Source organism: Shewanella putrefaciens (assembly GCF_016406325.1).
Classification (GTDB): Bacteria; Pseudomonadota; Gammaproteobacteria; order Enterobacterales; family Shewanellaceae; genus Shewanella; species Shewanella putrefaciens.
This window is the reverse complement of sequence record NZ_CP066370.1, coordinates 1,499,457-1,557,127: the sequence shown is the minus strand read 5'-3', so window position 1 is coordinate 1,557,127 and position 57,671 is coordinate 1,499,457. Positions and strand designations below refer to the sequence as shown.

Annotated in this window: 47 protein-coding genes and 2 pseudogenes (1 of these 49 only partly in view); 18 read left to right on the top strand and 31 right to left on the bottom strand. The window is 44.7% G+C overall.

The annotated features are described in order from the left end of the window. Nucleotides 1-53: 53 nt before the first annotated feature. Both JEZ96_RS06925 and JEZ96_RS06920 read left to right on the top strand, forming a co-directional pair. Nucleotides 54-935 carry an AzlC family ABC transporter permease gene (locus tag JEZ96_RS06925; protein WP_061782727.1) on the top strand — a complete coding sequence of 294 codons (882 nt, stop codon included), beginning with the start codon at nt 54-56 and terminating at the stop codon, nt 933-935. Then, complete coding sequence (locus tag JEZ96_RS06920; RefSeq protein ID WP_025007493.1) at nt 932-1,234, top strand: AzlD domain-containing protein; 303 nt, start codon at nt 932-934, stop codon at nt 1,232-1,234. Before JEZ96_RS06925 ends, JEZ96_RS06920 begins: the two co-directional genes overlap by 4 nt. Here JEZ96_RS06920 and JEZ96_RS06915 read toward each other — a convergent pair. The 8 genes from JEZ96_RS06915 to JEZ96_RS06880 all read right to left on the bottom strand — a co-directional run bounded on the left by JEZ96_RS06915 (nt 1,214) and on the right by JEZ96_RS06880 (nt 11,358). After that, entirely contained in the window at nt 1,214-1,891 is a 678-nt protein-coding gene (locus tag JEZ96_RS06915) for a helix-turn-helix transcriptional regulator (protein WP_025007492.1), read from the bottom strand. The two genes, JEZ96_RS06920 and JEZ96_RS06915, sit on opposite strands and share 21 nt — an antisense overlap. Before the next feature lie 52 nt (nt 1,892-1,943). After that, nucleotides 1,944-2,393, bottom strand: a complete 450-nt coding sequence (locus JEZ96_RS06910; RefSeq protein ID WP_025007491.1) for a GyrI-like domain-containing protein — start codon at nt 2,391-2,393, stop codon at nt 1,944-1,946. 101 nt (nt 2,394-2,494) lie between these two features. Then, a complete protein-coding gene (locus JEZ96_RS06905; RefSeq protein ID WP_011919047.1) occupies nt 2,495-2,878 on the bottom strand; it encodes a VOC family protein in 384 nt (127 codons plus the stop codon). Between the two features lie 174 nt (nt 2,879-3,052). Further along, nucleotides 3,053-4,774, bottom strand: coding sequence for a phospho-sugar mutase (locus JEZ96_RS06900; protein ID WP_025007490.1), 1,722 nt, complete (start codon nt 4,772-4,774; stop codon nt 3,053-3,055). A 172-nt stretch (nt 4,775-4,946) separates the two neighbouring features. Further along, on the bottom strand, nt 4,947-8,504 hold the full coding sequence (locus JEZ96_RS06895) for an ABC transporter permease/M1 family aminopeptidase (RefSeq protein WP_198779870.1): 3,558 nt from the start codon (nt 8,502-8,504) through the stop codon (nt 4,947-4,949). Nucleotides 8,505-8,516: 12 nt separating this feature from the next. Beyond that, nucleotides 8,517-9,395 (bottom strand): ABC transporter ATP-binding protein, encoded by an 879-nt coding sequence (locus JEZ96_RS06890; RefSeq protein WP_025007489.1) that lies wholly within the window; start codon nt 9,393-9,395, stop codon nt 8,517-8,519. Between the two features lie 488 nt (nt 9,396-9,883). Continuing rightward, nucleotides 9,884-10,870, bottom strand: a complete 987-nt coding sequence (locus JEZ96_RS06885; RefSeq protein WP_014610266.1) for a TerC family protein — start codon at nt 10,868-10,870, stop codon at nt 9,884-9,886. Nucleotides 10,871-11,109: 239 nt separating this feature from the next. Next, on the bottom strand, nt 11,110-11,358 hold the full coding sequence (locus tag JEZ96_RS06880; RefSeq protein WP_011919042.1) for a DUF3624 domain-containing protein: 249 nt from the start codon (nt 11,356-11,358) through the stop codon (nt 11,110-11,112). Between the two features lie 319 nt (nt 11,359-11,677). On the opposite strand from JEZ96_RS06880, the gene JEZ96_RS06875 reads away from it, so the two are divergent. Next, nucleotides 11,678-13,429 (top strand): GSCFA domain-containing protein, encoded by a 1,752-nt coding sequence (locus tag JEZ96_RS06875; protein ID WP_025007488.1) that lies wholly within the window; start codon nt 11,678-11,680, stop codon nt 13,427-13,429. Between the two features lie 39 nt (nt 13,430-13,468). Here the strand turns inward: JEZ96_RS06875 and oleD are convergent, their stop codons facing one another. The 5 genes from oleD to JEZ96_RS06850 all read right to left on the bottom strand — a co-directional run bounded on the left by oleD (nt 13,469) and on the right by JEZ96_RS06850 (nt 20,113). Beyond that, nucleotides 13,469-14,596 carry a 2-alkyl-3-oxoalkanoate reductase gene (gene oleD, locus JEZ96_RS06870; RefSeq protein ID WP_061782731.1) on the bottom strand — a complete coding sequence of 376 codons (1,128 nt, stop codon included), beginning with the start codon at nt 14,594-14,596 and terminating at the stop codon, nt 13,469-13,471. A 52-nt stretch (nt 14,597-14,648) separates the two neighbouring features. Then, the gene (gene oleC / locus JEZ96_RS06865) at nt 14,649-16,490 is read right to left on the bottom strand and encodes an olefin beta-lactone synthetase (protein ID WP_061782732.1); all 1,842 of its coding nucleotides are present in this window, start codon (nt 16,488-16,490) and stop codon (nt 14,649-14,651) included. Then, nucleotides 16,490-17,401, bottom strand: a complete 912-nt coding sequence (locus JEZ96_RS06860; protein ID WP_011789932.1) for an alpha/beta fold hydrolase — start codon at nt 17,399-17,401, stop codon at nt 16,490-16,492. Before JEZ96_RS06860 ends, oleC begins: the two co-directional genes overlap by 1 nt. Nucleotides 17,402-17,497: 96 nt before the next feature. Next, nucleotides 17,498-18,547 (bottom strand): 3-oxoacyl-ACP synthase III, encoded by a 1,050-nt coding sequence (locus tag JEZ96_RS06855; protein WP_011789933.1) that lies wholly within the window; start codon nt 18,545-18,547, stop codon nt 17,498-17,500. A gap of 252 nt (nt 18,548-18,799) precedes the next feature. Further along, nucleotides 18,800-20,113: a methyltransferase gene (locus tag JEZ96_RS06850; RefSeq protein ID WP_025007487.1), complete on the bottom strand. Its 1,314-nt coding sequence runs from the start codon at nt 20,111-20,113 to the stop codon at nt 18,800-18,802. A 201-nt stretch (nt 20,114-20,314) separates the two neighbouring features. Here JEZ96_RS06850 and JEZ96_RS06845 point away from each other — a divergent pair, with 201 nt between their 5' ends. Beyond that, nucleotides 20,315-20,548 carry a DUF1289 domain-containing protein gene (locus JEZ96_RS06845; protein ID WP_025007486.1) on the top strand — a complete coding sequence of 78 codons (234 nt, stop codon included), beginning with the start codon at nt 20,315-20,317 and terminating at the stop codon, nt 20,546-20,548. Between the two features lie 20 nt (nt 20,549-20,568). On the opposite strand, the gene JEZ96_RS06840 is transcribed toward JEZ96_RS06845, so the two are convergent. The 3 genes and pseudogenes from JEZ96_RS06840 to JEZ96_RS06830 all read right to left on the bottom strand — a co-directional run bounded on the left by JEZ96_RS06840 (nt 20,569) and on the right by JEZ96_RS06830 (nt 24,024). Then, nucleotides 20,569-20,931 (bottom strand): YajD family HNH nuclease, encoded by a 363-nt coding sequence (locus JEZ96_RS06840; RefSeq protein WP_128090116.1) that lies wholly within the window; start codon nt 20,929-20,931, stop codon nt 20,569-20,571. 135 nt (nt 20,932-21,066) lie between these two features. Then, nucleotides 21,067-23,045: pseudogene (locus tag JEZ96_RS06835) on the bottom strand (BCCT family transporter). A 394-nt stretch (nt 23,046-23,439) separates the two neighbouring features. Continuing rightward, complete coding sequence (locus tag JEZ96_RS06830; protein ID WP_011789938.1) at nt 23,440-24,024, bottom strand: DUF502 domain-containing protein; 585 nt, start codon at nt 24,022-24,024, stop codon at nt 23,440-23,442. A 159-nt stretch (nt 24,025-24,183) separates the two neighbouring features. On the opposite strand from JEZ96_RS06830, the gene JEZ96_RS06825 reads away from it, so the two are divergent. Continuing rightward, nucleotides 24,184-24,579, top strand: a complete 396-nt coding sequence (locus JEZ96_RS06825) for a VOC family protein (protein WP_011789939.1) — start codon at nt 24,184-24,186, stop codon at nt 24,577-24,579. A 209-nt stretch (nt 24,580-24,788) separates the two neighbouring features. On the opposite strand, the gene JEZ96_RS06820 is transcribed toward JEZ96_RS06825, so the two are convergent. The 5 genes from JEZ96_RS06820 to JEZ96_RS06800 all read right to left on the bottom strand — a co-directional run bounded on the left by JEZ96_RS06820 (nt 24,789) and on the right by JEZ96_RS06800 (nt 32,569). Beyond that, a complete protein-coding gene (locus JEZ96_RS06820; RefSeq protein ID WP_128090117.1) occupies nt 24,789-26,411 on the bottom strand; it encodes a methyl-accepting chemotaxis protein in 1,623 nt (540 codons plus the stop codon). Nucleotides 26,412-26,956: 545 nt separating this feature from the next. Beyond that, a complete protein-coding gene (gene phoU, locus JEZ96_RS06815; RefSeq protein ID WP_011789941.1) occupies nt 26,957-27,667 on the bottom strand; it encodes a phosphate signaling complex protein PhoU in 711 nt (236 codons plus the stop codon). 73 nt (nt 27,668-27,740) lie between these two features. After that, entirely contained in the window at nt 27,741-28,559 is an 819-nt protein-coding gene (pstB, locus tag JEZ96_RS06810) for a phosphate ABC transporter ATP-binding protein PstB (protein ID WP_011789942.1), read from the bottom strand. 33 nt (nt 28,560-28,592) lie between these two features. Then, nucleotides 28,593-30,251: a phosphate ABC transporter permease PstA gene (pstA, locus tag JEZ96_RS06805; protein WP_025007484.1), complete on the bottom strand. Its 1,659-nt coding sequence runs from the start codon at nt 30,249-30,251 to the stop codon at nt 28,593-28,595. 59 nt (nt 30,252-30,310) lie between these two features. Beyond that, nucleotides 30,311-32,569 (bottom strand): ABC transporter permease subunit, encoded by a 2,259-nt coding sequence (locus JEZ96_RS06800; protein ID WP_011789944.1) that lies wholly within the window; start codon nt 32,567-32,569, stop codon nt 30,311-30,313. A gap of 198 nt (nt 32,570-32,767) precedes the next feature. Between JEZ96_RS06800 and JEZ96_RS06795 the strand changes: the two genes are divergently transcribed. The 3 genes from JEZ96_RS06795 to JEZ96_RS06785 all read left to right on the top strand — a co-directional run bounded on the left by JEZ96_RS06795 (nt 32,768) and on the right by JEZ96_RS06785 (nt 35,235). Beyond that, nucleotides 32,768-33,268 (top strand): glycine cleavage system protein R, encoded by a 501-nt coding sequence (locus JEZ96_RS06795; protein ID WP_011919034.1) that lies wholly within the window; start codon nt 32,768-32,770, stop codon nt 33,266-33,268. A 258-nt stretch (nt 33,269-33,526) separates the two neighbouring features. Next, nucleotides 33,527-34,351 carry a DUF2797 domain-containing protein gene (locus tag JEZ96_RS06790; RefSeq protein WP_011789946.1) on the top strand — a complete coding sequence of 275 codons (825 nt, stop codon included), beginning with the start codon at nt 33,527-33,529 and terminating at the stop codon, nt 34,349-34,351. Nucleotides 34,352-34,665: 314 nt separating this feature from the next. Next, nucleotides 34,666-35,235: a hypothetical protein gene (locus JEZ96_RS06785; protein WP_025007483.1), complete on the top strand. Its 570-nt coding sequence runs from the start codon at nt 34,666-34,668 to the stop codon at nt 35,233-35,235. A 110-nt stretch (nt 35,236-35,345) separates the two neighbouring features. Here the strand turns inward: JEZ96_RS06785 and JEZ96_RS06780 are convergent, their stop codons facing one another. Beyond that, complete coding sequence (locus JEZ96_RS06780; protein ID WP_014610256.1) at nt 35,346-35,741, bottom strand: VOC family protein; 396 nt, start codon at nt 35,739-35,741, stop codon at nt 35,346-35,348. Between the two features lie 449 nt (nt 35,742-36,190). Between JEZ96_RS06780 and JEZ96_RS06775 the strand changes: the two genes are divergently transcribed. The 3 genes from JEZ96_RS06775 (at nt 36,191) to JEZ96_RS06765 (ending at nt 37,926) form a co-directional block, all read left to right on the top strand. Continuing rightward, nucleotides 36,191-36,784 (top strand): LysE family translocator, encoded by a 594-nt coding sequence (locus JEZ96_RS06775; RefSeq protein ID WP_011789949.1) that lies wholly within the window; start codon nt 36,191-36,193, stop codon nt 36,782-36,784. Between the two features lie 26 nt (nt 36,785-36,810). Continuing rightward, entirely contained in the window at nt 36,811-37,365 is a 555-nt protein-coding gene (locus tag JEZ96_RS06770) for a DUF1415 domain-containing protein (RefSeq protein ID WP_011789950.1), read from the top strand. Nucleotides 37,366-37,437: 72 nt separating this feature from the next. Next, nucleotides 37,438-37,926, top strand: a complete 489-nt coding sequence (locus JEZ96_RS06765) for a hypothetical protein (protein WP_025007482.1) — start codon at nt 37,438-37,440, stop codon at nt 37,924-37,926. 100 nt (nt 37,927-38,026) lie between these two features. On the opposite strand, the gene JEZ96_RS06760 is transcribed toward JEZ96_RS06765, so the two are convergent. From JEZ96_RS06760 to JEZ96_RS06720, 9 genes are all read right to left on the bottom strand, one after another. Continuing rightward, nucleotides 38,027-39,931, bottom strand: a complete 1,905-nt coding sequence (locus JEZ96_RS06760; RefSeq protein ID WP_198779869.1) for a methyl-accepting chemotaxis protein — start codon at nt 39,929-39,931, stop codon at nt 38,027-38,029. Nucleotides 39,932-40,253: 322 nt separating this feature from the next. Continuing rightward, entirely contained in the window at nt 40,254-40,784 is a 531-nt protein-coding gene (locus tag JEZ96_RS06755; protein ID WP_025007480.1) for a DUF4303 domain-containing protein, read from the bottom strand. Nucleotides 40,785-40,907: 123 nt separating this feature from the next. Continuing rightward, entirely contained in the window at nt 40,908-41,381 is a 474-nt protein-coding gene (locus JEZ96_RS06750) for an NTF2 fold immunity protein (RefSeq protein ID WP_025007479.1), read from the bottom strand. A 185-nt stretch (nt 41,382-41,566) separates the two neighbouring features. Next, a complete protein-coding gene (locus tag JEZ96_RS06745; protein WP_011919025.1) occupies nt 41,567-42,853 on the bottom strand; it encodes an acetyl-CoA hydrolase/transferase family protein in 1,287 nt (428 codons plus the stop codon). Nucleotides 42,854-43,117: 264 nt separating this feature from the next. Then, nucleotides 43,118-44,239 carry an ABC transporter permease gene (locus tag JEZ96_RS06740; protein ID WP_061782738.1) on the bottom strand — a complete coding sequence of 374 codons (1,122 nt, stop codon included), beginning with the start codon at nt 44,237-44,239 and terminating at the stop codon, nt 43,118-43,120. Beyond that, on the bottom strand, nt 44,229-45,182 hold the full coding sequence (locus JEZ96_RS06735) for an ABC transporter ATP-binding protein (protein ID WP_011789957.1): 954 nt from the start codon (nt 45,180-45,182) through the stop codon (nt 44,229-44,231). Before JEZ96_RS06735 ends, JEZ96_RS06740 begins: the two co-directional genes overlap by 11 nt. Further along, nucleotides 45,179-46,177, bottom strand: a complete 999-nt coding sequence (locus tag JEZ96_RS06730; RefSeq protein ID WP_011789958.1) for an HlyD family secretion protein — start codon at nt 46,175-46,177, stop codon at nt 45,179-45,181. Before JEZ96_RS06730 ends, JEZ96_RS06735 begins: the two co-directional genes overlap by 4 nt. Next, on the bottom strand, nt 46,177-46,875 hold the full coding sequence (locus JEZ96_RS06725) for a TetR/AcrR family transcriptional regulator (RefSeq protein WP_011789959.1): 699 nt from the start codon (nt 46,873-46,875) through the stop codon (nt 46,177-46,179). Before JEZ96_RS06725 ends, JEZ96_RS06730 begins: the two co-directional genes overlap by 1 nt. A 185-nt stretch (nt 46,876-47,060) precedes the next feature. Continuing rightward, entirely contained in the window at nt 47,061-47,408 is a 348-nt protein-coding gene (locus JEZ96_RS06720) for a hypothetical protein (RefSeq protein WP_011789960.1), read from the bottom strand. A 505-nt stretch (nt 47,409-47,913) separates the two neighbouring features. Here JEZ96_RS06720 and JEZ96_RS06715 point away from each other — a divergent pair. The 7 genes and pseudogenes from JEZ96_RS06715 to JEZ96_RS06680 form a co-directional block, all read left to right on the top strand. Continuing rightward, entirely contained in the window at nt 47,914-48,771 is an 858-nt protein-coding gene (locus tag JEZ96_RS06715; protein ID WP_025007478.1) for a lipase family protein, read from the top strand. 11 nt (nt 48,772-48,782) lie between these two features. Next, nucleotides 48,783-50,111: a DUF4785 domain-containing protein gene (locus JEZ96_RS06710; RefSeq protein WP_025007477.1), complete on the top strand. Its 1,329-nt coding sequence runs from the start codon at nt 48,783-48,785 to the stop codon at nt 50,109-50,111. Nucleotides 50,112-50,520: 409 nt separating this feature from the next. Next, complete coding sequence (locus JEZ96_RS06705) at nt 50,521-53,787, top strand: nSTAND1 domain-containing NTPase (protein WP_014610251.1); 3,267 nt, start codon at nt 50,521-50,523, stop codon at nt 53,785-53,787. Between the two features lie 21 nt (nt 53,788-53,808). Continuing rightward, nucleotides 53,809-54,183: a DP-EP family protein gene (locus tag JEZ96_RS06700; protein WP_011789962.1), complete on the top strand. Its 375-nt coding sequence runs from the start codon at nt 53,809-53,811 to the stop codon at nt 54,181-54,183. A gap of 168 nt (nt 54,184-54,351) precedes the next feature. Beyond that, nucleotides 54,352-54,948, top strand: a pseudogene (locus tag JEZ96_RS06695) (alpha-amylase family glycosyl hydrolase); the annotation flags it as partial. A 308-nt stretch (nt 54,949-55,256) separates the two neighbouring features. Continuing rightward, nucleotides 55,257-56,276 carry a sensor domain-containing diguanylate cyclase gene (locus JEZ96_RS06685; protein WP_025007473.1) on the top strand — a complete coding sequence of 340 codons (1,020 nt, stop codon included), beginning with the start codon at nt 55,257-55,259 and terminating at the stop codon, nt 56,274-56,276. Between the two features lie 106 nt (nt 56,277-56,382). Next, nucleotides 56,383-57,671: the 5' portion of an FAD-binding protein gene (locus JEZ96_RS06680; RefSeq protein ID WP_128090118.1), read on the top strand. 1,387 nt of this gene lie beyond the right edge of the window; 1,289 of the gene's 2,676 nt are visible here — the first part of the coding sequence; the start codon lies at nt 56,383-56,385; its stop codon lies beyond the right edge, outside the window.

Sequence of the window (57,671 nt, the reverse complement as noted above, 5' to 3'; positions counted from 1 at the left end):
GTATTCATTGTTTAATAGCGACCCTCGCGTCGCCGCTATTTTTAGGAGCCAAAGTGACCACCGACAAGCTTATAGAACCTGATGTTTATCCTGTGCATCCATCGAAATCCAAGGCATTTTTAAAAGGCACCTTGGCCATGATGCCGCTGACAATAGCAGTGGTTCCTTGGGGAATTTTAGCGGGCTCCTTCGCCATTGAGGTTGGGTTAACGCCCATTGAGAGCCAAGCCATGTCGGCGATTATCTTTGCGGGCGCTGCTCAATTAGTGGCACTAGGCATGGTGAAAGCTGGTATTGGTCTGTGGAGTATCTTAATTACGACGTTACTCATCACCTCACGCCATCTGTTATATGCAATGGCGATGCGCAGTCAAATCAGTCCGTTGCCGTTAAAGTGGCGCCTAACATTGGGCTTTTTGCTCACAGATGAACTATTTGCCATCGCCAATCAAGGCAAGTTGCATAAGTTCGACCCTTGGTACGCCCTTGGCGGCGGCTTAAGTTTCTATATCGGTTGGAACATCGCGACCCTACTTGGCATAGTGGCGGGCAATGCTATCGAGAATTTAGGTGAGTTGGGATTAGATTTTGCCATCGCAGCCACCTTTATCGCTCTGGTCGTTCCTACCATAAAAAAGCCATCGATTCTCGTCTGTGTATTAGTGTCGCTCACCCTAGCAGTGGTATGCGCCGTTTTTAAAATTCAAGCGGGACTGCTCATTGCCGCCATTGCGGGAATGACGGCAGGTGTACTTTACGCCAAAGTGACCAAAGAAACGGAACGCGTAGAACAATCCGTAAGTCAGTTAGCAAGCACACAGGCCAAAACAGAAATGGATACAGAAGCTGGGACTGACATTAAGACAAAAACTGAGGCGAATACTGGTAATGAAAGTCTGACTGAGACAAAAACACTGTCAGGAGAAAAAGCATGATTTGGTTAATGATCTTTTCAATGGCGGCGGTTGTGTTTATCAGTCGTCATTTACTACTTGAGCCTAAACTACCACTGCGATTAAGTAAGGGCACCCAAACCTTTTTAAGTTACTCGGCCCCTGCGGTACTCACTGCAATCTTTGCGCCCATAGTATTTGTGCAAGAAGGAACGCTCGATCTCAGCCTAGAGAACAGCTACCTCATCTGCGCCATAGTCGCTACAGTGTTGGCGCTCGTCACCCGTAATACCTTGCTGACCACAGTGCTAAGTATGGGACTATTCTTCTTTATCCATTAGGCAAATATAATCTTCAAGCTCTTGCCCGAGTGTGAGATCAAAATGACGGTTTAACCGCACAAGGCCTGTGATGCGATCGACCCTGAAATTACGAAAATCAGCACGTAGCTCACACCATGTCAGTAAGGTCCAAGTACCACGCCAAAAATAGATGGCGAGCGGCCTAACTTCCCGCTCGGTAACATCCAGTTTGACATCTTGATAGAAGAGTTTGACGTATTCGCGGCGCTGAGCCGCATTACGCAAGGGATCGAGGAATTGAAACTCATTGGAATCGAGGTAAAAATCCGGTGAAAACATTAAGGATTGGTAGGCTTGTAATCGTTTAGGCAACACAGCTTCGACTTTAATCATCGCCTGCCGAGCGGCACTACCGAGTTCTTTGCCGCCCCAAGTTTGCACCATACGCATGCCAACTTGAATCGCCTCCAATTCGGCTTCGTTAAACATCAAGGGCGGAACATTCACCTCGTGGCGCAACAAATAGCCGACCCCCGCCTCTCCTTCAATAGGAATGCCGCTTAAACACAAATCCTGCACATCACGGTAAACCGTGCGCGTGGACACCTCTAACCGTTCAGCCAACTCTTGGGCTGTGGTCAGGCGTTTATGTTTGAGAATTTGCACTATTTGAAATAGGCGGTCAGCGCGGCGCATTAGTTCTGATTTAATCCTTTAATTCACTCTTAAATGTTTTTTACAATTTGAATCATAAAATCCCGATATAGATCTCAACCTCAGTAGCACTAAGATAGACTTCAAAATCCGTTTGATAACGCCGCTGATGCAAACATTCAGCCGCGCTAAAATAACCCCACACTTGCCCCCAAAGATCGATAACACACTGGGGCATATCACCCTGAGCGGTGAATTTTAGGTACTTGCCCGCGTTAAGCTCCAATGGCATAAAATGACTTGTATCAACAGGGGCATCAATTGCCTTACCCACCAGCACAGAAAACTCGCCATTCATGTCTGACTCATAATCATAATACACGCCATACATGGGCGAATTGAGCATAGCGGTGAGCTGGGATGATTCAAAAAAGGCTTGCCACAGACCGCCTATTTTCGCGCTATCGGCGGACATTTCAGCCCTATTGCTCGTGCGGGTACTGAGTCCAAGTAAGGGTCGAGCATCAATATAAACCACATCCATCTTTGTTTCTTCCATAGAAATCTAAACCCATGCTTTAGTTAATTGCGTGATTTTAGCGTCATGGCATAAGGCCACGACGCTAATACATTAATCACTCGAGACTACTTATCCTTAGACCACAGACCCACTTTATTGCCTTCACTATCGGCAAATAACGCAATGTAACCGCACTCTCCATCATTAATCGGTGTCACTGGCAGCAAAATATTCACATTGGCGGCAGCGAGTTTATCCACTAAAGGTTGCAAATGGGTGCTGAAATGCAAATACACAGTGCTGCCCTGCATTGACGGCTGGCTCATACTGCACTTGACTAGCCCTATGCTCGCCGCACTCGCATCCTCAGTGACTATGGTCGCATATTCCATGTCTTCCATATCGTCACGTTTAAACTCGACCCCAAAATGCTGCTGATAAAAAGCAACAGCACGGTTCATGTCACTGACAGGAATTTCACCCCAAACTAACGGTGCAATAGATAACATTTTCACTTTCTCCTTGTTGAAAAAATATCAATGATTCAAAACCTTATTCGTACAATTCGGGACAGAATCATTAACGGGCGACAACAAACATAAAACAAGGCTACTGACAGCATGATGTCAGTAGCCTTTAAATAAAAGTGAATTTTGGCGTTTTAACTTAACCAGCTACCAAAATTATTTTGGCAAACTGGCTTGGTGAGCATGAATAAAATCATCCATGGCTTTGCTCGCCCTCGCTTGGGCGCTAGCTAAGGTATCTATATCAACCATAGTTTCTACCACTTCGTAGTAGCACTTAATTTTAGGTTCAGTGCCAGATGGTCTGACGATCACCCGAGCCCCGCCCGCTAAGCAGTAAGTCAATACATCGCTCGGTGGTAAGTCGATTTTCTCAACACTGCCATCGGCAAAACGACGCTCAAGTGCCTTTAAATCATCGGTTGAGAGCACATCTAACTCACCAATCTTAACCGGTGGATGCTCGCGCAAATAGGCGCCAATATTGGGCGTGTCAGGTTTTAGCGCAATGCTCACCTGCACATTGAGATGGAACCCATGCTCACGGTAAATTTGCTCGAGTCTGTCCCAAATCGTTTGCCCCTTCGCCACCAGCTCGGCAGTTAATTGGGCAAATGCCACCAGCGCCGACAAGCCATCTTTATCCCACACCATACTGCCCACCGTATAGCCAAGGGCTTCTTCATAGGCAAACAGGAATTGATCCTCAGGGGACGTTTTCGCGATACCCACATTCATCAACCACTTAAAGCCGGTGAGCGTGGTAAAGCTTTGCGTGCCAAACCCTTGAGCAATTTTAGATAACAGGCTCGATGACACTATCGTTGTGCCCGTAAGTCGTTGATTATCTTTAGCGTGAGATAGCAAGTAATGCCCAAAGAGCACACCGACTTGATCGCCCGTCAGCATCTGATACTCGCCATCATCACGACGCACTGCAACCGCAAAACGGTCGGCATCGGGATCGTTAGCACAGGCGAGCATAGCGCCGTGTTTTTTCGCCTCGGCAATCACTAAATCCATCGCCCCCTTTTCTTCAGGGTTTGGGAAGTTCACCGTCGGGAAATCGCCATCGGGTTCACGCTGGGAGGCAACCGAATACACTTGGGTGAAACCAGCATCTTTCAATACCGTTTCAGCCATTTCGGCACCCACGCCGTGCATGGCGGTATAGGCTAAACTCACCTTTTCAGGAGCGGTATGGTTTTGCAGCACCTCTGCTTGCTGCACGCCATGACGATAGCTTTGGTAAAAATCGTCCTGCAGGAGTATCAACTTACCTTGTTTTACCGCGTCATCATGCTCTAAAAACGGAATCGCTTGATTCGCTGCACGCTCAATTTGCGCGGCAATACCAGAATCGTGGGGTGGAATAATCTGCGCGCCATTCTCCCAATAGACTTTATAGCCATTGTATTGCGGCGGGTTATGACTCGCGGTCACCACAATGCCCGCTGCCGCATTAAAATGTTTTACCCCAAAGGCCACCAGCGGCGTTGGCGCTACTTTGGACGTTAAGCGCACCTTAATCCCCATAGCGGTGAGCACACTCGCCGCATCATGGGCAAAATTAAATGAATCGTGGCGGCCATCATAACCAATCACCACGCCACGCTCGGCGGCATCTTTAATCTGATCAAGTAGATAAGCACCAAGACCAGCAGAGGTTTGGCGGATCACCAAACGGTTCATCCCCATAGGCCCAGCGCCGACGACACCACGTAATCCTGCGGTGCCAAATTCCAAACGACCCGCAAAGCGCGCCGCGAGTTCGGCTTCATTGCCACTATCAATTAGGGTTTGTAACTGGGCTTGAGTGCGAGGGTCTGGATCATTTTCAAGCCAATGGTTTACCTGTAACTGCAGATGGGTATTCATATCACACCTCATTGAAAATCATTTGCAATCACCTTAGGAAAAAGCACGTAGAAGAACAAGCTAATTTGCATTAATTTCAAAATGAGCCAAGGGTATTGCCATAAAAAACGCACTATCTAACAGGTCATGCCAGATAGTGCGTTGGTTTTAACAAACTGGTTTCAAAACGGATTTAGAGTTTAAAGATATTATCCTTCGTATCTCTGTCGATGAGCTTCACAAAGGGATCGACCCCCACATAACTGGGTTTTTCAGCCAAAGTGATCGTCAGCTTGTTTTCACCACTCACCAGCCTATGCTTCTCAATCAATAATACCTGTTTGTCATCCTTTAGCTTATCGGGATCGGCACTAAAGGCACCGATGTCGATGATGGCATCTAAAGGTTGTTCGGTTTCTTCACCTTTACCACTCGCGACTTTGCGACTGGCATAAATGCTCAAGTCAACTTGCGTCTTACCATCAGGCAGAGTGGTCATGACCGCATTGGTTAACCTGAAGTCGTAGAGTGTGATGTCATTAAAAGACTCATCGATAAAGCGAGCTTGCGCTTCATCTGTGCCTTGCTCAAGGTAACTCACTAAATCCAATGTGGTTGGGAAAGGATCGTTACGATACTGATAACGTGCTAAGAATGCCTTCAAATTAGCGTTAAGTTTCTCTTCACCCAACACATCTTTAATGGCCATCATCACCACTGAGCCTTTCTGATAATGAATGTACTGCTGATTTTCACTGCGCAGCAAAGGCATTTCTTTGATGGATTCAGATGAACGGCCACGTAAATATCTATCTAATTCATATTTCAAGAATTTACGGATCACTTTATCGCCGTACTTTTTCTCCAGCACCATCAGCGCCGAATATTGCGACAAGCTTTCGGATATCACAGCACTGCCCTGCACATCCGCAGCGCCCACTTGGTGTCCCCACCATTGATGCGCCACTTCATGGGCTGTGACGTAATACACAGGATCGATATTATCCTCATTGCGTAAATCAGTAATAAAACCAATACGCTCTGAGTAAGGCACTGTATTAGCAAAACTTTGTGCAAAACTACGGTAACCCGGAAACTCCATAATTCGCATTTGCTTATGCTGATAAGGCCCAAATGCTTGTGTGTAGTAATCGATAGAATCTTTAACCGACTCTATCATGCGCGCAACGTTCCAAGGATGCTCCGCATGGTAGTAAACCTCAACCGCAACACCATTGTGCTCAGTTTTTTCCACCTGATAACGGCCCGAAATAATGGCGTAGAAATTCACCATAGGGCTATCCATCGAATAATGGAAATACTCACGCCCATCCTGCTGCCACTGTTTTTGCAAATACCCTGGCGCTAATGCAATTTGATCTGCACTTGTCGAAATAGTGGCTTCAAACTGAATGAAATCACCATCGACACCAAAGAAGTTTTGCGTGTAGTAACGGCTGTCTTCAAGCTTGTTCGCTCGAGCTTTTTCGGCTAAATCGCGCTTTTGGCGCTCGTGGCGATCCATAAGCTCATAGCCATCTTGATAACCAAAGAGCGGCAATAGTTCGAAGTTGTTGATGAAGGTGCCATTTTCAACCACTGACATATCAAAGCCAGCTTCAGCAATACCCACTGACTCACGTACTAATTGGATATCCCCTTGCACCACTTGCCCCGGCTGAACAGGCGTCGTAAAGGTCAGCCAAGTATTACGATAGCGGCTATCAAACTCACCTAAGTTAGCATTAGGAATATTGATTTTTACCGCTTCGGCCTGAGTGTGCTCTGGCAACTGCACTAACATCTTTTCGATTGGTTTATCCGACTTGTTTTGCCATTCGAACATCACCTTAGCGACAATTTTTCGCTCTTCAGGGAAAATATCGATATTCGCATTGACCTTAGTAGTCACTAAAATTGGCATGCCTTGGTATTGTTTAAAGGCCTTCTCATAATCGGCTTGCAGATCAGTGGTTTCATCTTGGGTTAAATAATGATTCAACACTTTGGTCTGGTAGAACAAATAACTGCCCATGCCCAAAAACACCACCAAAGCAACGCTCACAATGGCTTTTCCACTAAAACCAAGCTGATAACCCAGTAATCCCATACGGGTTTTAAGGCTCTGCTGCGGTCCGCGGTGATACAAACCATAACCTAAAACAAACAGGATAAGGCTAAAGGCGCCCCAGTAAATCATATAGAGTGCATGGCTTAATAAGCCCCAACCGTAGCCGTTCATATCCGAGTAAATTAAGGTCGGTGATTGCCCAAAGTTATATAGGCTATGGCCAAATCCCCAGCTTGCCATAACAAATGTCGTCAGGTAATAAGCAACAAATAGTCCCATACCTGCGTACTTATTAGGGCTAAGCACTTGCAGGAAAAACGCCAGCACTGCGGTCATCAACAGCGGCAGGAGGTAATAAAATCCGAGTCGAATAAGGTACTGAGCAATCTCAAGATTGGCTTGACCTTTTATCAATTGAAATACAATTGTGGTACACATTGCGAGCACATAGAGCAAAGTCATCACTATGACCACAGACACTAACTTTGAGCCCCAAAAGCTTAAGTTTGATACGGGAACACTATCGACTATATCCCCCATACCTGAGCTGCGTTCACGCCAGACGATTTCTGCACTGTAATAAATCAGCACTATCACCATCAATAGCCCCGTCGCGCCGGCAATGTTATTCACCATATCTTGGGTTAATGGCCAATTAGATGTGCCGTACCAACCAAAATCATCGAACATGGGGCCGACTAAATTGAAAATAGTCAGCACACCTAACACCACAAATGGCGCGGTAAATAGTACTTGCCGTACTTCAAATTTAACCCGCGTCCAAAATTGCTGGCGACCATTAGGCTCAGTTGCCATAGCCAATTGTGCCAAAGGCACTAAGCTAGGAACTTTTCCTGCTTTATCGGATTTTTTCTCACGTTTCTTAGTCAAACTCGGCTGACGGAAAATCCCGGAAATGGCCAGTAATACACAGGCAATTCCAAACCATATCGCCCGGTTTTGCAGCACGAGTCCTGAGAATTCAATTAACTGGCTATTCTTCTCGCTAATGGTCCAGTAACGGGTCACTTCGGCAAAGGTGCGCAGCGCAAAGGGATCAAGCAAAGCAGCAATAGTACGATATTGTGGCTGACTCGCCATTTCGCCCGTCAAGGTATAAAGCACCAACATGGCTACTGCGGTCAGATAGAGCGCCATCAAGGAGCGAAAATGACTTGCCATCGCATAGAATAGAGTCGAGATCAGCAGCAAAGTCGGCATGGCGAGTAAAAAATACGGCACAAGATAATTCGATAACGCAAAAGGTCCAAAACGGCTAGCATCGACCCATGGCATAAAAGAGCCAAGCATTAACCCTATAGGGATAAAGGCAAATACCATCATCACCACAACAAAACTGCCGAGAAATCGACCAAATTGGTATGCAAATGGTGATAGGGGTTTGCTATAAATCAGCTCTTCCATCAAATGCTGATGATTGCGGATAGCCGTGCTACCCACAAAATTCACCACGGCAAACATGGAAATGAGTCCCATGATCAACATGGTTTGGGTAATCCCAAATGGGCTGTTTTTCATCACCTCACCGCCACTACCAATTTGAATATTGTTAGAGACGACTGATAGAAAACTCATTAAAAACAATAGAAAAGAAACAACATAAAAGGATGGCTGACGCAAATAATAACGCCACTCAAACCTAAGCATTGATAACAACATATTGATATCTCCTTAGGCAGCCTGACGGCGGTGGCTGTGTAAGGTAGAAAAATACAGATCTTCAAGCCCAGCAGTCGTAGGGGTAAATCCTTCAGGGCAAGTTTCAGCCATCACATTAAGGACCGTGCGTCCCGCTAATAAACGCTTAGAAATCACAGGTAATTGCGCTTCAAGCTCCTGCGCCTGTGCTTGACTTACAGTCTTAGTCCAAATTTTTTCCGTTAATTCACCCACCAATTGATGTGGATTGCCTTGAAGCAGAATTTTACCCGATGCCAAAACCGCCATATTAGCGCAGAGTTCAGACACATCTTCGACAATGTGAGTCGAGAGGATCACCACTTTTTCCTCGCCTAAACTCACCAGCAAGTTATGGAAACGGTTACGTTCTTCAGGATCGAGACCCGCGGTAGGCTCATCCACAATCAATAATTTAGGATCACCAAGCAATGCCTGAGCAATACCAAAACGCTGACGCATACCGCCAGAGAAACCGCTAACCGCTTTATTTTTATGCTGATAAAGATTGGTGTGAGCCAGTAATCCTTCAACCGCCTCTTTACGCAGTTTGCTTTGATTAATGCCCTTAAGAATAGCTAAATGATCTAAAAGGTCATAGGCGCTAATACGCGGATAAACATTAAAATCCTGCGGTAAATAGCCTAAGGTTTTACGTAGTGCTTGAGGATCGACTAATACGTCAATACCATCAAATACAATGCTGCCGCTGTCGGCACTTTGCAGGGCAGCAATGGTACGCATCAGTGATGACTTGCCAGCGCCATTGGGTCCGAGTAAACCAAACATCCCTTTGGAAATCGTTAAATCAACCCCATCGAGTGCTTTAACACCGTTATCATAGGTTTTAGTGAGATTAGAAATAGTCAGCATGCTTCCCTCTTGCTTCAGTGAGTTCAAAATACCGACAAACTATCACATAAAATTAACCTTTACAGTGGTTATCAAGATATTCATGCACTTACAGAATGCTAGCCAGAAAAATTAGTCATGCATTCTTAATCCATAAAGTAGCAAAATGGTCTTTATTTGAGTCACTTCTTATTGAAATATAATGAAAAAGTAAAAGTATGCTACCAATCCCGATGTGGCGTGCTAAATACAATTAGTTACACAAACCTCAACATTAACGGAATGGTAAAGTGCCATCGAATATGCGCACTTTTAAGTAGATTGCTTATCTGCAGCTTTTGTACTGACAGCGGTCAATGAACAAACGGAGAGTATAATTAAGCATGTGCTAATTTTAAAAATCCTCTTTAAAGCTTAACGATTCACATATTAAGAATACAAAAAAGCCGTTTAGTATGGGCTAAACGGCCGAGACATAATGGCTATTAGATTAGCAACAATAATTCATACTATTTTTCAATTTCTTGCCCACGCGTTTTCCATAGCGAATACAAGACACCAGCGACTAACAGGCCGAAAGTCACGCCAAGAGACACTGCAGTTGGGATAGTAAAGTCCACTATTCCCTCGTGGTTAAAGTACACTAAACCCACTTTCACCCCGATAAACACCAACACCACAGATAGAGCATATTTTAGGTATTCGAAACGATGTACCATGGCTGCTAAAGCAAAGTACAGTGCACGTAAACCAAGAATGGCGAAGATATTTGAGGTGTAAACAATAAAGGGATCTTGAGTAATCGCAAATATTGCCGGGATACTGTCAACTGCAAAGACTAAATCTGCAGTTTCAACCAAGATTAACGCCAAAAATAACGGCGTTGCCCACCATCCTTTACTTAACTGATGATCCTCACCACGCACCCAAAACTTCTCATAGTGCAGGGTTGGCGTAAAGCGCATCTTAGTGCGTAACCATTTGTAAAATTTATTTTCTGCAATATCCCTGTGTTCATCTTTTGAAAACAACATCTTCACGCCAGTGAAAATCAGGAAAACGCCAAACAGCACAAGGACTGCTTGATATTGAGCAACAAGCACAGCACCAAACCCAATCAATATGGCACGCAACACTATTACGCCCATAATTCCCCAGAAGAGCACCCTATGTTGGTATAGGCGTGGAATGCCTAAGCTACTGAAGATTAACGCGATAACAAAGACGTTATCCATAGATAACGATTTTTCAATTAGATAGCCTGTCAGATACTCCATTCCTGCTGTCGGGCTCTTATACCACCAGAGCCAAGCCCCAAACAGTAAACCCATACAGATATAAAAAGCCGATAACTTTAGGCTTTCTGCAACGGTAATTTCATGCTGTTCCTTGTGCAATACCCCCAGGTCAAAGGCTAATAACGCCAGCACAAAACCGAAAAACATTAACCAAACCCAAAGCGGGTAACCCACAAACAGGGTGGTAAAAAACGCCATAAGTCTCCTTAATAAGGTGAGAATACTGCTTTACCTAAAAAGCCCGACAAATAGGTTCTAACATAATGAAATATAGAGAAAAAGCAAAAGCTAAAAGATTAATGTTCATTTAAGATCCCATTTATTCTAATAGGCTCTTAAAAGTATAGGGAAAATAAACAGATAAGAGTAAATAAGAGCGATAAAGAATGTCAGGAGCAAAGCAAAGAGGGTTCAAATGACTTGTTAGTCTCGAAACCTTAGTCTCGAAAATAACGATAAACCAACACCACAAGATGCAACATAAGTAAGCCACTAACAGCACAGCAAAAAAAGAGTAAAGCAATCGAATTGACCTCCAGCGGTGTATCCCAATAGCAATACCACCATAGGGGCCAGCCAATAACAGATAGGCAAGTAAGTTGCCACATACAGCGCTTACAGCGACCTATTTTCTGTTTAAAGATATTTTGTTTTAAATCTGTTTGATCACAGTTTTCACAACTCATGCTATTACCATTCTTAATAACCACTATAAAAAACCAGCAAATTAGCTACACAAAACAGTTACTCTGAATAGTAGATGACCTAAAACAACCTCAAACGCAAACACGTATAAATCCATATATGATTGGTGTAGCATAATTAGGAATATTTATTTATGTGCATATTTAAAATTTTTCAGGTAAGTTAATTTCCATAACAGAGCCATTAGGCTGATGCCGCATCTTGTCGGATAGATTTAAACGCTCTTGGCGCAGGTTAAATTTTAAGCAAACAGATTCTTCTTGCCAATCATTTTTTTGGAAACTTTAAATGGACCACCCGATGAATACACAGTTTCTTACTCCCTACAGTGAACAAGCAGAACAATATTTTTGGAAAACTGGCGTTGCGAAAATTGATTTAGGCAAAGTCCCCTTTCAATCAATTCATAATTTACTCATATCGAAAGACAATAGCAGTATTTCATCTGTAGGTTCATGTTTTGCTCAACATGTGGGTAAATGGATGATTGAGAATAATTATCCATTTAATCGCAGCAAACTCGACAGTCGACAAATATCCAGCTTTGCCTTTGGCAATGTATATACCCCTAGATGCTTTCTTCAATGGTTAACCTTAGACCCTGCCCACTCCCACAGATTTGATATTTTTTACGACAAAAATACAGAACGCTATATCGATTTGTTGAGACCTAACGTTCAGCCTGAAGGGTTTAGCTCAGAAGAAGCATTACGCGAGGCACGAATATCGGCAAAAAGCGAACTATTCGATACGCTAAAAGAAACGAATGTGCTTATTTTTACCCTAGGTTTAACAGAAGCTTGGAAAGATATTGATGATGTTTTCTACCCGAATTGCCCTGGGGTTATTGCCGGTGAGTTCAATGATGAAATATTTACTTTCCATCAGTTTAATTACAATGAAATAAAATCTGACTTATTGCTTATAAAAGATATCATTCAAGGTATCAACCCGCAGATAAAAGTGATATTGACCGTCTCCCCCGTTCCCCTTACAGCAACCGCATCAGATAAACATATCCTTGTTGCTAGCCAATATTCGAAGTCTGTTCTACGTGCTGTCGCGGGTTATTTAGCAGATAATGATGAAATATTCGACTACTTTCCATCATTTGAAATTATCACAGTTAATAATGTTAATGATTTTAGATTTAATGAGAATAGAAGAACGGTCTCAAATAAAGCTGTTGAGTATGTAATGAGCCACTTCAAATCGGCATTTTCTGACAATGAAATCACCCAAGCACAAAATAACTGTGAGCAAAGTCACGAAGAAACAGTTTGTGATGAAGAACGTTTAGAAGCGCTGAATAAATTATCACATAACCCAAATGACACTACAGTGAATCAATTAACTTTACTCGGTGATAGCCATATGGGTAAGTTAGCAAAAGCACTAAAGGAAATGGAGATCCCATTTACGGGTGGCATGGTAATGAACGGCTCAGGATTTGCCCAAGGCAAATTTTCAATATGTGAAACAGAATATTTCGTACCTCTTGAAAACGCCGCCTCACGTCAACTTTTCGCACCGATATTGAAGAATTTACAGGCTCACGAGCAATCTAAATTTGAAAAAAAATCTGTGATTATTTCCAATATTGGCCTACACACACATCAGACTGTTGCTCGTTTTTTTACATGGCTACAAAAACAAGAAGATGCGGACATTAAAAATATTACCTTGAAAAATTATGTTGATTTCTTCCATGAGGACCAATCAAAACAACTGTCTATATTATTAACGATGAAAGAAAGAGGACATACTGTTATCGTTGTTTCTGATCCACCTTTCTGCCGTCACTTCAAAGAATCACAATCAATGACAGGGCTTATATATTCTTATTTTGACGCTATTGAATATATCTGGTCACAGTTCAATATTGTATTTTTTAATGCTGCAAAAATCTTTGATGAGGAAATTAGTACCCCTATGGAGTATGCCTCAGATATTTGCTATCCCGATGGCCAACATGACTGGGTCCATGGAAATTCAATGTATTACAAATGGTTAGCGAATAAATTGTTGCCTATCGTATTTGAAAACACCTAAAAACTGATAGATATGAGGGCTCATCAAGCCCTCATACCCTCACCCTAAAAGTGATGTCCTGAGCCTTGCCATCCCCTCATCAATAGAAACCAGCGCACAATACCCCAAATCACGCTTGGCAGCGCTGATATCAAAATAATGGCTGCAAGATAACTGGCGTGCGACAAAACGCGTCATAAGGGGCTCTTCTTTTTTCTTAAGCAAAAAATACAGGCTTTCCAATGCCGCGCCAGCGATATAGGCCACAGTTCGAGGCACACGTCGAGTAACAGGGGGCAATCCATCACAGGCTAAGATCAGATTGAGCATTTTTACCATAGTAATAGGCTCATCGTTACTCAAAAAATAGGCTTTGCCTTGACACTTTGGTTTAGGTTGGCAAAGTTCTAAGGCGGCGAGTACATGGGCATAGGCAGCATTATCGATATAGATGGTATCGACGAGTTTATCTTCGCGGCCAACCAGTTTTAACTTTCCTAAACGGCCACGTTCCAGTACCCGAGGCACAAGATGGGGATCGCCGGGGCCCCATATCAAATGCGGCCGCAGTGCGACTGTTTTTAACGCATAAGGTGTAATCATTTGAGTTGCATCAGTATGTTCAAGTGGCACTTCACCGAATTGATTAGCATCTAGCATCATTTTTTCGGCAATGGCTTTCGAGTGAGCGTAATAATTAAGGAATGTAGATGCGTAGGGGGTGGACTCATCAATCCCTGACTCATCTTGGCCTGTAAAGGTGACGCTCGGGGTGCTGGTGTAGACTAACTTATTTATTTTTAATGCTTTACAAACAGCAATCACATTAGCAGCGCCCTTCACATTAGGACAAAAATAACTGTCTCGATCGCCCCAAACCCCCGCTTTAGACGCCACATGGAACACGATATCGCAACCCTGCATCGCCTGCTGAAGTTGCTCCTTATTGACGAGATCCCCTTGCTTCATCGCAACACCCAACGCTTCAAGCTCTGGGTAATGCCCACGTGCAAAGCCTGTGACCTTAATGCCTGCCGCTAACAATCTTAAACAAATGGCCTTACCTAAAAACCCCCCAGCTCCCGTCACAAAGGCGTGTTGTACCTTAAGTGCAAGCTGCGTCAGTGCAATTTGCTCCACCGTATGAAATTGGATAAGCGTCGTACTCTTGCTTGGGTCGTTCATCATTGAGGTATCCATTTCAGCACAGGTATTTGAACTTAAAAGTCAGAGTGTTAGATCAGCCTTTCGTCTGGGATTGCGCCCATACGGCTAATTTTTCTCTAAAAATTTTGGCATTGTGCCGTACATCCACGGGGAAATCCGGATGAATCAAAAATCGTTTTATCCCCTGAGTTTGGTGGAATTGCTCAGCAAGCGTAGTAAGCTCTTGATAAAGCTGCTGACTTTTATTACACACCAGTGATGTATCCAGTTCGATACAGATTAACGGTGTGATTTCATTCGCTACTTTCACACCCACTAAAGCAGAGCGTTTCACATTAGGATGCGTATTAAAAATACGCTCACAGGGAATCGAATAATAACGCTTAGCAAACTTCCCTTTATGGGTGGCATCAACTCTGTGAGCTTTACGTCCGCACATCCATAACCGACCTTGGTCATCAAGATAACCCAAATCGCCCATTCTATGTCGAACGCAATTGGCGACAGGATCCCATATCTTAGCCATTGCTGTCGCACTATCGCGTTGATTATCACGTTGGCTATCATATTGATAGTATGATTGGCTCACCATAGGCCCTTGTACTATTATCTCGCCAATTTCACCATTCTTAAGCAGTAAAGCATCATCCCACTCGGGTATAACGGCTTCACTTATGCCGATAATGCCAATAGAGACACCATCAATAGCATGGCCAACACAGATGCCAGCGCCATTATCTGTCATCTCGGTCGTGGCAAATAAAGCATCACTGGCAATCATACTGATGGGCAAAGATTCAGTTGCGCCGTAGGAATTTAATACAGGTACGCCATCACTTAGCATCTTGCTAAAACGAGCAATAGAAGCAATCGTCGCTGGCGCCCCCGCCGAAATAACCCGTTTGACACTCGGCAATGTATGTTGCTTTTGCTCCCCCGCACGGCCTAAACGTTCGAGCAGCGCAGGATTAACAAAAATATTGCTGCATTGATATTGCTCAATCGCGGCAAACAAAAATTCGGGGTTAGCTGTGATGGGTTTACTGGCATCCATTTCGGGCACAATAGATGCCATACCCAACGCCGGACCAAAGAGTGAAAACAGCGGAAACGTTGCTAAATCGCGCTCACCATGGCAAATCCCATAATCGTTTTTTAGCGCTTGAATTTGCGCCTCAAACATTGCATGGCTATAGACAACCCCCTTAGGTGTGCCCGTACTGCCACTGGTGAATAGAATCGCCGCCATTTCATTTGGCTTTAGCAACACCATAGGATATGGCGACTTTTGAGCAGAGGATTGTGCACCAGAGGATTGTGCCGAGGTATTTTGCAATAGCGTCGATAGACTCATAGCGCCAGTAGCCATACAGTTCAATTTTGCAGCGAAGCCTGTTTTGCCACCATCAACATTGAGCAATATCTTTATGGTGCCCTTACCCCAGCCAAATAAGCGCCTTGCAATATGCGCCTTGGGAATACCAATAAAAGCATCGGGCGCAGCCTCAGCAAAGCACTGCTTAAGGTTTTTAATCCCCATGCCAGGATCAACAAGAATGGGGATAATCCCCGCTTTAAACAGCGCAAAGGTTAAGGCAAAAAAATCGAGGCTCGGCGTAACCATCAGCACAGCCTTCATACCGCGGGTAATACCATGGGCATTAAGGGCAAAAGCTATCACATCACTTTGTCGGTCAAGACTGAGAAAATCCAGCTCGCTGTAACGTAAGTTCGCCACAGAAGCGCCCTTCGCGCTTTGTACTGCTACAGCAAGATGATGGGGAATGTCATGGGCAGCTTGTTTAAGATGACGGCAAATATTGGCATCACTGGCTATTGCTGATTGAGACGTGCCAGTTGAAAATGGCGTTTCCGTCACCAAAGGGATCACTTCTTTTTCAAGCAACGTCGACATTAACCTGCAGCCCGTTCAGCGGACGCAGATGCGACTTGTTCATCGGCCATAAAACCTTTTATATGGGCAATCACTTCGTCACTGGCATCTTCCAAAATATAGTGACCGCAATCGGCAAATTCATGCACAGTCGCATGGGGCATGTGCTGGCGCCATTTAGCTAAAAAGTGTTTGTCGAACACAAAATCCTTCAGCCCCCAACAAATCAGGGTCGGCACTTTGGCAAATTTAGGCAAACTTGCTGCGATATCAGAGACTAACTGATAATTTCTATCACCTTCACGCAGCGGAATATCCTGCACAAAGCGCAGAGTAGAAATGCGGTTTGACCAAGAGTTAAACGGCGCAACGTAAGCCTCACGGATATATTTCGCCATTGGCTGACGTTTCACACCAACATAGGATGCGATAGATGAAAAAGCATTAAAACCACGCACTAAAACTGTGCCTAACAAAGTATTACGACAGATCCATAAAGGCCAAGGGAAAGGTTTAGATTCAGGTAAATGGAAGGCCCCAGTATTCAATATCACCAAGCGTTTAATGCGTTCAGGATAACGCGCCGCATAGCCCATACCTATCATGCCGCCCCAATCATGCACAACTAAGGTGATGTTCTCTTTGATATTTAAACTATCGAGCAAGGCTTCGAGATCATCTATACGGCGCTTAAGTGTGTAATCGTAGCCGCTATCATCGGGCTTATCCGACAGACCACAGCCGATATGATCCGGCACTATGCATTGATGAGAATCTTTTAAGGCGCTCACTAAATTGCGGTAATAAAACGACCAGCTTGGATTACCATGAACCATCACCACAGGTTCACCGTGGCCTTCATTGATATAATGCAGCTTGTTACCATTACGGTTAAAAAAATGACGTTGAAAAGGCAACAGAGTGTCTAACATGACGCTTCCTATTTTGGTTCTATTTATGAGAGCGAATTTAGCGAGTCAGTCTTTTATGGGAACGCCGACAATGGCAGTAAAAGACCTAAAGCGCCCCTACCACTTAATGCCTAACATCATGCAATTCAAGCCGCTACCTATACCTAAAAAGCTCACTTGATCGCCCGCTTGTAAAAAACCTTCATCATGGGCCATGGCGGCCGTCACAGGTAAAGACACTGTGCCCATATTGCCAAGCAATTGATAGGTAGGAAATTCTTTTTCGGGTGGAATATTAAGCGCACTCAGCACTTGTTTGCGGTTCGATGCACCCACTTGGTGGCAAATCACTTTATCCACTTGCTCAACCAGCCAATTGCGCTGCTCAAGGAAATGCTCCCAAGTGTGTTTAGCCAGCTCAACACCTTCCTTCAGCAGGGTTACCGCATCGGTACGCATAAACTCACGGTAAAGATTATGCCCCACTTCCTGCAATCCCCACTGACATAATTGATGATGCTCTGGAGCAGATAAATGCGATGCGCCAAGCAGTTGATGTTTACGCACGTTCGTTAGCGGTAAGCTGCCGTCGGTAAGGATAACCGCCACGGCACCAGAGCCTCCCGTGAGGGTCGCCAATGATTGGGCAAAATTCTGCATGGTTGGAGAAGCAAGCATATTATCGATAGTCACATCAACAATATCCCGTGCCGATTCACAGGAAACCACCATACCCGCCTTGATCTGACCCAGTTCAATACGGTTAGCAATGTCTAAAATACCCGATAACACCCCTAAGCAGGCATTACTGATATCGTAAATGGCGGTGTCCTTGGATACACCAAGCTCAGCAGCGATACGACAAGCGGTGGCAGGTTCATGTTGATCGCGACAGACTCCGGTGTACACCACAGCCCCTAAGTCAGCGACATTTATTCCCGTTTCAGCAATGGCTTTACGCGCTGCGTTAATCGCACCATCGGATAATTGGTGTCCTTTAGGCCACCAGCGGCGTTCGGTAATACCTGTCAATGCCGCTAATTGTCCCATAGGAATACGGAACTTTTGATATAAAGGCGCAAGGCGAGACTCTAGCTCGCTACTGGAAACCACTACAGGTGCCAGTTCATAAGCCAGGCTATTAATAAATACGCGGGAATATTTCATGAAACTGTTTTATTCGCTCACTAGAATCACTGACCGAGGGTCAGCTTTCAGTTGTTATTCGTCATTAATGCGACATTTGAACAAGAAAAGCCCGATGATTCAATAAAAAACCATCCTCAGTATAAGACTTGTCTCACAGCGATACGCATAACCACTGGCACGTTAACAGCATTAACACTAGTTTCAAATGAACTAATACAGAAATAGTTCATAAAAAACATTGCAGTACAGTATATTTTTAGACGCTATTTTTTAATCAACTGACTTTAACGCCAAAATGAGTGCATTTCTGGGTGTTACGCTGTTTGCACAAAATTCACTCACGCAAACTTGGTATCCCTGCTCCTGCAAAAAACAACAGCGATCGAGTATTAACCACTGTTCGAGTACTGAACGAAATAAATGCGCGACTAAATCAATGCGTCTGGTCAATCGTTGTCTTTGATACCCAGTTTCAAGCCAAAGATTAAAATCAATATGTTGTGGTAAATTGACCGATTTTTGTGTCGCGGCCCACAGGCAAAAATCGGCAAAACAGCCACTCAGTTGACTCTGTTTTATCGACGGAATCGGCAGATATTCATTCACGTTTTGGCATTGCCTCTGCAACGCATCAAACCCTAAACGCCACGCAATTTCTTGGTGACGTAGCGTCTGTTGTTTAGGGCTTGCAATCACACTCTGCTGCAGTGGTAATTGCAAATCATGGCGAGTCAGTGTGAGTGCACTCTGCTTTGCAACCTTTGATAAAGGCTGATAATGGCTCGCATGGATAAGATGATAACAACAGGGCGAAATAGCGAGCGCCTGAGTGCCCGCAGTCGCTGCAAGGGTTAACAATCGCACATGCAAGTCACCGCAGGCATGGAGCGCCACCGCGTGCTGCTGTGCGTATAAAGGATTTGAGTGTTTACCATCGCCACTCAAAGCACTATCGACAATGTCAAAGGCATCGACGCAAATAAAGCGTTGAGATAATTGCCATTTATGAGCAAAGGCTTGGCCTTCTTCACAGAGCTTTTCCTGCCATTCTAAGCTCACAACATCAACGCCGCGTGCTTTAGCAATTAATCGTCCTAAATGCCCCTTACCTGCACACCATTCAAGCACGGGTAAATCATGGTGAGGTAAATGCTGCACAAATGCACGAATTTGCTCCCACTTACGGCCCTTTATATGGGCACTAAAATGGGCTTCATCCTCAAAAGAAAAGCGAGTGGCCGAAATATGCTTTGGTTTATTTGCGTCAGCACTATCAATAAGTTCAGCATTTGAAGTGCGTAGCAGGGCTAAATTCCACTTTAGGCCTAACGTCTTCAAATCAAGATCTAATGCGGGAGATAGGGCATCGACTAACAAGCCTTGATCTGCATCGAGTTTATCCAAGTTTTCATCAGCGATGGCCCATACCGCCTCGGCTAGATGCGGGAACTTAGCGGCCCAAGGTAAGGACGATGCCTCAAAAGCACGCATTTGCCAGAGGGAAGTACTCTGCTCAAGCAACTGATTCAGTTCGCTAAACTTCTGTGAGTAAGTGAGTATTGTATGCAAATTATCTTGGTTCACGTTATGCCCAGTGTAAAAATGCTTGTCTTGCCATCAGCTCACTTTATCTTGCCTAGTCGATGGCTTTAATAGACAAAAGGTTTAATGGACAAAATGACTTTAATGAGAAAAATGTTAGTATCGTGGCGCGCTAGCGCGAACTTAATCTCAAGCTAGCACCTAACATTAACGGTTAACCATCGTCACCGAAAAAGGATCAACATGCTTTCACCCTGCGTAGCCCGCTGCGGCTTAAATGATGAAAATTATTGCATGGGCTGTTTTCGTCATATTGATGAAATCGTCCGTTGGCGCGATGCCAGCGAAGCGCAACAAGTTGATATATTAAACCAACTCCCAGCCCGTAAAGCCTTGTTTAAAGACGATGAAAATCAACATGTATTAAGCCGCGCAACATGGCTAGAAGCTGAGGCCCGTTTAGCGAAAAAAGCCTGACAATGTCAGGCCTTTTGTCACTATTTTTTCATCATGGCTTTTAAATCGGCAAAAGGATTGTAGGTCGCCGCGGCTTGTTTGGTCTCAGTAGTGCTACCGTAGCGGATCAATTCTTCAAAACGGGAATGTTCGTTATCGTGGCAATACAAGCACAATAACTCCCAATTTGATCCATCAGATGGATTATTATCGTGATTATGATCCCTGTGGTGCACCGTCAGTTCGCTTAGGTTTTTCGGGGTAAATTCTCGAGTACAGCGGCCACACACCCAAGGATAAAGTTTTAACGCCTGCTCACGGTAACCACTCTCACGTTTGGCTTTGCATTCCCGCGCCTCGGCTAATACTTTATCTAATTTACTCTCACCTTGATTAACTGACATGCTGTCACCTTACTTAAAACAGACCTCAAAAATTGCCCCAAGGATAATCTGACTTATCACTTGGAGCAATATGAGCCTTAGATCATAAGGCGTTAAACACATTCTAATCCACACATTCACTCGCAAAAAAACGGTTTATGCAACATGCCCCTGATCAGCGCTAGAAAGATGTAGATAGTGCAAATATTTTTCATATTGGGTAACGACATCCGCCAAGATTTGCTCTTCGGTATAACCCATTACATCGTAATGCTGCCCACCCTGCTCAAGGTAAACCTCAGCGCGATAGTACGACGTATTCCCTTGCTCTAGCTCTTCCCCTATCGGGTTTACAATCTCAAAACAACGCAAACGTACACCGTATACAAAGGGTAAGTTAACTTCATTACTGACAACTAGCCTGACTTTTCCCTCGATGTATTCGAGATCAGCGACAATACCTTTGCTCATAAAACGCTGACAGACTTTTGATAATGCAGGGGTCGCCACATTATTGATAAAGACCCGTGCGTCTTCCTCTGTCGGATGTGACACTAGCACTTCAATACGCTCCTCCCAACTGATATTGGTTTTGGCGTACTGCACGCTAGTATTGTGCATCTGTACACTGTTGATCTTAAGCCAATCATTTTTTAGTGCTTTATATAAACCAAGGCACATCAATAACATAACGACTAAAAATGGCATAGCACTGGCAATTGCCGCGGTTTGTAATGCCTGTAGCCCCCCCCCGCCAATAACAGCACTGAAGCCACCACACCTTGAAGTAATGCCCAAAATACTCGCTGCCATACAGGTGCATTGTTATCACCGCCAGAGGTCAAGTTATCAATGACTAAGGAGCCAGAGTCCGATGATGTGACGAAAAAAGTCACCACTAAACAAATCGCAATGCCTGACAGCAATGTCGAAAATGGCATATGTTCAAAAAACACAAATAGCGCCACAGAAACATCGGTATTGACCGCCTCAGCTAAATAAGTCGCCCCTTGATGCATAATGGCGTTGATAGCCGAATTACCAAATACTGTCATCCATAGGAAGGTCAATGCCGAAGGCACAAATAACACACCAATTAAAAACTCACGGATTGTTCGACCACGGCTCACCCGCGCAATAAAAGTCCCAACAAATGGCGACCATGAAATCCACCACCCCCAATAGAGTAATGTCCAACCACCCAGCCAATCTTCCTTCTGTTGATAGGCATATAAATTAAAGGTTTTATTCACTAAATCACTTAAATATCCGCCGGTATTTTGCACAAAAGCCTGTAATAACATCACAGTGGGACCGAGGATTAACACAATACACAAGAGTAAAATCGCCAGACCAAGGTTAAGCTCACTCAAACGCTTTACCCCTTTGTCGAGCCCAGAAAACACCGAAAGCGTTGCTAATAGGGTAATACCTATGATGAGAGACACTTGCACTAGAGTGTTATTGGGTAAGTCGGTAAACAGATAACTCAGTCCTGAATTGACCTGCAACACCCCAAACCCCAGTGATGTCGCCACACCAAACATAGTACCGAGCACGGCAAAGGTATCGACCGCATGACCAATAGGCCCATAAATTCGCTCACCAATTAAGGGATACAGGGCACTGCGGGGTAATAGGGGTAACTTATGGCGATAGGAAAAATAGGCTAGGCTCAACGCCACCACGCCATAGATTGCCCAAGCGTGAATCCCCCAATGGAAGAAAGTGATCTTCATCGCCTCTTTAGCAGCGGCAATGCTTTCGGGAGTCGCATCGGGTGGCGCCAAAAAATGCATTACGGGCTCAGCCACCCCAAAAAACATCAGGCCGATGCCCATCCCCGCCGAAAACAACATGGCAATCCAGCTTTTATAGCTATAATCGGGCACGGAATGATCGGGGCCAAGTTTGATATCACCAAAACGGCTCACCATCACAAAAATGATAAAAATTAAAAAAATAGCCACACTCAAGATATAAAGCCAACCTGCTTTCATCTCTATCCATGACTGCATTGATTTAAAAAAAGCATTCGCCTCTGTTGGCCACACTGCGCAAATCATCACCATTAAGGTGATAAGAAAAACCGATGAATAAAATACCGGTGGGTTGATACTCGTTTTAATCGACATTAAGACTCCCTTGTTTTAGCAAGCTCCCTATTCAGCCAACTGAATCCTCGTTTAGTACACCGGATTCATTGAATAAGCGTAGATAACGGAATAATCGCGACGCCAATGCCACGACATATACAGATGTCATAGCCAACACACCCAATAATGCATAACAAGCATTCGCTTTTCGCAATACCTTGTCATGTCATATTCGTTATCTTGTTTTATTCGATAGGAAATAGAACATAGGTGAGCTAATCCCAATAAAAGCCACAGTATAAGGCTCAGTTTAAACTGGGATAATTAGCATAAAAAATGGCGACTCATTAAGCCGCCACAGAATTATACCACAAAATGCACAAAACTTGATATTTAACCCTATCAATAGGGTTTAAACTGACTTAGATGTCGCCTATTGGGTCGCAGGTGTTTGAGAAATTCCCGCCGTAAGATTAAAGCGCATCGCCTCCTCAAATGACCAATCGACAAGAATAAGATCATCTCGCTTAACTAAACTCGTTACCCCCGCCATTTGATAACTCAATTGAAATAACACTGGCACCCAATCTCCCTCGGGTAATGCATCGAGTAAGGGCTTAGGCGGAGTATCTGTCATAATAAACCCGACCACATAACCCCCATTTGCTTGTTTAACCAACACTGTTTGTTGGGTATTTAGCTTGCCTTCACGATTCATCAGGGAAGCAATATCGCGAATACTGCCATACACAGACTTAAATAAAGGAAAGCGCATTAACTGACGCTCTATCCAACCATAGATCCATACGATGGGACTGACCGAAAACAATAATCCGACCGCAAACACTAAGGCCACGACTAAGATAAAACCGACACCGACAAAATGTTGGTTAATCCCTACCAACGCTAAAATAAAAATCCCTAAACCATCCAAAGACACAAATAACGACCAAAACAACCAGAGGCTTAGGGCCATAGGGAGTAAGTTCATTAAGCCGCGGGCTAAGGTTTTCTTCATGACACTCTCATTTCATCTATGGGATAAAAAAGGCATAAAATATTTACGCCTAGAAACACCACAAATGCTACCACAGAGTCACTTTTGCATCAGCACTTGATGTAAGGTAAGGCGCAGATAAAATCAATAACAAATCGCTATGGCATCGAGGGAAAGAATATGCGCGTGACTCGCCTAGACCACTTAGTGTTAACCGTAAAAGATATCGAGGCCAGCGTCGCCTTCTATCAAAGTGTATTAGGAATGAAAAAAGTGATATTTGGCAACGGACGCGTTGCCTTAATTTTTGGCGATCAAAAAATCAACTTACATCAAGCGGGTGCTGAATTTGAGCCTAAGGCCGCCCTAGCAACGCCCGGCAGTGCCGATCTGTGTTTTGTGGTCAGTCATAATATTGAAGCAGTAATCACCCATTTAAACGCCCTTCAAATTGATATCATTGAGGGTCCGGTGCTACGAACTGGCGCCACAGGTCGGATAAACTCTGTCTATATCCGCGACCCTGACTTAAACCTGCTTGAGTTATCCGAATATCTGCCCGCCTGCACGCGGTAGGCAAGATAGCCTTATAGCAGAAGGTAAACTGGCTTTATTACCTCTACTGTTCGCTTTGGATTTAAAAGAAATGTGATGGCAAAAAACAATAATGTGGTCGGTGTAACAGCTTTTGTAAACCAAGGCATTGGCTAACAATGGGGATAGAAAGGTGTTTAGTATTCAGTTTTGACTTAACACCTTTCCAATATTGATCTGTCGTAGATGGCCTAAACTTTAAAAGACGTTACCAGCGAATTTAAGGTTTCTGCTAAACGAGCAAGATCGGCACTTGATGCTTGAGTTTCATGGGCCCCCGCAGAAGTTTGATGTGACAAATCTCTTATATTCAAAAGGTTGCCATCAACCTCCCGCGCCACTGTCGCCTGCTCTTCTGCTGCACTGGCAATGGTAAGATTTTGTTCATTAATTTGAGCAATAGCGGTGGCAATCTGTTGTAAGGCATCACCTGCCTGCTGGGCAATAAGCAAGGTTTCAGTGGCACGATTGCTGCTATTTTGCATGGTGTTAACGGTAGTCTGAGTTTCAGCTTGCACTAAATGCATCATACGCTCAATTTCTTTGGTTGATTCCTGTGTACGATGTGCCAATGCGCGCACCTCATCGGCAACTACGGCAAAACCTCGACCACTTTCACCTGCTCTGGCAGCTTCAATAGCAGCATTCAATGCCAACAAGTTAGTTTGTTCGGCAATGCCTCTAATCACGTCCAATACTGAACTGATTTCGTTTACCCGACTCGCTAATTGTTGAATTCCCTGACGGGCTTGTTGTAATTCACCTTCAAGGGTTTGTATGGTTTGAATCGTATGCTGAACACGCTCTTTGCCTTGACGAGCTTTAATATTTGCGGTTTCAGAGTCACTCGATGTTGCACTGGCACTGCGGGCAACTTCTTCAATGGCTGTCGTTAATTCAGTCACCGCCGTCGCTGCTAATTCGAGTTCTTGACTTTGCTGGTGTAATGTCTGGCTAGATTGATCGGTAACGACGCTAAGCTCTTCAGAGGTCGCGGCCAATTGCGAAGATGAGTGATTAATTTCACTTAGTGTTTGCTGCAATTGCTGTTGCATAACAGCCATGCTGCGGATCATATCCCCAGCTTCGTCCGCGGCATCATCGGCAAACTTTTGGGTTAAATCGCCACTGGCAATACGCTGACAGATGGCTACGGCATTTTGCATAGGGCCAATGAGACTGCGGCTAAAGAAATAAGCCAGCACAACGGCTCCGATAACCGCAAAAACCACAATAGCAATCATAGTACTAAGTGCTAATTCTATCGTGTGTTTTGCACTGTTTGCTTCCACTAAGGATCTTTCTTGCTGGTAATCTGCTAAGGCACTTATCGCATTTGATACTTTAATAGCGGCATCATTTAACCCTGCATTACGCAATGCAATAGACTCGGTATATTGGCGTTGCTCGTTTAATCTCAGGATCTGTTGATGCAGTTGATCGTAGCCGTCTTTGGCTTTTAATACCTGCTCTAGTACCTTGCGCCCTTCTGGCGTACGTTGAAACACCTCTACTTTATCAATATTGGTTTTAAAGTTATCCAGCTCATTACGGATGCGATCGCGATGACGTTGCCGTTCAGCATCCGTTTCCGCATACATTAAATTAAGTGTATACAGCCTAATAAATAGAAAATCTTTGTTGAGTTCACCAGCTAGTAACGAAGCTGGGAGTCGATGCTCTGCGATATTACTGATATTGACTTCAACACTGTTAAAGCGCTGAATGGCGGTAAGTCCCACTAAAACCGTGAGCAACGTCATAATGCCAAAGGCAACGCTTAAGCGTTTGCCGATTTTTAGTTTTCTTAACATTGTATAGCTTCCTGCATTGAAGGCTGTTTACTGTTTCACCCCGTCAAGGTTAGTACGGTAAAAATGGAACGGCTTGCAGTCTTGAGAGTGATATGAATAACGAGGCGAGGTATTAACAACATTGCTTCGTTAAAGTAACTTTAACACCCGACCTAACTAAAGGCATCAGTAAATACTTGTTTTTGATCAAATTTTTTAAAAGTTGTTTATGGCAAAAGCAATCTAATTTGGACATCATGTTGAATGAATACTGTGGATTTTTGACAATTTCTTAGTGAATTATTGTCAAAAATGTTGAGAGCAAGAATAATTGGGCCTACATAGTCGCCCTAGATTTAGCTCATAAGCCATATTAAAACTGTAGATAATTCACGCTATCGTCTAACTGTTTTTAACGTACTGATTACGCTAATGTCCAAAAGATGAGCCAATGGACATCGGCATTTGATTAATGGCATTTAATACCACCAAAAGCAAAACGCTCCACAGAGACTGCGGAGCGTTTTATTTAGCAAAGGGATTAAACAGTAAAGTTGGCGCTTGTCTTAGCCTTTCATATCCTTTTCCATATCTTCGTAGGAAGTATGGCGAACATCTTTACCTTTTACGTAGTAAATAATGTATTCGCAGATATTTTTACAACGATCACCGACACGCTCAACTGCGCGTGCAGCCCACAGTACGTCTAAAATATCGGGGATTGAGCGTGGGTCTTCCATCATATAGGTCATTAGCTGACGGATAATGCCTTCATATTCGCGGTCAAGCTTGGCATCTTCTTTGTGCAGTTCTAACGCAGTATCGGCATCCATACGCGCCAGCGCATCTAAGGTCGCATGTAACATGCGAGTCGCATGGCGGCCCATATTTTCAATACTAACTAACAAAGGTTGTTGATTATTTAAACGCTTATCGAGTGCCGCTTTTGCGATTCGCACACAAGCATCACCAATACGTTCTAGATCGGCAATGGATTTAGATATGGCAATAATTAAACGCAAATCACTGGCCGCGGGTTGACGTTTCGCAATGATGCGGGTGCATTCCTCATCAATCGAAACTTCCATACCATTGACTTTATGGTCGCCATCAATCACCCGTTGGGCTAACTCAGCATCGAGGGCACTTAAAGCATCAATTGCTTGTTCTAGCTGACGTTCAACCAAGCCACCCATAGCGAGTACGCGGTTACGGATATCATCTAGTTCAGCAGTAAACTGTCCTGAGATATGCTTACTTAAATTCATATTTTCCATTTGGCCAACCTTTTACTCAAGTGTTTCAAGGCCTAGGCTCTCGCCTAGACTATGGCGTTTATTTAGTCACTGATTAACCGTAACGTCCGGTGATGTAATCTTCTGTTTTACGTTTTTTCGGCGTAGTGAAAATGGTATTGGTATCCGCATATTCCACTAATTCGCCCATATACATAAAAGCAGTTTGATCCGATACCCGTGCCGCCTGTTGCATATTGTGAGTCACTATCACCACGGTATATTTGGTTTTCAGCTCAGTGATTAACTCTTCAATGGTTAAGGTTGAAATAGGATCGAGTGCCGATGTGGGTTCGTCGAGTAATAGCACTTCTGGCTCAATCGCAATTGCACGGGCAATCACCAGACGTTGCTGTTGACCACCCGATAAACCAAAAGCGTTATCGTGCAATCTGTCTTTCACTTCATCCCAAATAGCCGCGCCGCGCAGTGAACGCTCAGCGGCTTCATCTAAGTCTCGACGATTATTAATGCCTTGCAAGCGTAAGCCGTAAACCACGTTCTCATAGATCGACTTTGGAAATGGATTTGGACGTTGGAACACCATACCCACATTTCGACGCAGGGCTGCCACATCAATTTTTTTGTCGTAAATATTTTGACCGTGCAGCAAAATCTCGCCGTCGATATAGCAGTTATCCACTAAATCGTTCATACGGTTAATGCAGCGCAGTAAGGTCGACTTACCACACCCGCTGGGGCCGATAAAGGCTGTGACTTGCTTCTTGGGGATCTTCATCGATACATTAAACAGCGCTTGCTTATCGCCATAGCGCAAATCTAAGTTGCGGATCTCCAGAGCGGTATCGTTCTGGCTTAAGTTCGCCAAATCAAAGGTGTTCGTTTTCATTGCTGTCGAATCTATAGAAATCATATTCAGTCCTAATACTTTCAGGATAATCGCTGGTTAGTGCTCAAGCGAACGATATTTTTCACGTAAATGATTACGTACACTAATGGCTGTTAAGTTAAGTGCCACTATCACAGTCACCAGCAAGAAGGAGGTCGCATACACCAGAGGACGCGCCGCTTCGACGTTAGGACTCTGGAAGCCAACATCATAAATATGGAACCCTAAGTGCATGAACTTACGTTCCAAATGCACAAACGGGAAGTTAAAGTCCAGTGGTAATGTCGGTGCTAATTTCACCACACCCACCAACATCAGCGGCGCCACTTCACCGGCAGCGCGAGCAACGGCTAAAATCAGACCCGTCATGATCGCAGGGCTTGCCATCGGGATGACAATCCGCCACAGGGTTTCGGCCTTAGTGGCACCCAGAGCCAAACTGCCTTGACGTACGGCGCTTGGGATCCGACTTAACCCTTCTTCAGTCGACACAATAACCACTGGCAGAGTCAGAATCGCCAATGTCAGTGCCGACCAAATCACCCCAGGCGAGCCAAATGTGGGCGCAGGTAAGGCTTCAGCGTAAAACAATTGGTCGATGGAACCGCCCATCATGTAGACAAAGAAACCTAAACCGAATACACCATAAACAATGGAAGGAACACCTGCTAAGTTAATCACGGCAATACGGATCATCTTAGTGATCGGCCCTTTTTTGGCATATTCATGCAGATAAATTGCCGCAACTACACCAAAAGGCGTCACAATAATTGCCATAAGCAATACCATGAATACGGTGCCAAAAATCGCCGGAAACACTCCACCTTCGGTATTGGCTTCACGGGGATCATCCTTCATAAATCGACCTAGGCCCACAAACCAATGGCGTACTTTACCCAGCAATCCCAAATGATTCACATAGGTCACATCCAAAACCGAATCAAGCTTTAACTCCACTTCAACACCACGCATATCGCGCACGATAACCGAATCGCGGGCAGCCTCATCACGTAGGGTAAAGAGTTCTTTTTCCAGCACTAAGTAATCTTTCTGGAGGGCCTCCTTCGCCGTAGCCAGTTCTAACTTACGGCTATCTGTCAGCTCACCATCTAACTCATAACGACGCTCTTTTAAACGCAGTCTTTCGATTGCGTAGTTAATTGCACCAATATCTTGCTTTTGTAGTTTGAGTGCCTTGTCCGACAGGGCTACCGCTCGGTCAATATGTTCCATCAGTGATGACTCTATAGCATCATTCACTAAATCAAGGCGCTTACCATCTTCTATTACTGCCACCGGATAACCATAAAAGTTACCGTTTTTAGTACGCTCAATCATGGCGACATCCTCAGGAACGGAGCGACTAATAATGTCAGTCGCTAATATCCAACGGAAATCTAAGCCAACAAATTCACGGTTACCGGTTTTGACTAAGTAACGGGTTACAAACTCGGCAGGAGGCTCTTTAAACACATGTCCCGCAGCAATAAGACGCTCAGATGGGACTTCTTCCCTATCGTAAATCTCACCGATTAAGGTTGAGCGAACACCCGAACTATCCTCAAGCTCCCATTGATAAATATCCGCAGGCCAGAAGTAACTTAAGCCACGCCATGCTATCAGCAGTAATAAGCCCAATACCGCAATCAAACTGATGCTCACCGCTCCGCCTGTCATCCAAATCCACGGCGAGCCTGATTTTACCCACTTACCCATTGCACAAACCTCTCAAGGTCATTGGCGAAATAGTATTTAAAGTCATTATCTTATCTCCGTTACAGCGAGCTATAGCGGTCACGTAGACGCTGTCTCACCACTTCAGCAATGGTGTTAAAGAAGAAGGTAAATACGAACAACACAAATGCCGCGAGGAAGAGCACACGATAATGGGAGCTACCAATCGCCGACTCTGGCATTTCTACTGCAATGTTCGCAGCCAAGGTACGCATACCTTCAAACACGCTCCATTCCATAATCGCGGTATTACCTGTTGCCATCAGTACAATCATGGTTTCGCCCACGGCGCGCCCCAGCCCCATCATTACCGCGGAGAAAATCCCAGGACTTGCGGTTAATAGCACGACTCGCGTTAAGGTTTGCCAAGGTGTAGCTCCTAGCGCCAAACTGCCGTTTGAAAGATGGCGAGGTACAGAAAAAATGGCATCCTCAGCAATCGAGAAAATGGTTGGTATCACCGCAAAGCCCATGGCGATACCCACCACCAGCGCGTTACGTTGATCGAAGGTGATACCCAGCTCATTAGTGATAAACTGACGGGTGTTACCATCGAACAGGGCGACTTCAATCATCGGACTAATGGCAAAGGAGAACCAACCGATAAAACAAATCACGGGGATAAGCATAAGCTCTTGATATACCTCGGGTAAACGCTGTTTCCATTGAACAGGTAATCGACTCCAAGCATAGGCTGAGGTCAGGATAGATGTCGGCAATAACACCAAGAGAATTAAAATACCGGGTAAATGCTCCTCTATCAGCGGCGCCAACCAGAGTCCCGCCAAGAAACCTAAAATCACCGTTGGCAAAGCTTCCATAATTTCAATTGTTGGTTTAACTAAAGCGCGCACTTTAGGTGACATAAAGTAAGCCGTATAAATAGCGCCAGCAATGGATAATGGCACCGCAAACAACATGGCATAAAGTGCCGCTTTCATCGTGCCAAAGGCTAATGGCATTAAACTTAACTTGGCCTCAAAGTCATCGGAGCCAGAGGTGGATTGCCATACAAATTTAGGCTCAGGATAACCTTCGTACCAAACCTTGTTCCACATAGCGGTCCATGACACTTCAGGGTGGGAGTTCTCCACACTGAAGATATGTAGCTTCTTATCCGCTTCAACCACTAAGCTATTTGAGCGAGGGCTAAAACCCATCATACCGGGGTTTTTAAGATCAAATTTTTCGTCAAAGAGTTCACGATGGCTTGTGGTGTAGAGTAATGACAACTCCCCTTCTGGGCTGATTACGGCAAAACTCTTACGGTAAAATTCAGAGGCGATAGAGGCAATAGGAGGTAAGTCATTAAACTCACGGATTTCCTGATATAAGCGACCTTTAGGACCATTGACTTGAAAGTACTGAGCAACCACACCTGAGTCATAGCTGACCAAAATAGAGCTAGCGCCCGCTAACAGCGCTATCTGATTCACCTTTGACTTATCCTTCTCAGCATCAATCACTTGCATTAATTCAATATTTTCAGCATCACGGATATCGTATACAAAGACTTTGTTGCCCATTTGCAACATCAACTGACGCTGGTCTGGCGTCATCAACTGCTGAGCCACTTTTTTAGGTGCATCTTGAATAATCGACGTCGTGGTCGTCCATTCAACCTGCTCAGTCATCAGATTCTCTTGACCTTCGAGGCGGCTTAAACGCCAAATCCCAAGATGATCTTTATAGGCAAAGCTCATCTTATCTGAGCTATAAATAAAAGTAAGTTTGGTAATTGCCGCACCTGACTCGTCAATAGTGACAGGGGCTTCGCCAGCAGGGTAACGTAATTTAGGGGTGATCAAGCGCTTGTTATTTGGGTAAGTTAAACCAAACTCAATCCCCACTATCAAAGCTTGACCATTGCTTAATCCTAGTGCGAAGCGTTGTTCACTCGGTGCAGCTACCGCAGCACTTGTCACTGTCACGCCCTCTGGTAGTGACTGCGAAAAAGATGAGAGCAAACTGCCGTCAGCCACAGTGTAAAAATCCACTTGACCATCAACGGAGACACGGTACATGACCTCATTTTGTTCATCGACGCCAACCATAAGCGTCGCAGTATCGGCATGCTGATAACTCACCGTTTTTATAGGCGTCACATCCGCACTATCAAAAATGGGTTTTATCACATACAGCAAATAAAAGAAGATCAACAATAGGGCGACAAACACCATAGTGCCGCCAATAGTGACCCCAATTTGAGCCGCTTTATCCTTAAATGCCCTGCGACTTGAACGTCCACCTTTCAACATATTGTGAGACGCAGAACCAGGTTGAGTGACCTGACTTTCCATTAAGAACCTCTATTTATTAATAGCTAGCGTTTTTCGCTAGGATTTGCTGAGTGCTATGCTTACACTGTTTGAACGTAAACTGAGCAATTACAACATCCTTCATTCTAAGTGCGTTGGATTATATGACGCAAAGATGACAGTTGTGTTACACCCCGTTTTAAAACAGGTGCCTTTTATTCAAAATAGGAGTCAGTCACTATGCTACGATATTTGATCACACTACAAGCACCTGATAGAAAAGGATTAGTTGAACAAATTGCCCATGCGGTAAGCCGTCACGGTGGTAACTGGCTCGACTCAGAACTCCGCCATATTGACGGTGTCTTTGCCGCTATTTTGTTACTCGAGATCCCCTCAATGCGCATGGACGAATTAATCGAAGCCCTAGAATGCATTGATGGCCTCACCCTCACCTATGCTAAAACATCGGTATCCCTCAAGCCCATTAAACGCTTAAGCTACAGCCTTGTCGCCTACGACAGACCGGGGCTAGTACTTGATATTTCAAATAAAATTAATGCACTTGGGATCAATATCGAACAATTTAGCAGCCAATATGAAACCGCTGGTCACACGGGTATCGCCTTATTTCGCGCAACGATTAGCCTTGGATTAACCGATACAGCCCAAGAAGATCAACTTGCTGAATCTCTCTATGCCCTAGGGGATGATCTCGTGCTTGACCGATTGAGCCGTTAACATTGCACTTTATCTCAAGACTAAATAGCTAAAAGACAAAATGCCGCCGAGTAACTACGGCATTTTGTCTCCGTTATCGTGGAGAGACTGCTCCAACCGGCTCTCTCAACTTACTATCAATCGACTCTCTTAATAAAAAATCCTATCTAAACTGGTTTGGATAATCTTGTATACTGCCAACCACGCAGTGACATTAAAGATAATGTGTGCACTTAACGCTTGATGAGCACCAAGATGCACACAAAAATAGGAATACCCATGTTAGGAACGCTAAAAAAGATGCGCGCGCAACTAGATGATGCGCAGCAAGTACAATACCAGCTCATTGTTGGGGATGAATTACTGCCACTCAATCCTTTAATAGGTAAATCACTCACCTTGACGCATACAGGCAATATTTATTGTTGTAATTGCGGTAAAAAGACCAAAAAGAGTTATTCGCAGGGGCATTGTTTTGTGTGTATGCAAAAACTGGCTAGCTGTGATATGTGCATTATGAAACCAGAAACCTGTCACTACGACCAAGGGACTTGCCGCGAACCCGATTGGGCGCAAAACCACTGTTTCGTGCCACATTATGTGTATCTGTCCAATACTTCAGGCGTTAAAGTCGGCATTACCCGCCATACTCAACTGCCCACCCGTTGGATAGACCAAGGTGCCACCCAAGGTTTACCGATATTTAAAGTCTCAACAAGGCAGCTTTCAGGTTTAGTTGAAGTCGAACTCGCTAAATTGGTTAATGACAAAACCCATTGGCAAGCCATGTTAAAGGGCCATGCCGACGATATCGATTTAAATGCTAAGGCTGCGGAACTGATCCCGCAAATTGAAGCAAAGCTACATGAAATCGGTATGCAAAAAGGCGACTACCGCATCGATCGCTTGCAGGAAGAGATTCAAACAATTCATTATCCGATTGATACCTTCCCCAAAAAAATCACCTCACATAATTTTGATAAGGAAGCCGTTGTCAGCGGGATTTTGCAAGGAATTAAAGGCCAATATTTACTCTTTGATACGGGGGTGATTAATATCCGTAAATTTAGTGCCTATGAAGTGAGTGTGGCGTTAACTGACTGATATAAGGTAAAATCCATGTCAAATGAGTGTGTTGAAATCCGTTATGGCTGTCAGCACACTCATTGCTAAACCGTTAGATGACAGTAGTAAAGCGTCTAGATAGCTTAAGTAGAACGTCGATATGCTGAACGACATGCTGAGAATAGAACCTCAACAGGCTCATACCCAAAGCATTGGTGCAGTACCAGTGTTTAGCATGATTGATTACCCTCATCTTGCAATAACTCATTAGCACTCACGCCCTGCGTTCATATGGATGAAAATGGCGCTCGGCTTCCCCAAAGTAAAAAACATCTTTATATGGAATATTCTTGATGAAACAAGAACCTCAAAATTTTATCCGTCGCTGTGCATTCCAACAAAAATTACGTAGTAAGCAATCAGGAATATTTTTGCTCTTGATAATCCCACTGATAATAGCAAGCGGTCCATGGAAGGAACTGACGGCATCGCTATCGGCAGAACCCTGGGATATAGGATTTACAATTGTTGTCGTTTTAGCCGTTGTGATGGCATTTTTCTTCGTCTTCTTGATCATTTCTGAATCGATAAGACTAGGCAAAGCCGCTAAAAATGAACAGAGGAAATTAGCCGAAGCAGGGCCAGATGGTTATTACATCGATATCTATCAAGAGGGCCTTATTTTTAATCTCTACGATGCCGAATTTCACCTTTTTGAGATGAAGCAACAATTTGTCCCTTTGGATGAAATTGCCAGTACAAAATACTCAAAATACAAAGGCATACGCACCTTGACGATCAACTTTGCCCACATTTCCCGCCAAGTGTCGTTCACGCCTAGAGAAATGAATGTGGATGATTTTGATTTTATAAAGGAATTTCTCGAGACTCATATTTCCAATCGAGGGAATAAGTCAGCTTAAGATAGGCTGGTTAATTAAACATAGGCGCGCTGCGTTGTGTACAGCTTAAGTCACACAACGCGCGCTATTATTGGACAAGCTTGGTTTAGATGAATTTGTATGTGGATGCACTAACCTTGCGCTTCCATGTAGACAAGTTCCCAGATATGCCCATCGGGATCTTCAAACGCATGGCCGTACATAAAACCCTGATCCTTGGCTTCACGATAGGCTTTACCGCCATGTTGCTCTGCGAGCTTAACTAGTTGGTCGACACGTTGCCGACTTTCGCAGTCAAGGCAGTTGAGCACTTCAGTCATGGCATGGGCATCGACAATCGCCTTATCCGTAAAGCCGGAGAAGAAAGGCTTAGCCAGCAACATCACAAAAATATTGTCCGCTATAACAACACAGGCTGCCTGTTCATTGCTGTATTGCTCATTGATAGCAAAACCAAGTCCTGAGTAGAAATAGCGTGATTTCTGAACGCTCTCAACAGCCAGATTAACAAAGATACTTTGTGCCATAATAATTTCCCTTTATTAAGTACTAATCGCGCCATCAGACGCTAAGTTCACAACCTTGTTAGACATATCACTGCTGCAACACTGACAATCAATATTGAAAAATCAACGATACGTCGATGTTGCTCGAGGCATAATCATCTCCTCAAATAATTGAATTAGCAATCTCTAAAACAATAAATCGTGTGCTAGAAGTACCTTATTATTTAAACGTCGATCGTCCTATTTCACCGTTTGGGTTGTGGGCAGAGATAACAGCATTTCATCGATAGTACAGAACCTTTATCGTATTTTTTGAGATCGACGCCATACGACATATAGGCGCGGCCAAATTTACCCGCTAGAATGCCTCGCCGAGTGTCTGTCAGAGCAATAGCAACAGCACTTAAATTTGAGGGAAAATGCCCTTATCACAATGCCAAAAACGACAATTACAGGTATGAGATCTATCTATGGAGTTAATACTCGCTATCGCGCTATTTGCCTTTTCATCGGGGATCACCCCGGGGCCAAATAATATTATGCTGATGACTTCAGGGGTGAATTTCGGCGTTAAACGCAGTATTCCACATCTGATGGGCATAAGCCTTGGTTTCCCGACCATGATCTTAGCCATTGGTCTAGGCTTAAGCGCGGTATTTCAAGCCTATCCTATTATCCATCAAGTGATTAAAGTCATCGGCATCGCATACCTTTTATATCTCTCTTGGTTGATTGCCAACAGCAGTAGCAAGATGGAAGGTAAGGCCATTGCAAAACCTTTTAGTTTTATTCAAGCGGCAGCCTTTCAATGGGTTAACCCTAAAGGCTGGATTATGGCGGTGGGTGCAATTGCGACCTTTACCTCAGTACAGCAGGAATTAACTCCGCAAATCATCACGATTGCGACGGTGTTTTTATGTGTCGCCTTTCCCTGTGCTATTGTCTGGCTTGGTTTTGGAGTGGCCCTGAAGCGGATTTTGAAAAATGAGCGGCAGCAGAAGATATTTAATATCACTATGGCAGTCTTGCTTGTGGCGTCTATCATCCCTATGATCGCCCCCTAATTTTTAAGTACGAGCAAACCACCGCCATGAACGAAATTGACATGATCACTCAACAAACCGACAACTGGGTGAAAAAAGTGATCATGAAATACAATATTTGCCCCTTCGCCAGACGCGAAGTCGAGCGCGGCAGTATTCGCTATCTTGTGGTGGAACAAACTAAAGTCAAACTCGTGCTCAAGGCGCTCATCGAAGAATGCCAATATCTTGATGCGCACCCCGAAGTCGAAACTACGCTGTTTATTCTGCCCCGAGGTTTTGAGGGTTTTTATGCTTATCTTGACCTCGTCGATATAGCAAATGACGAATTATTCGATAACGACTACGAAGGCGTTTATCAACTTGCACACTTTCATCCCGACTATTGTTTCGAGGACGAACCACAGGATTCGGCGGCGAATTTTACCAACCGCGCGCCTTATCCAACCCTGCATATTATTCGCGAAGCCAGTATGGAGTTAGCTCTTGCTAACTACAATGACCCCGAAACTATCCCCGAGCGCAACATCGCCTTTTGCGAACGCAAAGGCAGCGATTTTTTCGTCAAATTGCTAGCAGAGTGCATGGGGAAATCAGCTTAATAGTACTTTGGGCAACACATTTACTGCGTAAAAATCAGTTGTACGCTTCAATGAAAAAGGAATGTAACCGCGATGGACTTAATAATCCCACCAGCATTAAAACCGTTTTTAAGCACGGCGATTCCTGACTCACGCCAACTCGATATCGGTTTTGCCCTATTTGAATTTCCAAGATGTGAAGACCTAATCGATTTTCAAATGGGTTATCGCTGGCACGGTATCACCCGAGCGCGGGAACCTGCTTGGGATAACAATTGGTTAGTGTTGGCAAGCTCCCATGGCGACCCCTTAATTTATCATTTAAAGGACGGGCATATTCTTTTCGCTCGTCATGGTGCAGGCCGTTGGGAGCCCAGTCTTCTTTTTACCGATTTAGCCCAAATGTCTCGCTGCTTTAATGAGATTGCGGCCCTTATCACTGAAGCGGATGAAGCCATTTTCGATGATAACTTCAATATCCAGCCAACTTATGTTGAGCTAATTAAAACGATGATTGTTAACCATGTAGGGCTTGAACAAGGCAACCAGATAATCGAGCAATTGGAAATCAAGGCCTACTAACATCATAGGCCGTAGAAATTTAAATGATATAAATCATAACATTAAGCATATCTATGACCTCTTTATCATGGTCCGTAATGCTCACGAATAAGATCAAAACCTATAACTGAAAACGTCTTAGTAATCCTTTTAACGTAACACCAAGGCTAGCAAGATCATCAGCGGAGTGCGCTGTTTCTGCCGCGCCATCAGCGGTTTGCTCGGCAATATCCCTCACTCTCACAATACTTTTATTAATATCTTCTGCCACGGCGCTTTGTTCTTCCGAGGCAGCCGCGATTTGATGTGTCATATCCTGGATACGGCTAACCGCATCGGCAATATCCACTAACATTTCACCCGCTTCGCGGGATAATGACACTGCGCCATCACTCAATGTCCGGCTTTTGGTCATCATTTGTACCGACTCCAATGTCCCCTTTTGCAAATTAACAATCATATTTTCAATTTCTTCGGTAGAGGATTGTGTTCGACTCGCAAGGCTTCGCACCTCATCGGCCACCACTGCAAATCCCCGTCCCGCCTCACCTGCTCTTGCTGCTTCAATGGCCGCATTTAGCGCGAGTAAATTGGTCTGTTGTGCAACCGATTTGATCACATCAAGGACGGAACCGATACTGTCGCTTTCCGATTGTAAGCGCTCCATCGCATGTGCCGTGGTCGCTATTTCCTTGGCTAACAGTTCGATTTGACTGACCGCTTCAATAACTTTTTTATTACCTATCGCAGTGGTGTGATCCGCCTCTTTAGCCGCTAGCGCGACATTTTCAGCACTGGTAGATACCTCTTGCACTGTCGCCGCCATTTCATTAATCGCGGTAGCAACTTGGTCAGTTTCACTACGCTGATTTTGCATACCCGCACTATTTTGTTCAGTGACCGCAGAAAGCACCTCAGCCGATGAAGCCAACTGCACCACGCTATCACCTATTTGTGTCAACACTTGCTTAAGGGTGCTATTCATTTCACCCATGGCACGCAATAATTCCCCCATCTCATCCTGACGCTCTGAGTGGATAGTGCTGCTTAAATCACCTGCGGCAATTTTTCTCGCCGTAAGGAGAGTTTGTTTAAGTGGCCCGACAATTTGTCCACTGATTAACCACGCAAGTAAGGGGCCGACAACCAAGGCGACAATTAACGCGCCAAGTACCACGGCCTTTGCTTGGGCATCAGCGTCTGCCCGTTTATGCTTTTGGGTGTCAACTAATTCACGAATATTCACCATCAATGTTTGTGCTGCGCCGCCCATTGACTGGGCTAGGTTATCTATATCACGGTTAACATTGACCATAGCATCAATATCATGGTCGTAACGGTCCAATATCTGGATGGCTTGTGCGGTATCCTCCCCCTTAAGTGTGGCGATAGTCTGTGACAATCTAGCAATGGCATCTTTTGCCGTTTTTAAATTAAGATCACTAGCATCATAGACATAGCCTCGGATGTGATAACGTAACATGGTCATTTGCTGGCTAACACTTAAGGCATCTTTTAATAATTCAGTATTTTGTGTCGCTTGGGCCCTGTTGGTCATTCTATCGACCAGCTCCGCATAGGTGGCAACCAACTTGGCCCCCACTTGAGCCCCCGTGACTTTCAATTCCTGTTTATGCTTAAACACATCACTAAACTGATTTATCGATTGATGATACCGATCCATCGCCACTAACGATTCTTGAAGATACTGCCGATCGTGGACATCGCTAGACGCTGACAATTGTTGCTGTAAACCGCTTTTTGTATTTTCAATTAAGCTCTGGAGTTCATCCAATTTGGTTAAATCGCCATTTGCAATAAATTCTAATCGTGCAGCCTTGGCCGCAAGCAATGTTTTATCGACATTGGCAATAAACTCCAACCGACTACTGCTGATATCGATTGAGGTAAGTCCCCTGTATCCAGCCGCTGCCACAATAAATATCAGCAATAACAAGATCCCAAAACCAAGCCTTAACTTATTGGTTACCGTCATGTTTCCTAGCAGGCGGCGCAAACCTTCCATTTAAATACCCCATATCAAATTTAAAAATGAATATACAAATCCAATGCAATTGTAATGAGTTTTTCATGGCCGTTTATTGACCCAGTTAACCAATCTATAAAATACATTATATGTATAACATTTAAATTAAAGATGTATTGTGGAAGTCAGAAGTAAGAGAAAGCATTGCGGGAATGACGGCAAAAATGAAAGGGTGATGACATATCATAGTAGAACCGCCACGGATGGACGGTCATTAAGGAGAGGATGATACCAGTCACGTGAGTAACTGCATTCGATTTACAATAGACACACAGCCAAATTAAAACAATAAAGTTGAGCACTACGACAAGACTGGTGACATCACAATATCCGATACATCTTCATCATGGTCGATACTAAAGGCCATAAAACCATCGGTTTTAGGAATCGCTTGATAGACTTCAGTTTGGGTAAACTGCACTAGGCATTCGTTAAACACTGCGCGTATTTGCCGCACTATCTCCTCCCACTCACTAAAGTCATCCTCGGGTAAGCTCTGTTGAATCGTCTGCAACTCATCCTCTGAAAGCACATAACATGTACTAAAACATTGATACTCCCAGTCACCTGTATTGAATTTAAGTTCTTGGATTGCCTCAGGGCTTTGGTATGACTCAGCCCATTCCTCAGACTGGTAATAGGTCAATCGCTGCTGAAAATCTGCCTCGGTATTAAAACAAAGATTTAATTCTGCATATTCCGCATGGGTGTCAAAAGCAAAGGCATAAAAGGTTTTATCTGGATGAGCTAATAAAAATTGCTCAACCTCAACCGTTGTAAACCGCAATATCTCGGCTTTGATTCGAGCAATAAGAGCATTATCTAATGGCATAAAGATGTTCCATTTACACAATATTTTTTGTGTCTCAGTGCGTCACTTAAATTAAACCGACGTTACTAAACTCAATGCTTTTAGTCATTTTTTACTGACGTCAAGCATTGAGAACAAGCTGAATTAAAGGATTTGTACGCTCCATTTCTCATTGCCATAGCGACGATTTTTATAGCTATCGATACGCCATTCATCGGCTTTTTTGAGAGCAATAAACAAATACTCATCTTCGAACTTAGTGTTGGTTTTAATATAGATTTCGGCTCTGCTTTTATTTTTTAAAGTAATTTGCACTTCAAGAGGATGATCGCAACCATTAAATTTTGAAGGAAACCCGAAGGAATTACGCACTTTTCCGCCGTAAATACGGGGCTTATCGGTGCAAAAATCGTCAAATAATGGCGCTATTTGCTCATTCAGTAAAGCAAACCAATCGGTTTGCTTCGCATAATGGAATTCAGCCACTGGCAATTCCTGCCGTAGCTTATCTTCTTCGGCAGTTCTTTCGGTATAGAGGGTATTTTCGATACTGTTCCAGCGTCTACAAAAAGATAACAATCTCTCTGTTAAATATGCTTTTAATTCAATCTCATCCATTTAAATTATTGACTCCTTTATTTATAAGTCTGTCGGTCAAACCCGCCAAGAGTTTATACCATATCGGGACAGACGAATGACTCTTTACCGCGATTAAACGACGTATTAAAACCAATCCTTTACGCTCAAACGAGCTTGCACCACTGCAAACTCGATAGCAAGCCATAACACCAAGATTTACAATGCTATAGATTTAATCCCCACACATCAAAGGCATCACGACTCAGTTGTTCCCTAAAATCAGGGTGAGCGATGGCGATCAGCGCTTGTGCCCGTTCGCGTAGGCTGCGGCCGCGCAAATTCGCCACGCCGTATTCGGTCACTATGTAATGCACATGGGCTCGAGTGGTAACAACCCCTGCGCCTGGTGATAACACGCTGGCAATGCGAGAAAGCGTCCCACCTGCGGCAGTGCTTGGCAGGGCAATAACGGAGCGTCCACCTTCGGATAACCCCGCACCACGGATAAAATCCATCTGCCCGCCCACGCCCGAATAAATTTTAGTGCCAATGGAGTCAGCGCACACTTGCCCTGAAAGATCGACCTGCAACGCCGAGTTAATCGCCATCACATTGGGGTTTTTACGGATAATTGCGGTGTCATTCACTTGCTGAATATCCATAAAAATCACCGCTGGATTATCATCAACATAATCATATAGTTTTTGGCTACCAAGGGCAAAACCTGTGACCAATTTCCCGGGATAAAAGCACTTTTTACTATTGTTAATCACGCCTTTTTCAACCAGTTGCAAAATGCCATCAGAAAATAGCTCAGTGTGAACGCCTAAGTCCTTGTGCCCTGTCAAACAAGACAACACCGCATCGGGAATAGCGCCTATGCCCATCTGCAAACAGGCACCATCTGGCACCAATTGCGCGACGTGTTTCCCGATGGCCAAACTCACGGCATCACCAGTCGAGAAAGAATGAATCGGCAGGGCCGCACTCTGTTCATACACAGCAGCAAAACGGTCTATATGGATAAAGCCATCGCCGTGGGTGCGCGGCATTTGTGGATTAATATGGGCGATAATTTTACCCGCCACTTGGCAAGCCGCAAGCGTGGCTTCGACTGAAATCCCTAAGGAGCACATACCGTGTTTATCGGGCGGCGACACTTGGATAATCGCGGTATCGATTTTTTGCTCGCCGCTACGAAAGAGTTTGGGCACTTCCGAGAGAAAAATCGGCACATAATCCGCATCGCCACTTTGTAATAATGCCCGAGTGGGCACACCGCCGAAAAAACAACGATGCCGTAAATGTCCTTTTAAACTAGGGTGGCTTAAGGATTCTGCTCCTTCGGTATGCAATTGTAATAGCGTGAGATTATCTTTAGTCAGTGCGTGCTGCGCCAACGCATCTAATAAAATTCTTGGCGTTGCCCCCATGGAATGGGTCCACAGGTATTCACCGCTTTGAATTAATGAAACCGCATCGAGCGCGCTATGACAAATAATGGGAGGCATAATGAATTTCCTTCGCTAAGCATAATGGCGGTTCCCAATCCTAGCTCACCCACCCGATATCAAACCTAGACGCGCATAAATCCAGTTAAAACGCGAAAAGTCTGTTTATTGAGAAGACTAACTGCGGTGGTGGTAAATAAATGAGGAACACATATTGCGTCGCAGTGTAAGGTAAATCTTAATTAAGTAACATCTATTTCAAGGGCTTAACAGGACTGTTTATCGATAATTTGCGCTATATCATAACTCTAACAATTGCACGATCTAATCCAAGCGTTTCGAGAATCGCAAACTCGCAATAAGCAACCCAATACAGGTAAAACCTATCATCCACAGGGCATCAAATTGCAGATCCATCACTTGGGCATCCCGCAGCACTATCGCCCGAGACATACGCATAAAGTGCGTTGCGGGTAAGGCTTCGGCAATCCACTGCGCGGCGATGGGCATAGCCTCGTAGGGAAACATAAAGCCAGATAGCAGAATAGAAGGTAACAACACGAATACCGTCATCTGCATCGACTGCAGTTGGGTTTTCGCCATCGTCGAGATCACTAAACCTAAGGTTAAACTGGCACAAATAAACAACATGGCGGCAAGGGCAATGGAATCGAGCCCACCGCGAATAGGTACGTCAAATAGCAGATGCCCAGCACTCAAAATAATCGTCACTTGCACAAAACCCACCAACACATAGGGCACAATTTTACCGAGCATCAACTCCAGTGGCCTAACCGGTGTGGTGATCAAAAATTCCATATTGCCCTGCTCGCGCTCGCGCACTATGGCGGCGGAAGTGAACATCACCATGGTCATAGTCAAAATCACCCCCAACAGGCCGGGCACTATGTTGACCACAGAGCGCTGTTCAGGGTTGAAATATTGCACTACTTCAAAACTCGGCGTAGCAGTTTTTAGCGCCCGACCTGCAATTTCATCCAGCGGCATTTGCCTTAAGCTGCGAATGGTTGAGGCGACTACGGTATCCGAGCCATCCACCAGCCATTGACCGATGGGTTGCGCTAAATATTGCTGGCCAGCAAAGCTAGGATGACGCACTAAACGCTCATCGAGATCGGCGGGTAAATACAGTACAGCTTTAACTTCACCGCGAGTGATCGCCGCCTCGGCCTCGGCCGCGCTTAGATAACGCTGTTTAAAATCCACCACTTGCGTTGCTTCAACCGCCTGTATCAGTGTGCGGCTATAGGCCGAATCGCTTAAATTCAACAGCCCCGCGGGCAAGTGGCGCGCATCAGTATTGATGGCATAACCAAACAGCATCAGTTGCACCAAAGGGATCATCACTATCATGCCAAAGGTCATGCGATCCCGAGACAATTGCCGCAGCTCTTTAACCACAATTGCAAAAATTCTACGCCACATGGCTAGCCTCCTTGGCGTGAGCGGCCAAGCGCTCGCCCGTGCAAGTCACAAACACATCCTCTAGGCTGGCACGCACTTCTTCCATCGCTCTATTTGCGATTTTTGGTTTAAGCCAAGCTAACGGATCGGCTATATCGCTTCGCACTAATACCCGTAAACGACTACCAATTTGCGCCGCCGACAACACGGCAGACTCACTCATCAGCGATTGTTTTAATGTGCGTAAATCATCACCCGAAACTTCGAGTACCCGTGCGCCCATGGCCGCCATCAATTGCTGCGGTGAACCATCGGCGCGCTTTATCCCCCGCTCCAAAATCGCTAAACCGTGGCAACGCTCGGCCTCATCCATATAGTGAGTCGACACCAGTATCGTAGTGCCTTGGGCGCAGAGATCGAACAACCGTTCCCAAAACTCGCGGCGATTTTCAGGATCAACAGCCGAGGTGGGTTCATCGAGAAACAACAATTCTGGGTGATGTAAAGTCGCGGCCGCGAGGGCTAATCTCTGCCTCTGACCGCCACTCATGGAGCCCGCCATTTGTTTCTCGCGGCCGACTAAATCGTAAAGCGTCAATAACTCCGCTAAGCGCTGCTGGGACTGACGGCGGGTAAGCCCATAAATTTGCGCGACAAACTCAAGGTTTTCCCGCACTGAAAGATTATCGTATAGGGAGAATTTCTGCGTCATATAGCCAATGCGGCGACGTAATTTTTCCTCGGCGCCGGGTAAGGTTTCACCCAAGACACGAATATTCCCGGACGTTGGGCTCAGTAGCCCAGTCAACATACGGATCGAGGTGGATTTTCCACAGCCATTGGGGCCGAGAAATCCGTAAATTGTGCCCTTGGGAATGGCTAAATCAAGGTTTTCTACCGCATTAATACCACCAAAGGCGCGGGTCATCCCTTGGGTCTGAATAACAAAATCGGTTTGGCTCATGGCTGCTGCACTCTTTGCAGCACATCGAGTTGCAACACATCGAGTTCAACTTCTAATGCCATACCAGTAGGTAGATCCTGACCCGCGCTGGAAATTGTGATATCCGTTAGATACATCAGCCGTGCACGATCGCGTTCATTGAGCGCATAAAACGGTGTGTAAGCGGGTTGACTGCGAATATTGCGAACTGTACCCGCAATCGGTGCCTCACGACCGTCCACCAGGATATTCACGCTATCGCCCGCCTTCACTCTGTCTAACCAAGTCGCAGGTAAATATACCCGCACATAGGGATTATCGCTCGCCAGTAAACCAATCAACTGAGTGCCTGCGGCGATACGATCGCCCTCGCGCCAAGGCAAAGTATCGACAACGGCATCACGCGCTGCCACTAAGCTCAAATCTGCTAAAGCTTTTTGCTCAACTGCGACACTGGCACTGGCCGCAGCAACCGCTGCTTTGGCCTGCGCGAGTTGCTCACTACGAGTGCCATTTTCTAACAAACGTAGACTCTGCTGCGCCTCAGCCTGTTTCGCTAAACTGGTATCCCGCGCCGCTCGGGCCGTATCTAAATCCGCTTGGCTAAGCACTTTTGTGGCAAATAAACGATTTGTTCGCTCAAAGGCTCGCTGAGCCTCTTTCACAGTGGCATTCGCGCCATCGAGTACGGCTTTAGCCCTATCAATATCCTCTAAACGCGCACCAGTGACAGCCTCGGAAAGCTTAGCTTTTGCCTGATCAAGCTCAGCTTGGCGCAGGGCTAGGCGCGCATTAGCTGAGGTTGCATCGAGCTGAATTAACACTTCACCCGCTTTAACCCTTTGACCTTCAACCACATTTATTTGAGTAATCAGTTCCCCGACGGGAGCGGTGAGCGTTAGCCTGTCCCGTTCAACAGTGCCCAGCACCCTTGGTGATTCTTCAGTACAAGCCACCAAAAGCAAAAGTGCACAACTCATGCCCACACGCATAATAAAGCTAAGATTGGCACTCATCACACATTCCTCGGTTCGCGCAGCACACCCTGAGTAAAAACCTGCATATTATGCGATGCTAAGCGCTGTAAATCATCGGCATCGACACTAAAACCAAACTGTCGCATCAACACAGGTGGTGCAATAAGTGGAAACACCATCAGACTCACAAAACTTAAACGGACTAAATCAGGATCAATCCCCTCTTTTAAGTATCCCGCATTGACTAATGTGGATTCGAGCCATTGCCGAGAAAGGGATAAAATATGATCAAACACAGACAACATAATATGGTAGGGCTCTGTACCATCCCCCTCCTGCAATACCCGCATAATTAACCTTGGTAGTCCAGGATTTGGCGCCATAACACGATAATAGGTTTGCATAAGTTCACTCATATTATTAGGCGCTTGGGCTGCAGATATTTCGCGTAAACGCGCTAATACTGGCTCAAGGGTTTCACGCACCATTTGTTCGAACAATCCTGCTTTTGAGCCGAAATAGTAACGGATAAGCGCAGCATCGACGCCAGCTTCGCGAGCAATTTCACGGGTCGATACCGTTGGATAACTGCGGTGACTAAAAAGGCTTAAGGCAGCGATAATTAAGCGTTGGCGAGCGTCAGAACTCCCCTTTGGTCGACTGGGAATAAACGGCTGTGATGTGGGTTGGACGGTAAAAGGGACCAGCCCCTTTGGACGACCGGGGACGAGCGACATGGCAAGCTCCAACAAAATTCATCTACTGATGAATATACTGAAAAGCCGCGTGAAAAGGCAGCAGTTAAATTCCTCATTTTCATTGATATTGAGGAATTTAACCCTAGGACTGCATGGTTAAAATTTAGATACCGTTCAATCGAAAAATTAAGCGGCCTTCTATTAAAGATTTATACAGTAAAAGCTTATGCACCTTTCACTATCGCACTCAAACGGGTAATGAATTGCTGTACGGCTTCAACCGAGTCAAAACTAAAGGCAAGACCATAATGGGTTTCAGTCAGGCTCTTATGCAAACGCTTAGGGAAACGCGTCATCTCCCCATTATGAAAGTAATCGTATTTGGCATGCACCCCAGCAAGAGTAGCGAGTTCCCCCGAAAACACCTCAAATGCGGGGCGAATAATCAGATTCGGCGATTTGCCATCTAAATGTAGATAGAAAGCCTCTTTCGTCTCAGGCAGCATATATTCGGTAATATTTTTAATGGTGAAATTTGTGCGGCAGTGCAATCTATTTAACGTGCTCACCATCTCATTGTGTTCTATAGCCAAGCGAATTCTCCATTGTCGTATCCATAAACATGGCCTTGCTTAACAGTGCGAATGAACACTCGTCTTAGCCACTTTGGTTATTCCTAAGAGCCTAATCGGTTTAGTCCTTAAATGCACTAGCGGGATATCAAGATCCCAGTGTAAAAAGGAGGATGCAAAGGATTTGTCACAAAAACCTGCAGTTACAGAACGATAAACCTATTAATTTAGAATACCCATGTCATAGAAAATTCTTTTCCATATGCGAGTAGTTATTTCAAACAGGGCAAGACTTAATACGGTTCATTAGCTATTGCTTATCATGGCGTTATCACTCTTTCTACTAGCATTAAAACAAGAATACCTATAACAACTCCCATCCTGTTCAATTATATGGTGATTATTTACTTGCCAGCACTAAATGTTGCTACTAGGTTAATAACCTTAAACGAGATACGCAGTCATTCTCACCAAGTCAACAAGACCAACAACACGAGATATGCCCATGAAGATCGGAAAAGCCCTCATGCTCTTGGGTCTGTTAGCCGTCAGCCCAGCAACTCTAGCCGCCACTGGCGTCGCCTTTATCCACGGCACGGGTCACCAGACCAATGCCCTAGCCGATTACTGGACGCCAGAATTTGTTAATTCGGTGCGCCAAGGTATCCCAGTGCCAAACAATTACACTGTGATCAACTGCGACTTTGACCAATATATGTGGGAAGAAAGCGCCGCAGGCTGTCTAGCTACTCAACTCAACAGCTTTATCCAAACCAAAAATATCGACGATTTAATACTGATCACCCACTCCAATGGCGGCAACGTAGTGCGCTGGATTTTATCTAATCCAACGTGGGATAGCCGTTATCCAGCGGTGATCAATGCCACCTCAAAGGTTATCGCCCTTGCGCCTTCCAGCGGCGGAACACCACTAGCCGATGCCGTTAACCAAGGTAATGTGTTCGAAACCAGCTTAGGTTGGTTACTCGGTTACGGCAGCAATGCAGTAAAACAGCAACAAGTGAGCTGGATGGCGAACTACAACAACACTTGGCTCTATGGCACTGCGGGTCGCCCTTCCCTTAGCAAACCCTTTGAAGTGGTGGTGGGCTCAGACGTAGACTCAGCGATTTGGGACAGCGACAGTTACTGCGGGGGTTATCAAAACCAAGTCGCGCTGGAAACCACCCAAAACTGGCTCGATAGCTGTTCCGACGGTTTCTTAAATTGCAGTTCGCAAAAAGCGGCAGGCACAGTGTGGTTTACCGATAAACAAAAAACCCGTGGTCAAGAACCGTTAAGCCATCAGCAGAGCCGCCGCGCGTGCTTCAACTTAGACACGCTGATCCGCAACCATATCTAAGGAGCACTAAGATGCACACACTCAGCAAAATTGCCAGTATCTTGGTGCTAAGCGGACTACTCGCCGCCTGCCAGGATGATGCCACAACGCCCGAACCCGAAAGCAATGCCAGCCCGATGTATGCTAAAGGATTAACGTTAGCCGCACCGAGCGACACCGATATCATAGATACCAATATCGCTAGCCCAACCCTTCCAGCTATCAACACTAACACTGAGTACGTCAGTTTTATCACGCCGCTTTATGGTGATTATCAAGCGAGCCAACCTTTGCTTGAACAAGCAAGCCAAAGTGATGAATATTGGATCAATGTGACGGGTGCCGAACTCAATGCAGGCGTAACACTCACGATAAGCCAAGCTGCCAGCTTAGTGCGAATTGCGCCTCGGGGCGATATTAGCTCAGGTGCGCTAATGCATGCCGAAGGCATAGCCCCAGAACGTGTACAAATTCAGCGCATTGCACCTGAGGTAAAAGCGGCTCAAGGAAAAGCAGCCGCTACCACTATCGATAGTAACGAGTCGTTAGTTAAATCAATGGTCAATGCCGAGGCTCTTGCTAGCGTAGGGTTAACCGATGATTCCAGTGCATTGCAAATGTCGGCGAAGGCCACACCGGGCGAATATCGCCTGCAGGTCAGCCAGCCGTTAACACCGAGCGCCAGTTACTTAGTCAATGTGAAGGAAAAAGGCTCGCCCTATCAACTGAGTATTAAAGCACCCACCGCCATTGCCGCTGATGCACAGACAGTCGCGCTCAAACTCACGTTAACTCAAAGTGATAATAGCTTTGTCCCCCAAGCAAAACTAAAACAGGCCGATGGCAACGTACAAAACCTTGCGATGGTAAAACAAGATGATTCGTGGCAAGCCGTAATGCCAGCGGGTATCAGCCTCGCCAGCAGTAATGCGGGTTTCAGTGAAATCGAACTGACAGTTCAAACCGAAATCGATGGCCGCCCAGTACTACGCACCGTCAAAACCGCCTTTAAACCCTATGTCAACTCGGCAAGCATCAAACCCGAAGTGCTCACAATATGGGATAAAGGACTACCAAACCAAATCAACTTTGAGTTGACCGTGGCCGAGGCAGGACGTTTTGGCTTAAGTGGCACGTTAACGGGCACCAATGCCGAAGGTAAGAAAGTAGCGATCCTTCGCACCCAAACCGCCAATTGGCTCACGCCCGACGCGGCAAAGTTAAAGCTGACACTTGATCCTAAGCTTATCCAAGCCTCGGGTTTGCTGCCGCCCTTCGAACTCAATGAGCTAGAACTGCAAGATCAAGGTCAAATGGCAAGATTAAGCTATCAAGCCAAGGCGCTAACCTTAACGCGCTAGTATATTAGCTTAATATTTTGATAAATAAGGATTATCACCCTTAAGCTCAACCTAATGCAAGGTGCCCAATCGCGGGCACTTTTCTATTGTTAATATTTTGCAATCCACACCTAAAACCCATCACTTTATTTAACATGCGGAGCAAGGCACAAACTGTTGACATAAAAATGATAAGCTCCAGACTATTTCCCACACCTTGCCTTGATAAATTTTACATTGATTATCAAGGGTTATTCCTTTTAAATACCAATTAACATCGGCATAATGTCAAGGTCTTGACGTCAGACCTTTGAATGACAAAACACGGTTCCCTGTAACAATAGCTGTAACAATATTTATAACAATAAGAGTGACTCACAGAGCAAGCTTTTGCAGTGCCATGGTCAATACTCAATAAATGGAAACCCCTATGAGTGACAGCACATTTTTCTTTGGTGAATGGCAAGTTAATCCCAGCGCCAACAGTCTGCTCCTCGGCAAACAAGTCAAACAACTTGAGCCTAAGGCCATGGATGTGCTGCTATTTCTGTGTCAACGGGCAAACGAAGTCGTAAGCAGTGATGAGATTGTCAGTCATTGCTGGCAAGGGATAGATACGGGTGATAATCCACTACACAAGATTATCAACCAGCTACGCCGCGCATTAGGCGATAGTGCCACCGAGTCAACTTATATTGAAACCATTCGCAAACGTGGCTATCGCACCTTAGCCGAAGTGCGTTTTCCCGTGGGACACGAAGCCACCGCCAGCCCACAAACTTGGCAAGGCGGCTCACCTTTTCCCGGGCTACAAGCCTATAGCGCCAACTATGCCGAGGTGTTTTTTGGCCGTAGCGAACAAATCACCACCTTACTTAACCGCATTAGCCAGCAAATCCATTTTGGCCGTGCCTTCTGTCTGATTTTAGGCCCCAGTGGCAGCGGTAAATCCTCCTTAATTAATGCGGGGGTATTACCCAATTTAATGAAGGGAAATGGCTTTAATGGCGTCGGTGTTGTGGCCTATAGCAGCCTCGATTTTGCCGATGTCAGCAAAGGGCAACTGCTCACCGATCTGGCCAGTGCCATGCTCGACTGGGAGATAAACGACACCCCAGTATTTGATGGGATGAGCGCCGATACGTTGGCAATCAAGCTTACTGAAGATATCCAAGATATTATCGCGCAGTGCAAACAAGCACTTAAAAATCAGCCCTATGCAACGCCGCGTTTCGCCTTATTTATCGACCGATTAGAAGTGTTGCTCTCATCACCGCTATTTAGCGATACCGAACGAACCCAGTTCATAGAATTATTGGAACAACTCGCCACCTCAAAAGCCGTGATTATCATCAGTGCCTGTCGCAACGATTTTTATCCTTTATTGGTCAATTACCCAAGCTTAATGGCGGGTAAAGCCCGCGGCGCCCACTTTGACTTAGCACCGCCAACACGCACTGAGCTATTACAAATGATCCGCCTGCCCGCAGTGGCTGCCAACTTAAGCTGGGAAGTTGACAGCGACACCGCAATGCCGCTCGACGAAATGCTCTGCAGCGATGCCGCCAGCAACCCAGATGCGCTGCCCATGTTGCAATACACTCTGCAAGCCTTGTATTTGCAACGCAGCGCCGACGATAAGTTATTAGTCTCGGTTTATCATGCACTTGGCGGTATTGAAGGGGCTATTGGCAAAAATGCCGAGCAAGCGATTTCCCATTTAAGCGAGGCCGAAAAAGCCAGCCTACCACGGATTTTATCCCTGCTAGTGACCCTGCGCGAAGATGAAAAGTCCATTACTAGCCGCACCGCCCGCTGGTCGCAGCTGCAAAGTACAGCTGAAACCGCCCTAGTGCAAGCCATGGTCGATAGCCGCTTATTCGTGTCGCATCTGCAAAATGGTGAACCCTGTTTTAGCATCGCCCACGAAGCACTTTTACGCCGTTGGCCGCGGGCAACCGCTTGGATTAGCGAACATAACGACAGCTTAAGCATTAAGAGTCGCCTACAACATTTATCTAAACGCTGGCTCAGTGAAGCCAAGCACAGCGCTTATCTGCTCGCCGATGGCAAACCGTTAAAAGAAGCCCAAAGCCTCAGTCAGAATCCGTTATTCGATTTAGACGATCCCGAAACCGCCTTTATCGCAGCCTCCAGCAAACGCGCCAATATGCTGCGCTGGACAAGGCGCCTAACCGTCGCCCTGCTGTGCGTCCTCACCTTAACCTCAGTCATTATGAGCGTTCGCAGCATAGAAGCCGAAAAACTTGCCCTGCAAAAACGCCTCGCCGCCGAAGATTTGCTCGGCTTTATGGTCGGTGACTTCGCCGACAAGATGCGCGGCATCGGCCGTATGGATTTACTCGATGGTATCAGTAACAAGGCGCTGGCCTATTTCAGCGATTTTTCCCATCAAGATGATGATGCACATTTAAGTTTTGATGCCCGTTTCCAACACGGCCAAACCCTAGAGGCGATGGGCGAAGTGGCCTATTCGCGTAATAAAATCGATGAAGCCCGTAGCGCCCTACTCGCCGCGCAGGAGAAAATGCTGCCGCTATTGAATTTGCAACCAAACAACCTAGCCCTACTGAAAACCCTAGGCGCCAATGCATTTTGGCTCGGACAACTTAAATATGATGTTAGCGACTGGGCTGCATCGCGCCCTTTTTTCGAGCAATACTTAGCCTATAGCCAAACTATGTACGCCCTTGCACCCGAAGATAAAGATGCGCTCATGGAACTTTCTTACGCCCATAACACTTTGGGCTCAGTTTCGATGAAGCAACAGGAATTTGCCAAAGCACAACAAGATTTTGAAGAGTCGCTAAGGCTTAAATTGCTCGCCTTGGCAAAAGCGCCTCAAGATAGCCAGCTGATTGCGGATATTGCGAATGCACGATCTTGGTTAGCGAGTGCGGCAGTGTCTCTTGGGGATTTAAACTCTGCAATTACAATTAACTTACAACTGCAATCGGAATTAGAAGCCCAACGTAAGTTAAAAGATGCAGACGGATATTTACTTGACAGGCTATCTATTGGATATCAGAGACTTTCATTTTTATATGAATATCAAGGACAACTAAGCCTAGCTTTCGATAATGCATTACAAGGCGAACGAGTTATACAACAAGCTTTAAATTTAGATAACCAAAATACTTCATGGAAAGTAAAACTATACTATCTAAAACTCCAACTAATGTTACTTAATGCAAATATTCAAGATAAACGAGTTCTATACACACCTGAAACATTAGATGTAGAACTAGCTAGCGAAAGTGAAAGCTTTATAAAGAGTAAACGTTACCAACAACTTAAGGCCACCCACCTTAAAAACTCAGCTTATTACTACCAAATACTTGAACAACCTAAAAAGGCACTAGTATATTTAGATAAAGCATTTTTGTTACTCAAAGACTTAATTAAAGATGCTCCAAATGATTATAAACACTATGCTAGCCTAGCTGAAACTGAACTATTAATAGCTAAACAATCAAAAAATATAAACGACCTTAACTCAATGAAAAAATATTGTCTAAGCGCAAAGAGAAGACTAGAGTCCATTCAAAAAAAAGATAAAGACCCTCAATACTTATACCCTTATGCAAAAGCCTTAGATTGTTTAGGAGAGTTAGAGACTTCCCCTACATTACTTAAGCAACTTAAAGCAGCGTCAATTAAAGATATTAAATTTTAACAACCAACAAGGAAATATTATATGCAAAATACTTATGGTCAAGCGCACTATATTAAAGTTACCGTCACACTAGAAAATGGTGAACCTGTTTTTAGCTATACTGATGCCGAAGGCGCTGAATGCCAAGGCGATGTTACAGTCACAGCCGCTAGTACTATCACTTATCTACTTGATGACCAAACAGGAAAAGATCTAAAGTTCGTAGGCGCAGGATTTTTAACCCCATTCGATCAGATTATTGATGCTGTAACCTTAAGCAGTGATGGCAAACTGCTGCAAATGGTTGATCTGGACCACACACCAGGCACAACAAAATTCCAGTTTATATTAACAAATAGTACCAATACTCTAATGCTACTGAGTCCTGATCCAGAAATCATCAACGACCCAAATTAATCAAAACCGCAATAAATCGGGGACGGTAGCTTTTGCTAATGTGTCCCCTTTTTCTGCTTATCGGCCAAAAGCGGGGACCAAAAGCGGGGACAGCCATGTCTTTTTGTGCTTTATCCCCTCTTATACTAGCTTTTACATTATCTTGATTGCGTCTGTTTGGAGCGGATGATGACCTCGGCCAGAAGAATGCTTATCGATGCTAATACAACGCCCTTCTATCATGTGATAAATCGCTGTGTCAGAAGGGCTTTTCTGTGCGGTGAGGATAAACTCACAGGCCGCAGTTATGAGCATAGACGTGGCTGGATTGTCGATAAAATCAAAGCATTATCCACCATCTTTTGTATCGACATTTGCGCCTATGCCCTCTTTGCGAAATAGACAAGGAATAACCACTATCCCCTAGTACTCAAAATTGATATTGAGAAGGCGAAATCCTTAACGCAAAAAGAGATTATCAGCCGCTGGAGCCAAATCACTAAAGGCCATGCCATTACCACTAAGTATATGAATGGTGACGCCTTAATCGAAGGTGAACGCATGTTGCTCGATGGGTTAATTACCGAATGGCATGAGCGATTGAGTAGTATTAGTTGCCTTTGATTTAAAGAAGAGGTGCGTTGTTTAAATGAAGAGATTGCCCGTAAAGCGAATCGTGAAGATGAGTGCAAAGGCGCGTTCTGGGAAGGCCGTTTCAAATCCCAAGCTTTGCTAGATGAGCAAGCCTTACTGGATTGTATGATGTACGTGGATTTAAATCCAATAGTCCATAGCCAAGCACTACATCCCGGACTCACACTGCGTTAAATTGCCCTAACAACAAATATTCGACTCAGTCTTAATGCTTAAGATTGGGGGATATTTAGCCCTAATCTTGTGAAATGTAAGCAAGCGCCCAGCTAACCATACTCCTAATCGCAGACAAAACGACTCAGAAGGTAAAATTTAAAACCTTTAAAATCATCAATTTAAATCAGAAGGTAAGCAGAAGGTATCTTTTCTTCCGCCAGAATAAAGTCATCCTCAGAAAAGCGCCTAGCGCAGATGATAAAAGTTCACGGAGAAAGATAATAATGACAAACTCACCGAAACTGGTACACCAACAATCCGCTTTATCCATTGTCGATGATGCTGCATTGCCTGCAACTAAGCATGTTAAGGGGACTGAGTTACCGCTGAATTTTTTCGAGCATTCTTCCCTCCAGACCATTGAACTCTTTATTCAACATTTAACCGAGGTCGTTATCTTGGTTAATGCCAACGGCTTTATCCGATCTTGCAATCAGCGTAGTGCCGATCTATTGGATTGTCCTCAGGCCACGTTAACGGGACAAGATTGGCGCAACTTTTTGACCGAACACCATCAAGCTCGCTATAACAACCTGCTGAGCAACGATATTAAATTAGGTAAAAACTGTGGTATTCCAGTAGAGCACTCCGCAGAGGAAATCACCTTAATCACGGCCTCTGGCAAGGCAAAAGAGGTCGAACTGTCAATCTCCTATATTCCGAGCCATGAGCCATTGTTCGTGATGGTGATGCATGATTTAACCCAACATAAAGAAGAAAACCAGAAGCTACGTAAGTTGGCTGCTACTGACTCACTAACGGGACTTGCGAACCGCCGCTACTTTGATGAAATACTGCAACACTATTGGGAAGAATGCACCGCTAAGCTGCGCCCTCTTAGCGTGGTGATTATTGATGTGGATTACTTTAAGGTGTTTAACGATCAGTTTGGTCATATCCAAGGTGATGAATGCCTTAGAAAAATTGCCAAAGTTATCGCAGACATAGTACCTCTCGACATTGGACTTGCTGCCCGTTACGGCGGCGAAGAGTTTGCGCTGATCCTACCCAATCATAATGCCAAAATGGCACTCACCATTGCCCAGAAAATACAGCAAGGGATTAATGCCCTACGTTTTACCGAGCAAGGCCTACGTGACTATGTCTCTGTCAGTGCAAGCCAAGGTATTGCCAGTGAGGTCAATGGACAGTTTCGTACCTCAATGGCAATGCTCTGCGCCGCCGATACCGCGCTGTACCGTGCAAAGGCCGATGGTCGCGACCGAATTAATACATCACTTTAAAAGGCTAAGCCCAGCATTTAGAGCTTAGCGCTTTAAAGGGTGAACCTGTTTATCTTGTTCACCCTATTAGGGAAATCATCAGCGGAAATAATAGGGACTGCAACAGATGAAACATAAGCCAACATCGACGAAAGAGACGAGTGTTACAGAAATAGTACTTCCTACAGGCACTTGCCCACTCGATATTTTTACCTTTCAATGCTGGTTAAAAACGACTCATGGCGGCCATATTTACCAGTATGCCAGTGAGCCAACCCAGACAGGATTTTCTGTCCAAATTAATTCACTGGGCCATATTGAATGCGCGATTAACACCACTTTACTTCGCATAGAGGCTATTTCAACTCTCGGAGGGCTTAATGATGATCATTGGCATTTATTATCCATCTGCTATCAATACAATGAAATAAAATGTTATATCGATAGTGAGATCACTCATATCCAACAGCAACATATTCCACTGATTACAGATGGTGCATCTTATTCAGATTTTTTGCTTTCCAATAAACATATTGATGCAATCTTTGATGGCAGCATTATTGACACAACACTGTTAAATCGCTGTTTATCGGATGCTGAAATATTCGATTATTACCAATACCCTTATCAGCAAAAAGTAATTACTGAAAACAATCTGCATATTTATCAAAAAAGGCATAGTGATCATGGTGAGACAGTTAATTTTATTAAACCAAAAAGACAAGAAGTCATGCTTATTATCTTTAATGATACTGAATATGACTTCAAAAAACTGACACCTAGTAGCAATCTATTTTTAAAGCAACTCCCTAATATCATTCCCGCCAATGAACGCTGCGCCTATATTATTGAATCAAGCAATGAATGTTGGCCACATTTTATTTACCAAGTAGATTATATCGCCAGCGAGTGCAGTGATATAAAAATCAGTGTTGATATTTTTAAGTCTCTCACCCCTTATCGTTCCACTGTCCATATAAATGCCGTAGATGAACTTGAGTCTGATTGCCTTATAAACCAATCAACCGAAACCAGATTAAGTGCTGAAATTCGTATCAGCGAAAATACCGTCATTACTCAAGCAAAACATTTTATGCATTTTCTTAATGAGGTGCGCTCATATATTCGAGCTGAAAATATCATTACCAATGGACGCTATTATAGCGAACAACAATTTTTAGTGAGCACAGGTAAGCAGATGATTAACTACCAACTGGCTTGCCAACTCTTTAATCGACGCTTACAAAAAAGGCCCCTTGCGATTATTAAATGCACTAGTACCCATGATGTAAAAGTCGTCTATAAGGCCGCTATCGACTATAACTTGCCCATTAGTGTACGCTCCGGCGGGCACGATCATGAGGGGGAAAGTGGCCAAACTAATACTATAGTGATCGACCTAAGCAATATGGATAG

Bases quoted from the DNA above. Each gene is read 5' to 3' on its own strand.
- JEZ96_RS06770 (WP_011789950.1), top strand. From the start codon at position 36,811: ATGAACGAAATTGACATGATCACTCAACAAACCGACAACTGGGTGAAA.
- JEZ96_RS06710 (WP_025007477.1), top strand. From the start codon at position 48,783: ATGCACACACTCAGCAAAATTGCCAGTATCTTGGTGCTAAGCGGACTA.
- JEZ96_RS06825 (WP_011789939.1), top strand. From the start codon at position 24,184: ATGCGCGTGACTCGCCTAGACCACTTAGTGTTAACCGTAAAAGATATC.
- JEZ96_RS06895 (WP_198779870.1), bottom strand. From the start codon at position 8,504: ATGTTGTTATCAATGCTTAGGTTTGAGTGGCGTTATTATTTGCGTCAG.
- JEZ96_RS06760 (WP_198779869.1), bottom strand. From the start codon at position 39,931: ATGGAAGGTTTGCGCCGCCTGCTAGGAAACATGACGGTAACCAATAAG.
- oleD (WP_061782731.1), bottom strand. From the start codon at position 14,596: ATGATGAACGACCCAAGCAAGAGTACGACGCTTATCCAATTTCATACG.
- JEZ96_RS06915 (WP_025007492.1), bottom strand. From the start codon at position 1,891: ATGCGCCGCGCTGACCGCCTATTTCAAATAGTGCAAATTCTCAAACAT.
- JEZ96_RS06910 (WP_025007491.1), bottom strand. From the start codon at position 2,393: ATGGATGTGGTTTATATTGATGCTCGACCCTTACTTGGACTCAGTACC.
- JEZ96_RS06740 (WP_061782738.1), bottom strand. From the start codon at position 44,239: ATGTGGCGTAGAATTTTTGCAATTGTGGTTAAAGAGCTGCGGCAATTG.
- JEZ96_RS06795 (WP_011919034.1), top strand. From the start codon at position 32,768: ATGCTACGATATTTGATCACACTACAAGCACCTGATAGAAAAGGATTA.
- JEZ96_RS06715 (WP_025007478.1), top strand. From the start codon at position 47,914: ATGAAGATCGGAAAAGCCCTCATGCTCTTGGGTCTGTTAGCCGTCAGC.
- JEZ96_RS06800 (WP_011789944.1), bottom strand. From the start codon at position 32,569: ATGGAAAGTCAGGTCACTCAACCTGGTTCTGCGTCTCACAATATGTTG.
- pstB (WP_011789942.1), bottom strand. From the start codon at position 28,559: ATGATTTCTATAGATTCGACAGCAATGAAAACGAACACCTTTGATTTG.
- JEZ96_RS06880 (WP_011919042.1), bottom strand. From the start codon at position 11,358: ATGAGTTGTGAAAACTGTGATCAAACAGATTTAAAACAAAATATCTTT.
- JEZ96_RS06875 (WP_025007488.1), top strand. From the start codon at position 11,678: ATGAATACACAGTTTCTTACTCCCTACAGTGAACAAGCAGAACAATAT.
- JEZ96_RS06700 (WP_011789962.1), top strand. From the start codon at position 53,809: ATGCAAAATACTTATGGTCAAGCGCACTATATTAAAGTTACCGTCACA.
- JEZ96_RS06780 (WP_014610256.1), bottom strand. From the start codon at position 35,741: ATGGCACAAAGTATCTTTGTTAATCTGGCTGTTGAGAGCGTTCAGAAA.
- JEZ96_RS06890 (WP_025007489.1), bottom strand. From the start codon at position 9,395: ATGCTGACTATTTCTAATCTCACTAAAACCTATGATAACGGTGTTAAA.
- JEZ96_RS06885 (WP_014610266.1), bottom strand. From the start codon at position 10,870: ATGGCGTTTTTTACCACCCTGTTTGTGGGTTACCCGCTTTGGGTTTGG.
- JEZ96_RS06900 (WP_025007490.1), bottom strand. From the start codon at position 4,774: ATGAATACCCATCTGCAGTTACAGGTAAACCATTGGCTTGAAAATGAT.
- JEZ96_RS06790 (WP_011789946.1), top strand. From the start codon at position 33,527: ATGTTAGGAACGCTAAAAAAGATGCGCGCGCAACTAGATGATGCGCAG.
- JEZ96_RS06855 (WP_011789933.1), bottom strand. From the start codon at position 18,547: ATGAAATATTCCCGCGTATTTATTAATAGCCTGGCTTATGAACTGGCA.
- JEZ96_RS06685 (WP_025007473.1), top strand. From the start codon at position 55,257: ATGACAAACTCACCGAAACTGGTACACCAACAATCCGCTTTATCCATT.
- JEZ96_RS06720 (WP_011789960.1), bottom strand. From the start codon at position 47,408: ATGGTGAGCACGTTAAATAGATTGCACTGCCGCACAAATTTCACCATT.
- JEZ96_RS06775 (WP_011789949.1), top strand. From the start codon at position 36,191: ATGGAGTTAATACTCGCTATCGCGCTATTTGCCTTTTCATCGGGGATC.
- oleC (WP_061782732.1), bottom strand. From the start codon at position 16,490: ATGTCGACGTTGCTTGAAAAAGAAGTGATCCCTTTGGTGACGGAAACG.
- JEZ96_RS06745 (WP_011919025.1), bottom strand. From the start codon at position 42,853: ATGCCTCCCATTATTTGTCATAGCGCGCTCGATGCGGTTTCATTAATT.
- JEZ96_RS06905 (WP_011919047.1), bottom strand. From the start codon at position 2,878: ATGTTATCTATTGCACCGTTAGTTTGGGGTGAAATTCCTGTCAGTGAC.
- JEZ96_RS06840 (WP_128090116.1), bottom strand. From the start codon at position 20,931: ATGTCAGTTAATCAAGGTGAGAGTAAATTAGATAAAGTATTAGCCGAG.
- pstA (WP_025007484.1), bottom strand. From the start codon at position 30,251: ATGGGTAAGTGGGTAAAATCAGGCTCGCCGTGGATTTGGATGACAGGC.
- phoU (WP_011789941.1), bottom strand. From the start codon at position 27,667: ATGGAAAATATGAATTTAAGTAAGCATATCTCAGGACAGTTTACTGCT.
- JEZ96_RS06725 (WP_011789959.1), bottom strand. From the start codon at position 46,875: ATGTCGCTCGTCCCCGGTCGTCCAAAGGGGCTGGTCCCTTTTACCGTC.
- JEZ96_RS06860 (WP_011789932.1), bottom strand. From the start codon at position 17,401: ATGTTAGACACTCTGTTGCCTTTTCAACGTCATTTTTTTAACCGTAAT.
- JEZ96_RS06820 (WP_128090117.1), bottom strand. From the start codon at position 26,411: ATGTTAAGAAAACTAAAAATCGGCAAACGCTTAAGCGTTGCCTTTGGC.
- JEZ96_RS06785 (WP_025007483.1), top strand. From the start codon at position 34,666: ATGAAACAAGAACCTCAAAATTTTATCCGTCGCTGTGCATTCCAACAA.
- JEZ96_RS06765 (WP_025007482.1), top strand. From the start codon at position 37,438: ATGGACTTAATAATCCCACCAGCATTAAAACCGTTTTTAAGCACGGCG.
- JEZ96_RS06705 (WP_014610251.1), top strand. From the start codon at position 50,521: ATGAGTGACAGCACATTTTTCTTTGGTGAATGGCAAGTTAATCCCAGC.
- JEZ96_RS06750 (WP_025007479.1), bottom strand. From the start codon at position 41,381: ATGGATGAGATTGAATTAAAAGCATATTTAACAGAGAGATTGTTATCT.
- JEZ96_RS06845 (WP_025007486.1), top strand. From the start codon at position 20,315: ATGCTTTCACCCTGCGTAGCCCGCTGCGGCTTAAATGATGAAAATTAT.
- JEZ96_RS06730 (WP_011789958.1), bottom strand. From the start codon at position 46,177: ATGAGTGCCAATCTTAGCTTTATTATGCGTGTGGGCATGAGTTGTGCA.
- JEZ96_RS06920 (WP_025007493.1), top strand. From the start codon at position 932: ATGATTTGGTTAATGATCTTTTCAATGGCGGCGGTTGTGTTTATCAGT.
- JEZ96_RS06830 (WP_011789938.1), bottom strand. From the start codon at position 24,024: ATGAAGAAAACCTTAGCCCGCGGCTTAATGAACTTACTCCCTATGGCC.
- JEZ96_RS06735 (WP_011789957.1), bottom strand. From the start codon at position 45,182: ATGAGCCAAACCGATTTTGTTATTCAGACCCAAGGGATGACCCGCGCC.
- JEZ96_RS06755 (WP_025007480.1), bottom strand. From the start codon at position 40,784: ATGCCATTAGATAATGCTCTTATTGCTCGAATCAAAGCCGAGATATTG.